The organism is Streptomyces sp. NPDC045998 (genome assembly GCF_056430285.1).
On record NZ_JBWKLJ010000016.1, the window covers coordinates 1 to 56,120 of the forward strand.

Sequence of the window (56,120 nt, forward strand, 5' to 3'; positions counted from 1 at the left end):
ATCCACGACGGTGAGGTCGACCTGATCGTCAACACCCCCTACGGCACCGGTGGCCGTCTCGACGGCTACGAGATCCGCACCGCGGCCGTCGCCCGGGGCGTCCCGTGCCTGACCACGGTCCAGGCGCTCGCCGCCGCCGTCCAGGGCATCGACGCGCTCAACCACGGCGGTGTGGGCGTGCGTTCCCTCCAGGAACACGCCCAGCACCTCACCGCGGCCCGCGAGGACTGACAGCCCACGGGGGAGGGGGACACCGGCCACAACCGGTGTCCCCCTTCTCATGAAGTCGTTCATGAGGACACACACCATGTACAAGCTCTTCTTCCACCTGGTCTTCAAGCGGATGGACCCCGAGAAGGCCCACTACCTCGCCTTCCGCTGGATCCGCCTCGCCGTCCGCGTCCCCGTGCTGCGCACCTTCCTCGCCGCCGCCCTCGCGCCCCGCTACAAGGAGCTGCGCACCGAGGCGCTCGGCCTGCGCATGCACGGCCCCTTCGGGCTCGCGGCCGGCTTCGACAAGAACGCCGTGGCCATCGACGGCATGGCGATGCTCGGCTTCGACCACGTCGAGATCGGCACCGTCACCGGCGAGCCGCAGCCCGGCAACCCCAAGAAGCGCCTCTTCCGCCTCGTCGCGGACCGCGCCCTGATCAACCGCATGGGCTTCAACAACGACGGCTCCGCCGCCGTCGCCGACCGCCTCCAGGCGCGCGTGCCGGTCTTCAAGACCGTCGTCGGCGTCAACATCGGCAAGACGAAGGTCGTCCCGGAGGCCGAAGCCGTCGGCGACTACGTGACGTCCACGGAGCGGCTCGCCCGCCACGCCGACTACCTGGTCGTCAACGTCTCCTCGCCCAACACGCCCGGCCTGCGCAACCTCCAGGCCGTCGAGCACCTGCGGCCGCTGCTGAGCGCCGTCCGCGAGGCCGCCGACCGCACGGTCACCGGCCGCCGCGTCCCGCTGCTCGTCAAGATCGCGCCCGACCTCGCCGACGAGGACGTCGACGCCGTCGCCGACCTCGCCGTCGAACTCGGCCTGGACGGCATCATCGCCACCAACACCACCATCGGCCGCGAGGGCCTGAAGTCCCCGGCGTACCTGACGAGCGAGACCGGCGGCCTGTCCGGCGCGCCGCTGAAGGAGCGCTCCCTGGAGGTCCTGCGCCGCCTGTACGCGCGCGTGGGCGACCGCATCACCCTCGTGGGCGTCGGCGGCATCGAGACCGCCGAGGACGCCTGGCAGCGCATCCTCGCGGGCGCCACCCTGGTCCAGGGCTACAGCGCCTTCATCTACGAGGGCCCCTTCTACGCCCGCGCGATCCACAAGGGCCTCGCGGCCCGGCTGAACGCCTCGCCGTACGCCACCCTCGCCGAGGCCGTCGGCGCCGACACCCGAAAGGCCACCGTATGAGCCCGCTCGAACCCTTCGGCGCCCGCCTCCGCCGCGCCATGGACACCCGCGGCCCGCTGTGCGTCGGCATCGACCCGCACAGCTCCCTCCTGGCCGCCTGGGGCCTGAACGACGACGTGGCGGGCCTGGAGACCTTCACCCGCACCGTCGTCGACGCCCTCGCCGGCACCGTCGCCGTCTTCAAGCCGCAGAGCGCCTTCTTCGAGCGGTTCGGCTCGCGCGGCATCGCCGTCCTGGAGCGGGCCGTGGCGGACCTGCGGGACGCGGGCGCGCTGGTCGTCATGGACGCCAAGCGCGGTGACATCGGCTCCACGATGGCCGCGTACGCCGAGACGTACCTGCGCAAGGACTCCCCGCTCTTCTCGGACGCCCTGACCGTCTCGCCCTACCTCGGGTACGGCTCCCTGAAGCCGGCCGTCGACCTGGCGCGCGAGAGCGGCGCCGGGCTGTTCGTGCTCGCCCTGACCTCCAACCCGGAGGGCGCCGAGGTGCAGCGCGCGGTACGCGAGGACGGCCGCACCATCGGCGCCACCATGCTGGCCCACCTCGCCGAGGAGAACGCGGGGGAGACCCCGCTCGGCTCCTTCGGCGCGGTCGTCGGCGCGACGCTCGGCGACCTCTCCTCGTACGACCTCGACATCAACGGCCCGCTGCTCGCCCCCGGCATCGGCGCGCAGGGCGCCACCCCGGCCGACCTCCCGGGCGTCTTCGGCGCGGCCGTGCGCAACGTCGTCCCCAACGTCAGCCGCGGCGTGCTGCGCCACGGCCCCGACGCGGCGGCGCTGCGCGAGGCGGCGGTGCGGTACGCGGACGAGGTGCGTGCGGCGACCGGCGGGTGAGACCGCCGTGTGAGCTGCGTCACGGCATCGGGTGGGGCTCCTCGCGGCCTTGTTGACGTCAAGAGGGCGGGAACAGGCCGAAAAACCCGGTCGATATGCCCGTATTGTCGTGGTAGAGCGATGCTGACCAGGACTTTTCGTCTGTTCTCGCTGACTCCGGCGGCCATGGCCGCTAGTCTCCGTCGCAGAGCCAACGTGCACTGCGTTGCTCGTTGCTCCCCTGGTGTGGGCCGACTAGGTTCCTCACCGGTCCGTATCCGACAGTTCGACATCCGAGGTGACGTAGGCGTGGCTCTTCCGCCCCTTACCCCTGAACAGCGCGCAGCCGCGCTCGAAAAGGCCGCCGCGGCTCGCCGGGAGCGGGCCGAGGTCAAGAATCGACTCAAGCACTCCGGTGCCTCCCTCCACGACGTCATCCAGCAGGGTCAGAAGAACGACGTCATCGGCAAGATGAAGGTGTCCGCCCTCCTCGAGTCGCTGCCGGGCGTGGGCAAGGTCCGCGCCAAGCAGATCATGGAGCGGCTGGGCATCTCCGAAAGCCGCCGCGTGCGGGGGCTCGGCTCCAACCAGATCGCGTCCCTGGAGCGCGAGTTCGGTGGCTCCGGCGCCTGACGGCCGGGGCCGGTCCGGGGCATCGAGGTAAACCTGGAATAATCGCCCCATGGCTGCAACATCGGACGTACGTCCGCGGCTGACCGTGCTCTCCGGCCCCTCCGGGGTCGGCAAGAGCACGGTCGTCGCTCATATGCGCAAGGTGCACCCCGAGGTCTGGCTGTCGGTGTCCGCCACGACCCGTAAGCCGCGACCCGGCGAGCGGGACGGCGTCCAGTACCACTTCGTCAGCGATGACGAGTTCGACAAGCTGATCGCCAACGGCGAGCTGCTGGAGTGGGCCGAGTTCGCGGGCAACCGCTACGGCACCCCCCGCCGCGCCGTCATGGAGCGGCTGGAGGCGGGCGAGCCCGTCCTGCTGGAGATCGACCTCCAGGGCGCCCGGCTCGTCCGTGAGTCGATGCCCGAGGCCCAGTTGGTCTTCCTCGCCCCGCCGAGCTGGGACGAACTGGTCCGCCGCCTGACCGGGCGCGGTACCGAGCCGCCGGAGGTCATCGAGCGGCGGCTCTCGGTCGCCAAGATCGAACTCGCCGCCGAGTCGGAGTTCGACACCACCCTGGTCAACACCTCGGTCGAGGACGTAGCGCGTGAGCTGCTAGCCTTGATGCAAGTTGTTTGATCTTTGTCCCATTTTCCAGAAGTTTTCGGAAGGTAGAGCGTGTCCTCTTCCATCACCGCGCCCGAGGGCATCATCAACCCGCCGATCGACGAGCTGCTCGAGGCCACGGACTCGAAGTACAGCCTCGTGATCTACGCGGCCAAGCGCGCGCGTCAGATCAACGCGTACTACTCGCAGCTCGGTGAGGGCCTGCTGGAGTACGTCGGTCCGCTGGTGGACACTCACGTCCACGAGAAGCCGCTGTCGATCGCGCTGCGCGAGATCAACGCGGGTCTGCTGACGTCCGAGGCCGTTGAGGGCCCGGCGCACTGAAGCAGCGCTTTTCAGCATCAGCACGTCGTTCGCAGGCCCGGCGGTACCCACCGCCGGGCCTGTGGTGTGTCATGAGATGTGTCCGGTGGTGCGCCGTGGGGCGTGCCACCGCGGTGGGAAATGCCTTGAGGAGGCACGAGTGCACAAGCCGAAGGTCGTCCTGGGCGTCAGCGGCGGCATCGCCGCCTACAAGGCGTGCGAGCTGCTGCGGCGGCTGACCGAGTCGGGCCACGACGTCCGCGTCGTCCCGACCGACTCCGCGCTGCACTTCGTGGGCGCCGCCACCTGGTCCGCCCTCTCCGGGAACCCCGTCTCGACCGAGGTCTGGTCGGACGTCCACGAGGTCCCGCACGTCCGGATCGGGCAGCAGGCCGACCTCGTGGTCGTGGCCCCCGCCACCGCCGACATGCTGGCGAAGGCCGCGCACGGCCTCGCCGACGACCTGCTCACCAACACCCTCCTCACCGCCCGGTGCCCGGTGGTCTTCGCGCCCGCCATGCACACCGAGATGTGGGAGCACCCCGCCACCCAGGAGAACGTCGCCACGCTGCGCCGCCGCGGTGCCGTCGTCATCGAGCCCGCCGTCGGCCGCCTCACCGGCGCCGACACGGGCAAGGGCCGGCTGCCCGACCCCGACGAGATCTTCGAGGTCTGCCGCCGCGTGCTCGCCCGGGGCGCCGCCGCGCCCGACCTCGTGGGCCGGCACGTCGTCATCAGCGCGGGGGGCACCCGCGAGCCGCTGGACCCCGTCCGCTACCTGGGGAATCGTTCCTCCGGCAAGCAGGGGTACGCCCTCGCGCGCACCGCGGCGGCCCGCGGTGCCCGGGTGACGCTCATCGAGGCCAACACCGGCATGCCGGACCCCGCGGGCGTCGACGTGGTCCACGTGGGCACCGCCGTCCAGCTGCGCGAGGCCGTGCTCAAGGCCGCGGCGGACGCGGACGCCGTGGTGATGGCCGCTGCCGTCGCGGACTTCCGCCCCGCCACGTACGCCGAAGGCAAGATCAAGAAGCGCGAGGGCCAGGAGCCCGCGCCCGTCGAGCTGGTCCGCAACCCGGACGTCCTCGCCGAGATCTCCGCCGACCGGGCCCGCCCCGACCAGGTGATCGTCGGATTCGCCGCCGAGACCGACGACGTCCTCGCCAACGGCCGGGACAAGCTCCGCCGCAAGGGCTGTGACCTGCTCGTCGTCAACGAGGTGGGGGAGCGCAAGACCTTCGGCGCCGCGGAGAGCGAGGCCGTGGTGCTGGCGGCGGACGGCGCCGAGACGCCCGTCCCGTACGGCCCGAAGGAGGCCCTGGCGGACACCGTCTGGGACCTCGTCGTACCCCGTCTGGGGCGACTCGGGTAGAAGCCCGGCGAATGTCACATGTTCCCCTCCGGCGGGATGAAACCGTAAGAAGACCGGCGTTCTGGACAAGAACGGGAGCGTTTTCGAGCCACGAACGGCTGTACGTGGCCAATCCGACTCCCACGGTGCGAGACACCTGGTCCGACGATCGAGAGCGCCCGATAAACTGTCCTCGGAACGACGCGGGGCGCAGCCCCCTGCCGGTCCGCAAACGATCAGCCAGCAGCCGCTGCAAACCCAGGGAGCGTTGTGTCCCGTCGTCTCTTCACCTCGGAGTCCGTGACCGAGGGTCACCCCGACAAGATCGCTGACCAGATCAGCGACACGATTCTCGACGCGCTGCTGCGGGAGGACCCCACCTCCCGCGTCGCCGTGGAGACGTTGATCACCACCGGCCTGGTGCACGTGGCCGGCGAGGTGACGACCAAGGCGTACGCCGACATCCCCACGCTCGTCCGCAACAAGATCCTCGAGATCGGTTACGACTCCTCGAAGAAGGGCTTCGACGGCGCGTCCTGCGGCGTCTCGGTCTCCATCGGCGCGCAGTCCCCGGACATCGCGCAGGGTGTCGACACCGCCTACGAGCAGCGGGTCGAGGGCGACGAGGACGAGCTCGACAAGCAGGGCGCCGGCGACCAGGGCCTGATGTTCGGGTACGCGTCGGACGAGACGCCGGAGCTCATGCCGCTCCCGATCCACCTCGCCCACCGGCTCTCCCGCCGTCTGACCGAGGTCCGCAAGAACGGGACCATCCCCTACCTGCGCCCCGACGGCAAGACCCAGGTCACCATCGAGTACGACGGCGACAAGGCCGTCCGCCTCGACACGGTCGTCGTCTCCTCGCAGCACGCCTCCGACATCGACCTCGAGTCGCTGCTCGCGCCCGACATCCGCGAGTTCGTCGTCGAGCACGTGCTCAAGCAGCTCCTGGACGACGGCATCAAGCTGGAGACCGAGGGCTACCGCCTGCTGGTCAACCCGACCGGCCGCTTCGAGATCGGCGGCCCGATGGGCGACGCCGGCCTGACCGGCCGCAAGATCATCATCGACACGTACGGCGGCATGGCCCGCCACGGCGGCGGCGCCTTCTCCGGCAAGGACCCGTCCAAGGTCGACCGCTCGGCCGCCTACGCCATGCGCTGGGTCGCCAAGAACGTCGTGGCGGCCGGCCTGGCCTCCCGCTGCGAGGTCCAGGTCGCCTACGCCATCGGCAAGGCCGAGCCCGTCGGCCTCTTCGTCGAGACCTTCGGCACCGCCAAGGTCGACGTCGAGAAGATCGAGACCGCCATCGCCGAGGTCTTCGACCTGCGCCCGGCCGCGATCATCCGCGACCTCGACCTGCTGCGCCCGATCTACTCCCAGACGGCGGCGTACGGCCACTTCGGCCGCGAGCTCCCCGACTTCACCTGGGAGCGCACGGACCGCGTGGACGCGCTGCGCGCGGCCGCCGGCCTCTAAGCCCCTTCAAGAAGCACCCCGGAGTCCGGCCCCTCGTCGCGAGGGTGCCGGACTCCGGCGTTTTCAGGAGCCGGGCCGTGGATCGGCGGGGTAGCCGATGGTCGCGAGGTCGTCGGCCAGAGCGCTCAGGGTGAGCCGGGGATTCAGGACGGCGACCAGTTCGTCGGTGAGAGGGCGCAGCGCCAGGATGTGGCGTACCGCGTCGAGATCGACCGGGACCTCGTGCATGTCCACGGCGAACTCCTGGTACGCCTCGGCGGAGCGGTCCGTCAGATGCTCGAAGAGGTACGCAGAGCCGTCCGGGTCGCAGGCGTCGGGGAAGTCGATGGCGCCCGCGCGCCAGGTGTCGTCGTCGGCCGTCCGCCACAGGCAGGCGGTGACGCACGGAAACCCCGGGCCGTGGGAGAAGGCCGGCTCGTCGACGTACCGCCGGAAGACGTCCGGGACCTCGTCCACCACGCCGGGCCACGGCACATCGTCGACGTACGGGCTCATCGGCGACTCATGGTCGAAGCCCCGGATGTACGCGCCCGCCGGGGCGAAGACGATGGAGTACTCGTCGCCCGAGCCGTTGCTCATCGAGGCCAGCTCGTCGGTCGGGCTCCAGTGCGCGTCGAAGGTGTAGTGGCGGAAGTCCGCGTCGGGACTGATCACCGCCTCCAGCATGGCGAGCGCGCGGCAGTGGTCGCGGAGCACGGGTATCGAGGGCAGCAGCCTCGCGGTGTCGTAGACGGTCACGCGCGTCATCCAAGCCCATGCCACTGACAGCGGCGGGCGTTGTCAGTGGGCTCTGGTAGGAATGGGGCTGTGAGCAGCGACAACGGGAAGCCGGAGGGCGGCGGTCGGGGGGCGGCCGAGCCGCCCGAGCAGCTCGCGCTCATACGCGAGACCGTGCGCAGGGCCAAGGTGCCGCGGGCCAAGCCGCGGACCTGGCGGGGGGCCGCGCTGGCCAAGGAGCTGCCCGTCGCACGGGTGGTGGTCAACAAGGGCGTGCTCCACCTGGACCAGTTCTTCGACTACGCCGTCCCCGAGGAGCTCGACGCCGTCGCGCGGCCGGGGGTGCGGGTGCGGGTGCGGTTCGGGGCCGGGTCCCATCAGGTGCGCGACGGGCGGCGCGAGGGCGGTCGGCTCATTGACGGGTTCCTCATCGAGCGCCGCGCCGAGTCGGACTACTCCGGGCCGCTCGCGGCGCTCGCCGACGTGGTCTCGCCCGAGCCGGTGCTGAGCGACGAGCTGCTGCGGCTCGCACGGGCGGTGGCCGACCGGTACGCCGGGAGCCTCGCCGACGTGCTCCAGCTCGCGATCCCGCCGCGCAACGCCCGCGCCGAGGCCCGGCCGTCGCCCGCGCCGCTGCCGCCCCCGGCCCCGCCGGAGGCCGGGACCTGGGAGCGGTACGCGCAGGGCCCGGCGTTCCTGCGGGCGCTGGCCCAGGGGGACGCCCCCCGGGCCGTGTGGAACGCGCTGCCCGGGCCCCACTGGGCGGAGGAGCTCGCCCGCGCGGTGGCCGCCACCCTCGCCTCCGGGCGCGGCGCGCTCGTCGTGGTGCCCGACGGGCGGGCCGCCGCGCGGGTCGACGCGGCCCTGACGGTCGTGCTGGGGGAGGGGCGCCACGCGCTGCTCACCGCCGAGGCGGGCCCCGAGAAGCGGTACGCGCAGTGGCTCGCCGTGCGGCGCGGCGCCGTACGCGCGGTCGTCGGGACACGCGCGGCGATGTTCGCGCCGGTCGCCGACCTCGGCCTCGTCGCCCTGTGGGACGACGGCGACGGAAGCCACAGCGAACCGCACGCGCCACTGCCGCACGCCCGCGAGGTGCTGCTGCTGCGCGCCGCCCACGACAAGTGCGCCTTCCTGCTGGGCTCCACCAGCTGCACGGTGGAGGCCGCGCAGCTCGTCGAGACAGGCTGGGCCCGCCCCCTCCTCGCGCCCCGCGAGCAGGTGCGGGCCGCCGCACCGCTCGTACGGACCGTGGGGGACGGGGAGCTGGCGCGCGACGAGGCCGCCCGCGCCGCGCGACTGCCGTCGCTGGCCTGGCAGACCGTACGGGAGGGCCTGAAGACCGGCCCCGTGCTGGTGCAGGTGCCGCGCCGGGGCTACGTACCGAGGCTGGCGTGCGAGCGGTGCCGTACGCCCGCGCGCTGCCGGCACTGCGCGGGCCCGCTGGAGGCGCCCGAGCAGCGGGACCTGCGGTGCGGGTGGTGCGGGCGGGGAGCCCCGGACTGGAGTTGCCTCGAGTGCGGGGCGGTGCGGCTGCGCGCGCAGGTGGTGGGCGCGCGTCGCACGGCGGAGGAGCTGGGCCGGGCGTTTCCGGCGGTTCCGGTGCGGACCTCGGGGCGTGACCACGTCCTGGACGCCGTGCCCGCGCGGCCCGCGCTGGTGGTGAGCACCCCGGGCGCCGAACCGGTCGCCGAGGGCGGTTACGCCGCGGCGCTGCTGCTCGACGGCTGGGCCATGCTCGGGCGGCCCGACCTGCGGGCGGGCGAGGAGGCGCTGCGGCGCTGGATCGACGCGGCCTCGCTGGTGCGCGGGCAGGCCGAGGGCGGCACCGTGGTGGTCGTGGCCGAGCCGACGCTGCGGCCGGTGCAGGCGCTGGTGCGCTGGGACCCGGTGGGACACGCCCAGCGGGAGCTCGCCGAGCGCGCGGAGCTGGGCTTCCCGCCGGTCTCGCGGATGGCGGCGGTGTCGGGGCGCGCGGAGGCGGTGGCGGCGTTCCTGGCGGCGGCCGAGCTGCCGCGCGAGACCGAGGTGCTGGGGCCGGTGCCACTGCCGCCCCCGCCCCCCGGGGCCCCGCGGCGCCCCGGCGACCCCCCGCCCGGCGAGGTGTGGGAGCGGGCGCTGCTGCGGGTGCCGCCGGGCAGCGGGGCGGCGCTGGCCGCCGCGCTGAAGGCGGCGCAGGCGGCCCGGCTGGCACGCGGTGGGGGCGATCCGGTGCGGGTCCGGGTGGACCCACCGGACATCGGGTGAGGGCCGCGGACACCGGCTGCGGTACGAGCGGTGTCGCCCCTTGCCCCCCGAAGCGTTGCCCCCAGAGCCGCGGCGGCCCCCGCCTCGCGAAGTCCGCGAGGCGGGGGCCGAATGACCGGAGCGGCTGCTGCTCGGCGGTGGGGCGGATCTGCCGTGGCGCGGTTGAGCCGTGGCGCGGGTGAGCCGTTACGCGGGTCAGCCGTTGCGCGGGGAGGGGAACGCGCTCGGGCGGGGCTCCTCGCGCAGCGAGCCGGCCGTCGGCTGGGGCGGCATCGAGCGGGCCGCGGGAACCGAGGGCACGACCGGCATCGTGCGGGTGGCGCCGGGCTCCGGGGCGCGGTCCTGCTCCGGCGTGGCCGGCTGGCGGCTGCGGGAGCCGTACCGGCGGTGCACCGCCTGCTTCGTGACCCCGAGCGCCGAGCCCACCGCGTCCCACGAGAACCCGAGCGAGCGGTCGAAGTCGACCGCCGCGGTGACCAGCGTCTCGACGCTGTCCCGCAGCTCCTGGGCGAGCCGGACGGTCGGGGCCGGGGCCCTGCCGTAGACGACGAAGCCCGTGGACGGGCCGGATCGCCGCGGGCGGTACACATTGCCCAGCTGGGCCGTGAGCGTGCGCAGTGCGTCCACCTGCCGGCGGACCCGCTCGATGTCCCGCACCAACAGGTGCAGGCTTGCCCGGGCTTGGGCGTCGTGGGTTGCGTGGTCGGCCATTTACAAGCCTCTCGAACCGGCGTTGAAAAGGGTCGGGCCGCACCTGGGGCACCGGGGCGGCCCGTTTCGGTCAATCTCTGCTTGACCAACGCTCCACCTGCGGTCGGGGTCACGCTGAAGAGGCGTATCCGCATATGCGCGGGGCGCACACGGCTGCGTACGCCCCCCGCGGACACGACCTAGACTGGTGCGTTGCCCACCACCGCCTCCAACAGACAGGCAGTCAGCCACCGATGAAGCTCGTCTTCGCAGGCACCCCCGAGGTCGCCGTACCCGCCCTGGACGCCCTGATCGCCTCGGACCGGCACGAGGTGGCCGCCGTCGTCACCCGGCCCGACGCGCCCGCCGGGCGCGGGCGCCGCCTGGTCGCCAGCCCCGTCGCCCAGCGCGCCGAGGAGGAGGGCATCGAGGTCCTCAAGCCGGCCAGGCCCCGCGACGAGGCGTTCCAGGCGCGGCTGCGGGAGATCGCGCCGGACTGCTGCCCGGTCGTCGCCTACGGCGCGCTGCTGCCCAAGGCGGCGCTCGACATCCCCGCCCACGGCTGGGTCAACCTCCACTTCTCGCTGCTGCCCGCCTGGCGCGGCGCCGCGCCCGTACAGCACGCGATCATGGCCGGGGACGAGGTGACCGGCGCGTCGACGTTCCGGATCGAGGAGGGCCTGGACTCCGGACCGGTGTACGGGGTTATCACCGAGGAGGTGCGGCCCACCGACACCAGCGGCGACCTGCTGACCCGCCTCGCCTTCGCCGGTGCCGGGCTGCTCGTGGCGACCATGGACGGCATCGAGGACGGCACCCTCGAGGCGGTGCCGCAGCCGGCCGAGGGCATCACCCTCGCCCCGAAGCTGACCGTCGAGGACGCGCACATCGACTGGGCGGCGCCCGCGCTCCGCGTCGACCGCGTCGTACGCGGCTGCACGCCCGCGCCCGGTGCCTGGACCGTCTTCCGCGACGAGCGGCTCAAGGTCGTCCAAGCGGCGCTCGTCCCGGACCGCACGGACCTCGCCCCCGGCGAGCTCGCGGCCGCCAAGAACAACGTGTACGTCGGCACCGGCTCCCACGCCGTCGAGCTGCTGTGGGTGCAGCCGCAGGGCAAGAAGCCGATGCGCGGCGCCGACTGGGCGCGGGGCGTGCGGATCGCCCCGGGCGAGAAGGTGGGCCCCGCGGCGGCGTAGGCTGAAAGGGGTCCGATTCGAGGGACCCAGCCTCACCGGAAAGCCTGAAAAGCCCGAAAAGCGGAGCACCTTTTGAGCGAGCAGTCCCGTCGCCGTCCGTCCAAGCCGTACCGCCGCCCCAAGAAGGACCCGGTGCGCATGCTGGCCTTCGAAGCGCTGCGCGCGGTCGACGAGCGGGACGCGTACGCGAACCTCGTCCTCCCGCCGCTGCTGAGGAAGGCGCGCGAGAAGGAGGGGTTCGACGGGCGCGACGCGGCGCTCGCCACGGAGCTGGTGTACGGGACGCTGCGCCGGCAGGGCACGTACGACGCGATCATCGCGGCCTGCGTGGACCGGCCGCTGCGCGAGGTCGACCCGCCGGTCCTCGACGTGCTCTCGCTCGGGGCGCACCAGCTGCTGGGCACGCGCATCCCCACGCACGCGGCGGTCTCGGCGAGCGTGGAACTGGCGCGGGTGGTGCTGGGCGACGGGCGCGCCAAGTTCGTCAACGCCGTCCTGCGGAAGATCGCGCAGCACGATCTCGACGCCTGGCTGGAGCAGGTGGCCCCGCCGTACGACAAGGACGCCGAGGACCACCTGGCGGTCGTGCACTCGCACCCGCGGTGGGTCGTCTCGGCGCTCTGGGACGCGCTGGGCGGCGGCCGCGCCGGGATCGAGGACCTGCTGGAGGCCGACAACGAGCGGCCCGAGGTCACGCTGGTGGCCCGCCCGGGCCGCTCCACCACGGCCGAGCTGCTGGACGTGCTGGGCGACGAGGCGGGGCTGCCGGGGCGCTGGTCCCCGTATGCCGTGCGGCTCCCCGAGGGCGGCGAGCCGGGCGCGATCGACGCCGTGCGCGAGGGCCGCGCCGGGGTCCAGGACGAGGGCAGCCAGCTCGTCGCGATCGCCCTCGCCAACGCCCCGCTCGACGGCCCCGACGCGCGCTGGCTCGACGGCTGCGCCGGCCCCGGCGGCAAGGCGGCCCTGCTGGGCGCACTGGCCGCGGAGCGCGGCGCCGCGCTGCTCGCCTCCGAGAAGCAGCCGCACCGCGCCCGCCTGGTGGACCGGGCGCTGACCGGGAACCCCGGCCCGTACCAGGTGATCACCGCCGACGGCACGCGTCCGCCGTGGCGCCCCGGTTCCTTCGACCGCGTCCTCGTCGACGTGCCGTGCTCGGGCCTGGGCGCGCTGCGCCGCCGCCCCGAGGCGCGCTGGCGCCGGCGCCCGGAGGACCTCGACAGCTTCGCGCCGCTCCAACGCACCCTGCTCACCGAGGCGTTGAAGGCGGCGCGGGTCGGCGGTGTGGTCGGCTACGCCACCTGCTCGCCGCACCTGGCCGAGACCCGGATCGTCGTCGACGACGTCCTGAAGAGGCACGGCGGCGCCGAGCTCATCGACGCCAGGCCCCTGATGCCGGGCGTCCCGGCGCTCGGCGACGGCCCCGACGTACAGCTGTGGCCGCATCTGCACGGCACGGACGCGATGTACCTGGCGCTGCTGCGGCGCACGGCGTGACGGCGGGCGGGACGATTGCGCCGGGAATGCGGCTTGTGTGCCCGGTCCGCCGAGACCCGGACCGGCATCGGGTAAAGGAAACCCCATGAGACATGGCAGGCTTGGCTCATGGCACAGATCAACCCCAGCATCCTGTCCGCCGACTTCGCCCGTCTCGCCGAGGAGGCGAGGGCCGTGGAGGGCGCCGACTGGCTCCACGTCGACGTCATGGACAACCACTTCGTGCCCAACCTGACCCTGGGCGTTCCGGTCGTCGAGTCGCTGAGCCGGGCGACGGACACCCCGCTGGACTGCCATCTGATGATCGAGGACCCGGACCGCTGGGCCCCGCAGTACGTGGAGGCGGGCGCCGGGTCGGTCACCTTCCACGTGGAGGCGGCCGCCGCCCCGGTGCGGCTGGCGCGGGAGATCCGGGCCAAGGGGGCGCGGGCGTCGATGGCGCTGAAGCCCGCGACGCCCATCGAGCCGTACGAGGACCTGCTGCCCGAGCTCGACATGCTGCTGATCATGACGGTGGAGCCGGGCTTCGGCGGCCAGGCCTTCCTGGACATCATGCTGCCGAAGATCCGCCGCACCCGGGAGCTGATCTCCAAGCACGGCCTCCAGCTGTGGCTCCAGGTCGACGGCGGCGTCTCGGAGTCGACCATCGAGCGCTGCGCCGAGGCCGGCGCCGACGTCTTCGTCGCCGGTTCCGCGGTGTACGGCGCCGAGGACCCGGCCGCGGCCGTACGGGCGCTGCGCGACAAGGCGGAGCGGACCACCGCGTCCGCCGCCTGGGCCTGCGCCCACTGAGCTCGGTCCGCTGAGCAACGGCCCGGTGAACGCAAACCAACAGGACTGATCAAGGAACGCCGGATCTGCAAGGATGGCAATCCGGAGTGCGAACAGCAGTGAGGAGATCGCGGTGTCTGCAATGTCGGCGGGACGGCCAGCCCTGCGGATGGGACCCGCGGAGCTGGTGCAGGCGGCGGCCATGGCCCGCCGCTTCTACCTCGAGGGCAAATCCAAGATCCAGATCGCGGAGGAGTTCGGCGTAAGCCGCTTCAAGGTCGCCCGGGTCCTGGAGACCGCCCTGGAGCGTGATCTCGTACGGATCGAGATCCGCGTGCCCGCCGAGCTCGACGCGGAGCGCTCCGACGCGCTGCGCGCCCGCTACGGGCTGCGCCACGCGGTCGTCGTGGAGTCGCCGCCGGAGGGCGAGGACGAGTCGCCCGACCCGGAGAACCTCGGCGAGGTCGCCGCCGACCTGCTCGGCGAGCTGGTCAACGAGGGCGACGTCCTGGGCCTGGCCTGGGGCCGCTCCACCATCCACATGGCGGCCGCCCTCGACCGGCTGCCGCCCTGCACGGTCGTCCAGCTCACCGGGGTGTACGACGCCGGCACCGCCGAGCGCGGCTCCGTCGAGGCGGTACGCCGCGCCGCCCAGGTCTCCGGCGGCGAAGCGCACCCGATCTACGCGCCGATGCTGCTGCCCGACCCGGCGACCGCCGCCGCGCTGCGCAGCCAGACCGGTATCGCCCGTGCCTTCGAGTACTTCGACAAGGTGACGGTCGCCGCGGTCTCCATCGGCTCCTGGGAGCCGGGCATCTCCACCGTCCACGACATGCTCAGCGACGAGGAGCGCGCCCACTACGCCTCCCTCGGTGTCGCCGCCGAGATGTCCGCCCACCTCTTCGACACCCACGGCCGGCGCGTCGGCCGCGACCTCGGCGAGCGGTGCATCACGGTCGAGGCCGACCGGCTCCGCCGCATCCCCGAGGTGGTGGCCATCGCGGGCGGCCAGCGCAAGGCCGCGGCGATCGGCGCCGTCCTGCGCTCCGGGCTGGTCACCAGCCTGGTCACGGACACCTCGGCGGCCGACTACCTGCTCACGGAGTTCACCCCGGGCCCGCGGCCGGCCCTGGACCGCGCCGACCCGGACGCCTAGCGCGCGCACGGCGACGCTTTCGTAGGAAGCTACCAGTCCACCCCGGCGTGGCCTGGAGCTTTCGCCTGGGGTCGATACCGGTGGCGCCATGGGACAATGAAGTACGTGCGTTTTCCCCCCGGCTGAAATGCCCGGGGGCCAACTCCGAACGACTGGGATGTTCAGCACGTGCGTTTCCTCAATGACCTGAAGCCGCCGTACGACCTCACGTACGACGACGTATTCATGGTGCCTAGCCGCTCGGCCGTGGGCTCCCGCCAGGGTGTCGACCTGTCCTCCCCCGACGGGACCGGGACCACCATCCCGCTGGTCGTCGCCAACATGACCGCGATCGCCGGCCGCCGGATGGCCGAGACCGTCGCCCGCCGCGGTGGCCTGGTCGTCATCCCGCAGGACATTCCGATCGAGGTCGTCACCGACGTCATCTCCTGGGTCAAGAGCCGCCACCACGTGCTCGACACCCCGATCGTCCTCGACCCGCACCAGACCGTCGCCGACGCCCTGTCGCTGCTGCCGAAGCGCGCGCACAACGCCGGTGTGGTCGTCGACGCCGACCAGCGCCCGATCGGTGTCGTCACCGACCAGGACCTGACCGGTGTGGACCGCTTCACGCAGCTCTCCGAGGTCATGTCCAAGGACCTGCTGCTCCTCGACGCGGACATCGACCCGCGCGAGGCGTTCAACACGCTGGACCACCACAACCGCCGCTACGCCCCCGCCGTGGACGAGGACGGCCGCCTCGCCGGCATCCTGACCCGCAAGGGCGCCCTGCGCGCGACCCTCTACAGCCCGGCCGTCGACGCCAACGGCAAGCTGCGCATCGCCGCCGCCGTCGGCATCAACGGCGACGTGGCGGGCAAGGCCAAGCAGCTGCTCGACGCGGGCGTGGACACGCTCGTCATCGACACCGCGCACGGCCACCAGGAGTCCATGATCAGCGCGATCCGGACCGTGCGCGGCCTGGACCCGCACGTCCCGATCGTCGCGGGCAACATCGTCGCCGCCGAGGGCGTGCGCGACCTGATCGAGGCCGGCGCGGACATCATCAAGGTCGGTGTGGGCCCCGGCGCCATGTGCACCACCCGCATGATGACCGGCGTGGGCCGCCCGCAGTTCTCCGCCGTGCTGGAGTGCGCCGCCGAGGCGAAGAAGTACGGCAAGCACGTCTGGGCCGACGGCGGTGTCCGCCACCCGCGTGACGTCGCCATGGCGCTCGCCGCCGGTGCGTCCAACGTCATGATCGGCTCCTGGTTCGCGGGCACGTACGAGTCCCCGGGCGACCTCCAGCAGGACGCCAACGGGCGCCTCTACAAGGAGTCGTTCGGCATGGCCTCCGCGCGCGCCGTCCGCAACCGCACGAGCGAGGAGTCCGCGTACGACCGGGCTCGCAAGGCGCTCTTCGAGGAGGGCATCTCCCACTCGCGCATGTTCCTCGACCCGACCCGTCCGGGCGTCGAGGACCTGATCGACTCGATCATCGCGGGCGTCCGCTCCTCCTGCACCTACGCCGGTGCCGGCTCCCTGGAGGAGTTCGCCGAGAAGGCCATCGTCGGCATCCAGAGCGCCGCCGGTTACGCCGAGGGCAAGCCGCTGCACGCCAGCTGGAGCTGACGCTCCGTCAATCGGCCGACCGTAACGGCCGGTGTGGCCCCCTGCGTCAAGAGGAAGGGGTCGTTTGCGCCGTCGGCGTAAGCGGCCCCTTTCATTTTTCCAGGGCTTGACCGGATTTGAAGGCGTGCACTCGGGTAACCCGGGTACCCGGGCCTTGCGACCGTAGGAGACGAATAGGGAGGGTGCAGTGTCCATGGCGACCACGATCTCGACGGGGACCGACGCTCCGACGACCCAGCTGCCGGACGTGCCGAACCCCGGCGAGGTGGCTCCGAGGGACGCGAAGGAACTTTCGAAGCGGTTCTTCGAACGGCTGGCCGTGCTGGAGGAAGGCACGGAGGAGTACCAGTACGTTCGCAACACGCTCATCGAGCTCAACCTGTCCCTGGTCAAGTACGCGGCCACGCGCTTCCGCAGCCGCTCCGACCAGATGGAGGACATCATCCAGGTCGGCACCATCGGCCTGATCAAGGCCATCGACCGCTTCGAGCTGAGCCGTGAGGTCGAGTTCACGACCTTCGCCATGCCGTGCGTGGTCGGTGAGATCAAGCGCTTCTTCCGGGACACCAGCTGGTCGGTCCACGTGCCGCGCCGGCTCCAGGAGCTCCGCATCGACCTGGCCCGCGCCACCGACGTGCTGTTCCAGCAGCTCGACCGCTCGCCGACGCCCGCCGAGCTCGCCGCCCACCTGGGCCTCGAGGAGGACGAGGTCATCGAGGGCCTCGTCGCCGCCAACGGCTACTCGGCCGGCTCACTCGACCTGCCCCTGGACGACGCGGGGGACGCCAACGCCTCGGAGACCCTCGGCGACCGGCTGGGCGAGCCCGACAAGGAACTGGATCTCGTCGAGAACGTGCAGGCGCTCAAGCCGCTCATCGAGGAGTTCGACGAGCGCGACCGCGAGATCCTGCGGATGCGGTTCGTGGACGAGATGACGCAGTCCCAGATCGGCGCCGAGCTGGGTGTGTCGCAGATGCATGTGTCGCGGTTGCTGGCGCGGATCACCGCACGGCTCCGGGAAGGCCTGCTGGCAGTGGAGTGAGGTGGAGTCGCGCGTAGGCTCCGGGCCCGTGCGGCCCGGAGCCTACGCGTGTGGGGCCTGCGCGTGTGTGGCCTACCCGGTGTGTCTCAGAGCCGCGGCCCTTGCGGCACCACCGCGGCCCTTGCGGCAGGACCGCGGCGCGTCCGGCAGGGCACAGGGCGGCCGGGCCGCGGTGTTCGTCAAGGGCCGTGGCGCTGGTCAGGACCGTGCCCACACCGCCCGGACCGTCTTGCCGCCCGCGTGGCGCCGGACCTCCACCCGGCCGGCCAGGCTCAGCACCATGGGCCAGCCGAAGCCCCCGCCTCCGGCGAAGTCCGGCGTACGCACCTCCGGGGCGCGGGTGCTTCCGTCGTCGATCTCCACGCACAGTTCGTCGGCCTCGGCGCGCAGCCGGAGGCGCCACCACCCCTGGGTGTGGCGCATGGCGTTCGCCGTGAGCTCCGTCACGACGAGCTGTACGGCGTCCCAGTCGGCCCATGGGCAGTGCTCGGCCAGGAAACCGGCGGTCACGCTGCGGACCGAGGTGCTGTCGCCGGGCGGTGACTCCATGACATACATGGGCGGCTCCTCCTCGCGTCACCTTCTCGCCTACCCGGCCCCCGGGGGTTAACCACCGGTGTCAACCCCCGAGGTCGCCGCCCGCGCGCCGGACGGTGAGGGCCACCGTGTCGTCCGGATGCATGATCACCGTGTGCATCTCCTCGGCGATGGCGGCCGGGATCTCCTCTATCGGCCGGTGCCGGTGGTTCCGCGCCGCCTTCGCCAGCCGCCGCTCGCCTTCGCGCGGGTCGCGGCGGCTCTCGGTGAGCCCGTCCGTGTAGAGCACCAGCAGATCGCCGGGGTCCAGCCGGTCCCGCAGCAGCCGCTCGCTGCCCGGCAGCGGGAAGCCGATGCCCCGGCCGCGTACCTCCAGCAGGCGGGTCTCGCCGTCCGCCCGTACGAGGAGGGCGGGCGGATGGCTGCCGTTGGCCATCACCAGCTCGCCGCTCGCCGGATCGAGCCGGACGAGCTGCACCGTGGCCATCAGCTCGTGGTCGAAGGTGGCCAGCACCTCGTCCGTGCGGGCCACGATCGACTCCAGGGGATGCCCCTCCAGCGCCAGCGTCCGTACGGCATGGGTGACGTTGAGCGCGCTGCGCGTACTGGTCAGCCCGTGCCCCAGGGCGTCCACCACCGTGATGTGCACCGTGCCGTCCGGCAGGACGAACCAGTCGTACAGGTCGCCGCCCGTCGGGGCGTGCTTCTCCGCCGGCTCGTAGTGCACGGCCAGCTCCAGGCCGGGCACCCGCACCGGCGGCGGGCGCAGCGCGTCCTCCAGCTGGCGCAGTATCCGCCCGTGCGCCTGCCGCAGCTGCTCGTCGCGCTCCTCCAGCTGTACGTAGAGGGCCAGCACGCCGCTGTTCGTCTCGGCCAGCTCGTGCTTGAGCCGCTGGTGGTCCGCGGCGAGCGCGTCCATGCGGTCGACCGCCGCGCTCAGCTCCTCCTCCAGGAGCTCCACCAGCCCCGGCGGACCGTCACGGGAGGGCTCCGCGGCCGAGGAACCGGACGCACCGGGGGAGGCCGCGGGCACCCGCCACACGGCCGCCGGCCCCGGCAGCCGCTCGGCCGGCAGCGGCAGCCCGTCCAGGGCCGGCCGGTGCGGTGCGTGCGGCATGTGGAGCCGTACGGTCAGCCGGCCCTCGCCGTCGGACGCGGCCGGGCCCGGGGGCACCGTCTCCAGGAACACCGGCCGCCCGGCCTGCAGCTCGGCGGCCGCCACCCGGGTCACCGACAGTGCCAGCCGGTAGCGCGTCTCGACGGACAGACCGGCCCGGTGGGCGAGGCGGCGCAGCGTGGCGCGCAGCCCGGCGAGCGAGTGGTGCGTGGTGGTCTGCGGATTCATCGGTCTCTCGCTCATGTGTCCCTCCGTGCCGGGCCGAGGGTCAGGACGGTCGCGTCGTCCCTGCTGCGCCGGTGCGCGTGCACGAGGGCGGCGGCGAGCAGCGGGGCGGGCAGCGCGGTGAGGAAGGGCGAGGGGGAGTCCGCCCAGCGGGCGTCGACGCCGTCGCTGTGCAGGATCGATACGGTGCCGGGCTCGGCGGGGATCCGCTGCACCCGGGGGTCCGGCATGTTCCAGCCGACGACGCCCGGCTGGCCGCCGAAGCGCCGCCGTACGCCGCCCGGCGTCAGCAGCAGCCCGCGCACATTGCCCACGGAGGACACCTCCAGCACGTCCGCCGTCCGGCGCAGCAGCGCCACCGCGGCGCCCCGGCTGTGCCGCAGCGCCCGGTTCATCGCCCGCAGCAGGTCCGGCAGCGGTTGCCCGGGGTCGCGGTGGAAGGTGCGCACGGCGAGCTCCGCGGCCTCGGAGGCGGGCGCGCCGTGGCCCAGGCCGTCGACGACCAGGGCCGTCTGGGCGCCGTCGGTCACCGCCACGCCCCACGCGTCGCCGCAGGCGCTCTCGCCGTCGGCGGGGACGCGTACCGCCCCGACGGCCGGGGTCCCGTCCGCCGCCGGGCCGTCGTCGGCGCCCGGCTCGCCGAGCCGGGCGCACACCAGCGTCCCGGTGCCCTCCTTCGTACGGAGGGTGAACTCGTCGGCGATCCTGCGTACGGCTCCGAGGCCCGAGCCGAGTGAGCCCCCGGTGCTGTAGCCGTCGGTCATGCAGCGCTCGGGGTCGGCCATGCCCGGGCCCCGGTCCACGGCGAGGATCTCCACCCCCCGGCGCAGCGGCAGCGGCTGCAGGTACAGCGACCCGTTGCGGCCGTGCCGGGCCACGTTGCTGGCGAGCTCGCTCGCCAGGACGGCCGCCCGGTCCGGCAGGGCGCCGGCCAGCCCCTGGTCGAGCGCCGTCCGGCGGGCCGTGGAGGCCGCGAGCTGGACGGCGCTGTAGTGGTCGACCCGGATGTGGGTGGTGACGGACATCAGCGGTCGTTCCAGCGGGTGACGACGACGGTGGTGCCCCGGCCCGGGGCGCTGTGCACCTGGAACTCGTGCATCAGCCGCCGCGCTCCGCCCAGGCCGTGGCCGAGCCCGGAACCCGTGGTGAAGCCGTCGGCGAGGGCCTTCTCCACGTCCGGGATGCCGGGGCCCTGGTCGCGGACGGTGAGCCGCAGACCGCGCCGGCCCGGCGTGGCGACGAGCTGGATCTCCAGGCTGCCCCCGCCGCCGTGTACGTAGGCGTTGCGGGCGAGTTCGCTGGCCGCCGTGACGATCCTGGTCTGGTCGACGAGCCCGAAACCGGCCGCGATCGTCGCGGCGCGCACGGCGTGGCGCGCGGCGAGGAGGTCCTCCTCCGAGGCGACGGGGTAGCGGGCCGCGCCGGGCGGAGGATCGGCGGCGGCCTGCGGGTCGGCGGCGCCGGCGCCGGCGGCGCGGGCCTCACCGGTCCGGGTGTCACCGGTCCGGATGTCATCGGCGCGGCCGTCAGCGGTCCGGGCCTCGTCGGTGCGGGGCGTGGGTCGGCCTCTGCCGGCGGACTCGGTCACCGGGCCCCGCTGGGGTACCAGCTCGACACCCGGCGCCAGCCGTTCACCGTGGAACGTCACTCAGGACCTCCCGCCGGGGGATGGGGCATGGGGCATGCGGTGCCAGCCGAGGGCCGTCAGGCCCTGCTCCGCGTTGAGCGCGGTCTCGACACCGGTCAGCTGGAGCCCGAGTTCCACCAGGGTGATGGCGACCGCCGGCCGCATCCCCGCCACGATGACCCGCGCTCCCAGCAGACGGGCCATGGTGGCCAGCTCCATCAGGGTGCGCGCCACGAACGAGTCGATGATCTCCAGGCGGGAGATGTCGATCAGCACCCCCCGGGCGCCGTCGGCGGCGATCCGCTCGGTGAGTTCGTCGGTGAAGGCCACCGCCGACTGATCGTCCAGCTCGTTGAGCAGCCCGGTGATCAGCACGTCACCGAGCCGCAGGATGGGGACGCCCGTGGCGCGGCGCGTGGTCACGCGCTCACCGACCGGGCCGGGGCCGAAGCCGGGTCGACGTCAGGCTGGTCGGTGAGCCGGATCGCCGCCGCCAGGGCGTCTGCCAGGGTCCCGCGCGTCAGAATCGTCGACAGGTCGATACCCAGCTGCGCGATCGTCTGCGCGATGGGCGGTCGGATCCCGCTGATGACGCAGTCGGCGCCCATCAGCCGTACGGCGTTGACCGTGTGCATCAGGTGCTGGGCGACGGCGGTGTCCACGGCCGGTACGCCGGTGATGTCGATGATGGCGACCTGCGCCTCGTTGTCCTCGATCGCCTGCAGCAGGCTCTCCATCACCACCTGCGTCCGCGCGGTGTCGAGCGTGCCGATCAGCGGCACGGCCAGCACGTGCCGCCACAGCCGTACGACGGGCGTCGAGACTTCGAGCAGCTGCCGGCTCTGCCGCTGGATGATCTCCTCGCGCCCCTCCACGTACGTCTCGAAGGAGAGCACACCGGCCGCGTCCAGCAGCCGGTTGATCAGGATCGCGGCGGAGAACAGGTCGGCCGAGTCGCGCGTGGTGTGCTGGACCGCGGAGAGCAGCGCCTCCTTGAGCGACAGCACGGCCATGGAAGTGGCGGTCGGCGAGACGCCCGCCCGCGCCCGGCGCAGGGACAGCTCTATCACCGTCTGCCGCAGTTCGTTGCGGGACGTGACCAGCCGCTCCACGGGCGTATCGCTCGCCAGGCCGGCGGCCAGGGCGGAGATGAGCAGGTCCGCCTCCTCCCGCACCTCCTGCTCGCTCATGTCCGAGCCGAGCACCGACGCCTGCTCCAACTGCAGCCGGACCCACCGGTCCGCGATCTCCTCCTCGCGCTCCCGCAGAGCCTCGCAAAGGCGGTCACGCGCACTGGTTTCGCTGATGTTCACAAGCACCTCTCCCAATCGGAAACGGGCGGACGGGTTTCCGGATTCGGGTGCCGGAAGATCGGATGTACGCGGCCCGTTTCTCATGTTCAACGGCCGTTGGATCGTAATGGCGTGGCGGAATCGGAGAAAAACCCCCTCGTCGAACCAGGCCGGAAGGGCGGTGACCGGAGCGCCGGTCACCGCCCTTCCCGCCCTTCTCCGCCCGCCTCAGCGCGCGGCCGCCGTCAGCGAGGGGGCGGCCGTGGTCCGGCCGCCTCCCGCTTCCAGCACTCGTCTCGCCACCCGCAGCGCGTCCCGTACGTCCCGCGTGCCCGTCGACACGCACAAGGTGTAGGCGGTGTCCTCGCGTTGACGCGTGAGCGCCGGATCCGGAGCGGACGCCGAAGCGGCCGCGGACAGCTCCTCGTACCGCGCCACGAGCTTGCGCAGGACCGTGGGGTGGGCCATGAGCACGACAGAACCTCCTCGGATGGACGTCACCGACCGAAGGCGCCCCTACCCCGAGTTCGCGCGCTCATTCCGGTGGTGCGGCGAGTCGCCCCGACCCGCCCCGGCCCGTGTACGGGCGCAGCGCCCGCGCGACCGCCGCCGCGATCCGGGCGTGCCCGGTGTCGTCGGGATGGAGCCCGTCCACCAGGTGCTCCGGCCGCAGTACGCCGCGGCCCGGGAGCAGCGAAAGCCGGGTGTCCCCGGCGGCCACCAGGTCCCGTACGGCCTCCTCCATGGCCGTGCGCAGCTGGGCCAGCGTCGCGCCCAGCGCGTTGGGCGCGCTCTCGGCGTCCGGGCGCAGCACCGGCGAGACCAGCAGCAGCGGCGTGTCCGGGTGGCCGCGCCGTACCAGGGCGACGAAGGCCCGCACCGTCTCGTACAGCAGCGGCGCGGAGAACGGGGTGCCGGACCAGCAGTTCGTGCCGAAGGCGAGGGTCAGCAGCTCGGCGGGGAGGGTCGCGAGCTGCTCGGCGACCGGCAGCTCACCGCGCGCGGAGCCCGCGTAGCCGAGGTTCACCGTGTCGACGCCGAGCATGCGCCCGGCGACGGCGGGCCACGCGTGCGCGGGGCGGGTCGACCACCAGCCCTCGGTGATGGAGTCGCCGTGCACCACCCAGCGCGGCCGCGGCGCGGCGGGCGCGATGCCGCCGCCGACCGCCCGCACCCCGAGGACCACGGGCCCGACGGCCTCGGGCGGATGGACGGTGAAGGGCCCGAGACGGCTCGGAGCCGGGGCGGAGGTATCGGGGAGCTCCAGGGTGACCGTGGCCTCCTCGGCGCCATCCTCCGGTTGCGCGCACGTCTCGCCGACGCACCGCTCGCCCTCCCAGAGCGCGAAGCAGTGCCCGAGCGCGCGCAGCGCGTCCGCGCCGTCCGTATTCTCCGCGCCGTCCGCGTTCTCCGCGCCGTCCGCGCGGTCGCCGTCGTCCGCGTGGCCGTGTCCCGCCGGTACGGACGTCCGGTAGCGGATCTCGACGGCGCGGGTGCCCGGCGAGGCCGTGAACTCCAGGCGCACCCCGATGGGCAGCGCGGCCCGCTGGGCGGTGTCCCACGGCAGCCGGGCCAGCACACCCGGCGCGGCGCGCACCGCGCGGCCCCGGCACCGTGGGTCCAGCCAGGCCGTACCACGCAGGAAAGGCACCGGATCCAGCCAGCTCATCAGGGGGTCTCCCTCCGGTCCGCCACGCTCGGCGAAAGTGCCTGCTCCCGGCCCCAATGTGTCGATTCGTGCGGCAGGGCGCAATGTTTCCCCGTCCGTGCCCCAAGTGCGCAATGATCATGCGCCGATGCGCAACAACGCTTCATTACAAGCGCGAAGCTCGGCGCTTAGGCTCGTGCCCCGTACCAGGAGTGGCGGCGACCGCCCGCTCGGCGGTCCCCTTCCCCCTCGGGTGGCGTTCGACGCGCCCGTGAGCCGCCGCGGAGTCGCCGTCGCCGACCCCCGCAGCGATGAAGGAGCCTCCGCAGTGCTGGACCAAGGCGCAGCCCCTCCCGCCACCGAGCCATCCGCGCCCAAGGCGTCCGGGCTCTCCGCTCTCACTCGGCGCAAGCCGGTGGATGTGCTGGTCGCAGAGGGTGGGCAGGGTGAGGGCGGCAGCCTCCGCCGCTCGCTCTCCATGTGGCAGCTGACCATGATCAGCATCGGTGCCACGCTCGGCACCGGCATCTTCGTCGTCCTCGGCGAAGCCGTCCCGCTGGCCGGCCCGGCCGTCACCCTGGCCTTCGTCTTCGCCGGTCTCACGGCGCTCTTCTCGGCCCTCTCCTACGCCGAACTGGCGGGCACCATCCCCGTCGCCGGCTCGTCGTACTCGTACGCGTACGCAACGATGGGTGAACTCGTCGCCTGGGTCTGCGGCTGGTGCCTGCTCCTGGAGTACGGCGTGTCCGTCGCCGCCGTGGCGGTCGGCTGGGGCGACTACCTCAACCAGCTCCTCGACGGCACGATCGGCGTCACCCTGCCCGCGGCGGTCACCGCGCCCCCCGGCGAGGGCGGCATATTCAACCTGCCCGCCCTGATCGTCGTCATGCTGGCGATGGTGTTCCTGCTCGGCGGCGCCAAGGAGTCCGCCCGCGCCAACACCATCATGGTGGGCGTCAAGATCGCGGCGCTCGTCCTCTTCTGCGCCATCGGCTTCATGGGCTTCAAGTCCGGCAACTACTCCGACTTCATGCCGCTCGGCGTGAGCAGCGTCGGTGCCGCGGGCGCCATCCTCTTCTTCTCGTACATCGGCTTCGACGCCGCCTCCACCGCCGGTGAGGAGGCCAAGAACCCCAAGCGCGACCTGCCGCGGGCGATCATGCTCTCGCTGGTCATCGTCACCGCGCTGTACGTGCTCGTCGCGGCCGTCGCCGTGGGCGCCTGGGACTGGAAGAAGTTCGAGGGCTCCGAGGCCTCGCTCGCCGCGATCATGAACGACGTCACCGGTCAGAGCTTCTGGGGCACGCTGCTCGCCGCCGGCGCGGTGATCTCCATCGCCAGCGTCGTGCTGACCGTGCTCTACGGCCAGACCCGCATCCTCTTCGCCATGTCCCGCGACGGCCTGGTGCCGAAGGTCTTCGGCAAGGTCAGCCCCAAGACCGGCACCCCGCGCGTCAACACCGTGATCGTCTCGCTGTTCTGCGGCATCCTCGCCGCGGCGATCCCGCTCGGCGAGCTCGTCAACGCCACCAGCATCGGCACGCTGTTCGCCTTCGCGCTGGTCAACATCGCGGTCGTCGTGCTCCGCTTCACCAGGCCCGAGCTGTCGCGCACCTTCAAGGTGCCGTTCGGCCCGCTCTTCCCCGTGCTGGGCTTCATCTTCTGCGGCTACAGCATGTACAGCCTCGACATGATCACCTGGGCCTACTTCGGTATCTGGATGGCCGTGGGTCTCGTGGTCTACTTCGTGTACGGCATGAGCCGCTCCAGACTGGCGACCGCAGAGAAGTGACCCACCCGTAGTGCGACTGAACGATCTCGACGAACGCATCGTCCACGCCCTGGCGGAGGACGCCCGCCGCTCCTACGCCGACATCGGCTCGCTCGTGGGCCTGTCCGCGCCCGCCGTCAAGCGGCGCGTGGACCGGCTGCGGGCGGAGGGCGCCATCACCGGCTTCACGGTGCGGGTCGACCCGGCCGCGCTCGGCTGGGAGACCGAGGGCTTCATCGAGATCTACGCACGCGGCAACACCTCGCCCGAGACCATCCAGCGCGGTCTCGAGCGCTACCCCGAGATCGCGTCCGCGTCCACCGTCACCGGTGACGCGGACGCGATCGTCCAGGTCTTCGCCTCCGACATGCGCCACTTCGAGCGGGTGCTGGAGCGGATCGCGGGCGAGCCCTTCGTGGAGCGCACCAAGTCGGTCCTGGTCCTCTCCCCGCTGCTGCGGCGCTTCTCGTCCGGCTCGCCCGCCTGACGGCGGGCCGTCAGCGCCGCGGCTCCCAGGGCAGCACCCGGAAGGTCCCGGAGCCCGGCTCCGTCTTCTCGAAGGGGGCCGAGCTGATGCACTTCGGCAGGTTGTCCGGAGTCTCCTGGGGCAGCCCCAGGGCCGCCCAGCTGTAGCCGAGCCGGTCCTGCCCGCCCAGGTCGTGCACGGAGACCCCGACCCTCTTGCCGACCGCGGCCTTCAGATCGCGGTCGGCCTTCGTGATGACGCCGGAGACGACGGCGACCTTGCCGCCGGTGATCAGGCAGTCCACCCTGGCCTCCGCCTTGCCGCCCCAATCGCCCACGTAGTGGCTGAAGCGGAAGGTGCCGTGGGCGTTCAAGGGGTTGTCGTTGTCCTCGGCGTCCAGGTGGGCGTCGAAGGAGACGGTGACCTTGTCGCCCGCCGGACGCGCGAGCATCGCCGTACCGGTCAGCGCCGCCGCCTCACGGACGCCGCCCGTCCGGGCCGGTCCGTCGTCGGTGGCCAGGGCGGGGCCCGCGGCCCCGGCGGCGAGCAGCACTGCCAGCCCGACAGCGACGATCTTGATACGACGGTTCATCGTGGAAGCCCTTCCGGCCGGTGATCGGACGCCCCTCACTGTTCCGTCCGGCCTTCTTCCGCCACATCGCGCGCAGGTTGGATCCGCCCTCCGCCGCCCGGCGGGGCCACCCTCCGCCCGGTGGGGGAGCCACTCGCAATGAATCTCCGCCGACCGCCACATCCGCGCAACGGATCAACGGTCGGTCCGCAACGGTCACGCCTTGTCCCGGAAGAGCGCCGGACCGTACCGTTTTGAACGTCTTCTCGACACCCTCCCCGTCCTCCCGCACCCCGACCGAGGTCTGCCGATGCCGCCGCTGCGCACCGCCCTGCTCCAGAGCTCCGGACAGCCCGGTGACGTCGCCGCCAACCTCAAGGTCCTCGACGAGGCCGCCGCCCGCGCCGCCGCCACCGGCGCCGGCCTGCTGGTCGCGCCCGAGATGTTCCTGACCGGGTACGCGATCGGCGACGGCGTCGCCCGGCTCGCCGAGCCCGCCGACGGCGACTCGGCCGACGCGATCGCCGAGATCGCCGGACGCCACGGACTCGCCATCGCGTACGGCTACCCGGAGCGCGACGGGGACACGGTGTACAACTCCGCGCAGCTGATCGGCCCCGACGGCACCCGGCTGCTGAGCTACCGCAAGACCCACCTCTACGGCGGCTTCGAGAGCGACTCGTTCACCCCCGGCGAGCAGCCCGTCGTCCAGACCGAGCTCGGCGGCCTGCGCGTGGGCCTGATGATCTGCTACGACGTGGAGTTCCCGGAGAACGTCCGTGCCCACGCGCTCGCCGGCACCGACCTCCTCCTGGTGCCGACCGCACTGATGCACCCGGCCGAGGTCGTCGCCGAGTCCGTCGTACCGGTGCGCGCCTTCGAGAACCAGCTGTACATCGCGTACGCCAACCGGACCGGCCAGGAGGGCGACTTCGAGTTCGTCGGCCTGTCCGCCCTCGCCGGCCCCGACGGAACCGCCCGCGCCCGCGCCGGCCGTGCCGAGGAGCTGGTCACCGGCGACGCCGACCCCGAGCTGCTGCGCACCTCGCGCGAGGCCAACCCGTACCTGCGGGACCGCCGCCCCGGCCTCTACACCTCCCTGACCTGAGCTCCCCCCCCGCTCACCCCTCTTTCTTCACCCGTGCAAGGAGTCCGTACCCCATGACGTCCACGGTGCCCACCGCCGTCCAGCACACCGACGCGCAGCCGCCGATCACCATGTTCGGTCCGGACTTCCCGTACGCGTACGACGACTTCCTGGCCCACCCGGCCGGGCTCGGCCAGATACCCGCGACCGAGCACGGGACCGAGGTCGCCGTCATCGGCGGCGGGCTCTCCGGCATCGTCGCCGCGTACGAGCTGATGAAGATGGGCCTCAAGCCGGTCGTGTACGAGGCCGACCAGATCGGCGGCCGCCTGCGCACCGTCGGCTTCGAGGGCACCGGCACCGAGGGCCTGACCGCCGAGATGGGCGCCATGCGCTTCCCGCCCTCCTCGACCGCGCTCCAGCACTACATCGACCTGGTGGACCTGGAGACCCGGCCGTTCCCGAACCCGCTGGCCGAGGCCACCCCGTCGACCGTCGTCGACCTCAAGGGCGAGAGCCACTACGCGCAGACCATCGACGACCTGCCGCAGGTCTACCGCGACGTCGCCAAGGCGTGGAACGACTGCCTGGAGGAGGGCGCGGACTTCTCCGACATGAACCGCGCCATGCGCGAGCGCGACGTCCCGCGCATCCGCGAGATCTGGGCCAAGCTCGTCGAGAAGCTCGACAACCAGACCTTCTACGGCTTCCTGTGCGAGTCCGAGGCCTTCAAGTCCTTCCGGCACCGCGAGATCTTCGGCCAGGTCGGCTTCGGCACCGGCGGCTGGGACACCGACTTCCCCAACTCCATCCTGGAGATCCTCCGCGTCGTCTACACCGAGGCCGACGACCACCACCGCGGCATCGTCGGCGGCTCGCAGCAGCTGCCGCTGCGCCTGTGGGAGCGCGAGCCGGAGAAGATCGTCCACTGGGAGCAGGGCACCTCGCTGGCGAAGCTGCACGGCGGCGCCCCCAAGCCCGCCGTGACCCGCCTGAACCGCACCGCCGGCAACCGCATCACCGTCACCGACGCGAACGGCGACATCCGCACCTACCAGGCGGCGATCTTCACCGCCCAGTCCTGGATGCTGCTGTCCAAGATCGCCTGCGACGACTCGCTCTTCCCCATCGACCACTGGACGGCGATGGAGCGCACCCACTACATGGAGTCGTCCAAGCTCTTCGTCCCGGTCGACCGGCCCTTCTGGCTGGACAAGGACGAGGAGACCGGCCGGGACGTCATGTCGATGACGCTCACCGACCGCATGACCCGCGGCACGTACCTGCTGGACGACGGCCCGGACAAGCCGGCCGTCATCTGCCTCTCGTACACCTGGTGCGACGACAGCCTCAAGTGGCTGCCGCTGTCCGCGCAGGAGCGCATGGAGGTCATGCTCAAGTCGCTCGGCGAGATCTACCCGAAGGTCGACATCCGCAAGCACATCATCGGCAACCCGGTGACCGTGTCCTGGGAGAACGAGCCCTACTTCATGGGCGCGTTCAAGGCCAACCTGCCGGGTCACTACCGCTACCAGCGCCGCCTGTTCACGCACTTCATGCAGGACCGGCTGCCCGAGGACAAGCGCGGCATCTTCCTCGCCGGTGACGACATCTCGTGGACGGCCGGCTGGGCCGAGGGCGCCGTGCAGACCGCGCTGAACGCCGTGTGGGGCGTCATGCACCACTTCGGCGGCGAGACCGACCCGTCCAACCCGGGCCCGGGCGACGTCTACGACGAGATCGCGCCGGTCGAGCTGCCGGAGGACTGAGCACCGCACCGGTCCACGGGTGTCAGCAGCATCCGGCTCACCAGGCCCACGGAGCGGTCGAGGCGTTCGGTGAACTCCTCGGCCAGCTCCGGCAGGCCGGGGAACCGGTGCAGTTGCCACAGGGAGCGGGCCGCGAGCCACGCCGCGTCGCGGGCCCGCTCCAGGCTCCAGCAGCCGAGCAGATGCGTCAGCGGGTCCGCGACCTCCAGCAGGTCCGGGCCCGGCATCACCTCTTCGCGGATGCGCTCCTCCAGCAAGGTGAGGATGTCGCCCACGCGGTCGAACTCCCTCTCCAGAGCCTCCGGTTCGCAGCGGAGCGTACGGCAGGTGTCCACCACCGCCAGCGCCAGGTCGTGCCCGATGTGCGCGTTGATACCGGCGAGCGCGAACTGCAGCGGCCGTACGCCGGGATGGCGGCGGTACTGGAACAGCGGCCGCCAGCACGCCGGCGGGCGCCCGCCCGCGGCGACCGCGTCCACCGCCGCGAGGTACCGCTCCGCGAAGCGGACGTCCAGGGTGACGGCGGCCCGCCGGTCCACGAAGCCGCCCGCGTCGATGTGCCGGTCGATCTCCTCGGTGACCGTCAGATAGACCCGGTTGAAGACCGCCACCCCGTCGTTCTCCGGCCACAGCGAACGCAGCGCCCGCATCCGGGCCACCACGGGGTCGACGGAGCCGGCCGTCGACGTGAACTGCTGGGTCTGTGCCATGGGTGCAGGGTGGCAGTCGGTACGCTCCCAGGGGTGCCACCGAGCCGTGCTTCCCCGAAACGGGGGAACCGCCGGCCGGGGGAAGCGCCTTGGGGAAGGCGCCTTCGGGGGAGGGGGATCTCACGGTGTCAGGCGTACGCGCACAGCGGCGGGAGCGGCGGCGGGAGCGGCTCGAGCGGCGGCGTACCGCTCGGCGTCACGCCATGGCGGCCGCCGCTTCGGTGATCGTCGCCGTCGGAGCGGCCGGCGGCGTGCTCGCCGCGACCGGCGGCGGCGAGCGGAACGACACGGCCCGCGTGGCCGAGGCCTCCGGCAGGGGGCTGCCGGAGCCGCTGCCGCTGCCCGCGCGGCCGAGCCTCATCCTGCCCTCCCTCGCGCCGCCCTCGCCGCCGCCCAGCCCGTCCGCCGCGCCTTCGCCGAAGCCCAAGCCGACGTCCTCGCCGACCCCGACGTCCTCGCCGAAGGCCGAGCCCGGCGCCGAGGGCCCGGCCCCGGCCACCCAGCCCGTGTCGGGTGCGCTCTACCGGCACCCGCGGTCGCGGGTGCTCGACTGGGTGCGCGCCCACCCCGACGACCCGCGCCGGCCGCTCATCGAGTCGCGCATCGCCGCCCACCCGGCCGCCGTCTGGTTCACCCAGTACGACCCCGGCGCCGTCACCGGCCGGGTCCGCGCCGTGACCTCCGGAGCGGCCGCCGTCGGCCAAGTCCCCGTCCTCGTCCCGTACGCGATACCCGACCGCGACTGCGGCGGCGCCTCACGGGGCGGCGCGCCCGACCTCGCCGCGTACGACGGCTGGATACGGGACTTCGCCGCCGGCCTCGGCGACGAGCCCGTCATCGTCATCCTGGAGCCGGACGCGATCGCGCTCGCCGACTGCCTGTCCGCGCCCCGGCGGGCCGACCGCTACGCCGCGCTGGCGCGCGCGGGCAAGGCGCTGAAGGCCGCGAACCCGCGGGCCCGGGTGTACTTCGACGCCGGGCACTCGGGCTGGCACCCCGCGGACAAGATGGCCCGCGCGCTGCGCGAGGCGGGCGCCGCCACCAGCGGCGACGGTGTCTTCACGAACGTGTCCAACTTCCACCGCACCGCAGACGAGGCCGCCTACGCCCGCCGCGTGCTCGCGGCGCTCGGCGGTCCCGCCCACCTCGGCGCCGTCATCGACACCAGCCGCAACGGCAACGGCGCGCCGGCGCCCGGCAAGTGGTGCGACCCGCCCGGCCGCGCCCTGGGCCGTACGCCCACGACCACGACCGGCGAGGCCCGGATCGACGCCTACCTGTGGGTCAAGCTGCCGGGCGAGTCGGACGGCTGCTCGGGCGCGGCGGGGGAGTTCTCCCCGGGCTACGCCTACGACCTGGCGACCGGCTGACCACCCTCCGGGGTACCGCTGTCGGTGCCGTCGGTGTCGTACGCGGACGTGCCCGAGTCCAGCAGGGGCTCCTGCGGGTCCGCCTTCATGTGGGCGGGGGCGAAGGCGCGCAGCACGTGGTAGCCGGTGATGACGACGATCGTGCCGAGCGCGATGCCGCCCAGCTCGAAGTTGTCGGTGATCTTCAGGTTGACGCCGCCGACGCCGATGATGATGCCCGCGGCGGCCGGGACCAGGTTGAGCGGGCTGCGCAGGTCGACCTTGGCGTTGAGCCAGATCTGCGCGCCCAGCAGACCGATCATCCCGTAGAGGATGACGGTGATCCCGCCCAGGACACCGCCGGGGATGGCGGCGACGACCGCGCCGAACTTGGGGCACAGGCCGAAGAGGAGCGCGAAGCCGGCGGCGGCCCAGTAGGCGGCGGTCGAGTAGACGCGGGTGGCGGCCATGACGCCGATGTTCTCGGAGTACGTGGTGTTCGGCGGGCCGCCCACGGCGGTGGACAGCACGGACGCGGCGCCGTCCGCGGCGATCGCGGTGCCCAGCTTGTCGTCGAGCGGGTCGCCGGTCATCTCGCCGACGGCCTTGACGTGTCCGGCGTTCTCCGCGACGAGCGCGATCACGACCGGGAGGGCGACGAGGATCGCGGACCACTCGAAGGCGGGCGCGTGGAAGGAGGGCAGCCCGATCCAGTCGGCCTTGGCCACGCCGGACAGGTCCAGGCGCCAGTGGTCGACGGCCTCGGCGCCGCCCAGCGGCGAGTGGATCTTTCCGAAGGCCAGGTCGAACACCCAGGAGAGGACGTAGCCGAAGACCAGCCCCAGGAAGATCGCCACACGCGACCAGAAGCCGCGCAGACAGACGACGGCGAGCCCGGTGAAGAGCATCACCAGCAGCGCGGTCCACTGGTCCTGCGGCCAGTACGTCGACGCCGTGACCGGCGCCAGGTTGAACCCGATCAGCATGACCACGGCGCCGGTCACGACCGGCGGCATCGCCGCGTGGATGATCCGCGCCCCGAACCGCCGTACCGCGAGCCCCACCAGGAACAGCACGGCGCCGACCACCAGCACCGCGCCGGTGACCGTGGCGCTGTCGCCGCCGGTGGCCCGGATGGTGGCGGCCACGCCGACGAAGGAGAGCGAGCAGCCCAGGTAGCTGGGGACCCTGCCGCGGGTGGCGAGGAGGAAGACCACCGTCGCCACGCCGGACATCATGATCGCGAGGTTGGGGTCGAGCCCCATCAGGACGGGCGCCACGAACGACGCGCCGAACATGGCCACTACGTGCTGTGCGCCGAGGCCGACCGTACGCGGCCACGAGAGCCGCTCGTCGGGCCGGACGACGGCTCCGGGCGCGGGGGTCCGGCCGTCGCCGTGCAGGCTCCAGCGCACGCCGAGGTTCATGGGGGTGGCTCCACTTCTCCGGTTCGTTCTCCGGTACGGGGGCCGCGGCCTCGCGGCCGGGTCCCGGCCGGGGAGCGGCCGAAAAAGACCGGTCGCCATGGTAGTGCGACTTCCCCGTGAACCCGGACGGACGTGCGAGTGCGGACCGCCTCGCTACCGCCGGACTTCCGCGCCCGCCCCCGCCCGCGCCGCCGTCCGGTCGCCCGTGCGCAGCACGCCCGCGCCCACCACGAGGCCGAACGCGAGCAGCGTGACCAGGCCGAACGACACCGTCAGCGACGTCACGTCGGCCACGCCGCCGATCGCCGAGGGGGCGATGAGGCCCGAGGTGTACGTGATGGTGGCCACGCCCGCGATCGCCTGGCTCGGGTTCGGGCCGCTGCGCCCCGCCGCGGCGAAGGCCAGCGGTACGACGGCGGCGACGCCGAGCCCGATGAGCCCGAACCCCGCCAGCGCCACCGCCGGGTGCGGGGCCAGGACCACCAGGCCGCCGCCGAGGGTCGCCGCGAGGCCCCCGACCCGTACCGTGCGCACCGCGCCGAAGCGGTCCACGACCTTGTCGCCGACCAGCCGCGCCACCGCCATGGTCAGCGCGAACGCGGTCGTGGAGGCGGCCGCCAGGCCCGCCGACGTACCGAGCTGCTCCTCCAGGTAGACCGCCGACCAGTCCAGGCTGGCGCCCTCCGCGAACACCCCGCAGAAGCCGATCAGACCGATCACCAGCGCCGAGCGGGGCGGCAGCGCGAACCGCGGCGGCGCCTCCTCGTCGGGCGCGCTGCGCAGGTCCAGTACGCCCTGGCAGAACACCATCCCGAGGACGGTGAGGACGACGGCCGCGGCGAGGTGGTGCAGCCGGGCGTCGCCGCCGAGGTGCGCGGCGAGCGTCCCGATGGCCGAGCCGATCAGCGCGCCCGCGCTCCACATGCCGTGCAGACTCGACATGATCGACTTGTCCAGGCGGTTCTCGACCTCGACGCCCAGCGCGTTCATGGCCACGTCGGACATGCCGGCGGTGGCGCCGTAGACGAAGAGCGCGGCGCACAGGGCGTAGACGTTCGGCGCGAGGGAGGGCAGGGCCAGCGAGAGGGTCCACAGGGCGAGCAGGCCGCGCAGCGCGCCGCGGGCGCCGAAGCGGTGGGTGACCGCGCTCGCCAGCGGCATCGCCAGCGAGGCGCCGATCGCCGGGAAGGCGAGCGCGAGGCCGAGCTGGCCCGCGCCGACCCCGGCGTGGTCCTGGATCCAGGGGATGCGGGTGGCGAAGCTGCCCGTCACGGCACCGTGCACACAGAAGACGGCGGCCACGGCGAACCGCGCCCGCTTCAGCCGCTCCCTGCCGAACGCCACGTCCTGTGCCATCGGCCCCTCCGTCCGTCCCGTCGTTTCCCGGACCCGTAAATTATCAGGAAGCCTGCCTGATAGTAAGCTCGTATGACGAGCCCTGAGAGTGTCCTGAGAGGATGACGGCATGCCCGCATCACCCAGCACCGCCCGGGCCATCAACGACCGGCTCGCGCTGCGGCTCCTCCAGGAGGAGGGCCCGCTGACGGCGAGTCGGCTGAAGGAGCTGACCGGGCTCTCCCGGCCCACCGTCGCCGACCTGGTCGAACGGCTCCAGGACTCCGGGCTGATCCGGGTCGTGGGGGAGACGGGCGCCGACCGGCGCGGTCCGAACGCCCGGGTGTACGGAATCGTCGCCGACCGCACCCACCTCGCCGCCCTCGACGTCCGCACCCGCAGCGTCTCCGTCGTCGTCACCGACCTGCTGGGCGCTCCGCTGGCCGAGGCGTCGCTGCCCATGGAGGGTCTCAGCGACGAGCGGGCCGTCGAGCGCGCCGCCGCCCTCCTTGAGCGCACCACGCGGAAGGCGGGCGCCGCGCGGCTGCACAGCATCGGCATCGGGGCGCCCGGACTCGTCGACCCGGCCACCGGCGAACTGCGCGACTCCGCCCAGCTGCCCGCCTGGCACCGGCGGCTCGTCCCCGTCCTCCAGAAGCGCCTGCCGGGCGTGGCGGTCCACGTCGAGAACGAGACCAACGTCGCCGCCGTCGCCGAACAGCGCGAAGGCGCCGCGCGGGACCGCGACACCTTCGTACTGCTGTGGCTCGGGCACGGCGTCGGCGCGGCCGTCGTCCTGGACGGCAGGCTGAGGCGCGGCGCTTCCGGCGGCGCCGGCGAGATCGGCTTCCTGCCGGTGCCGGGCACGGGCGGACTGCCGTCGGCGACCGGCTGCGAGGGCGGCTTCCACGCGCTGGCGGGATCCGCGGCCATCCAGGAGCTCGCGAGCCGGTACGGCGTCGAAGCCGGCGCAACCGCAGGGGACCGGGAGCCGCCGGGCGCGGTGGCGGTCCGCACGGCACTCGCGCAGACCGGTTCGGCGGCCGCGGACGCCTTCCTGGACGCGCTCGCCGAGCGCATCGCCCTCGGCGCGGCCGCCGTCAGCGCCGTACTGGACCCGGGCTGCGTGGTCCTGGGCGGCGAGGTCGGCCTCGCGGGCGGGCCCGGCCTCGCCTCCCGCGTCGAGGAGCGGCTGGCCGCGCTCTCGCCGCTGCGCACCGAGGTCCGCGCGAGCGCCCTGGGCGGCGCGGCGGTCCTGCGCGGGGCGCTGCTGACGGTCCGCGACCGGGCGCAGGACGAGCTGTTCGGCGCCACACGCTGAGGCCCTTTTGGGGCTCGGTTCGGCTCCGGGGCGCCTCAGTCGGTGTCGACGGTCGATCGTGCTCGGTTCCTCGTTCCTCGGAACCTCCGCGCTCCCCCTACCTTCGGCGGGGGGACCCCCATCCCTTTCGACACCGCCGCGCCCCTTCACCTCACTCGCCCGGGCCACGCGCTGGAGTCCCCGCCCACGCGCTGAGGACCCGGGCCGCGCGCGGGGCCCGCGGCAACGCCGAGACGCCCGGCGGCGGCAAGGGCCGTTCATCCGCCGCCGGGCGTCCGTGTCCCGCTACCGGGTCAGCAGGCGCCGAGGTCCTGCCAGACACCCCACTCGCCGGTGGTGCCGGGCTCCTCGCCCTTCGTCCACCACTTCGCCTTCCAGGTGCGGGACGCATGGGACACCGTGCTGCCGGAGCCGTACGCGGTCGCCGCGCTCCACGCGGGCGCGGTGCACGCACCAGGCGTCGGCGTGGGCGTCGGCGTGGGCGTCGGGTTCGTCGGGTCGGGCGACGGACCGGTGCCCGAGCCGGGCTCGACCACCGTCGTCCCCCGCGCCAGGTCCCCGGCCAGCGCGTACGTCGTGGAGCCGATGGTCACGGTCCAGTTCCACGGCGTCGACACCGGCAGGTAGTAGTTGAAGGACAGGTCCACCGACGCGCCCGGCGCCAGCGTCTGCCACGCCGGCAGCTTCAGCGAGACGCGGTGGAAGTCACCCTTCAGCCCGCCCACGTTCGACCCGGTGTGATCGCTGCTGATCACCTTCGTGCCGAAGCCGGACTGGTCCGAGGCGTTGCCCGGAGCCGAGGTGGAGTAGTCGAACTGGAACTCCGTGCCGCCCGGCAGCGTCGTCTTCGTGTTGTTGGTGATCTTCACCTTCGGCGTGATCGGGTAGTTGGAGTCACCGAGCTTGAACTCGCCGAACTCCACACCGATGTTCACGGCCTTGGTGGGCAGCGCCTTGTTCGCGACCTTCGCGCCGTACGGCGCGGCCGCCTTGAACTTGTCGTACATCAGCGACGTCAGCGTGGAGCCGGGCTCGTACTGCCCCTTGGCCGCGTTCCAGCCGTAGTCACCGGCCAGCTCCCACACCATCGTGCCGCCGATGCCCTTGTCCACGACGTAGTCCGCCTTGCGCGCGACCGACTGCTCGTCCTCGGTCGACAGGAAGACCTTCTTCTCGGCGTTCCACAGCCACGGCGCGACCAGCGTCGAGTCGTACTTGCGCGCGTAGGTACCGGTCAGGCGGGTGTCGGCGGGGAAGCCGTAGCTCTTCAGGTAGTCGCCGAGGACGCCCTTCTCCAGGTTCTTGGCGTGCCACATGGGGTTGGAGCCGGCCGGCGACTCCTTGCCGGCGTCGTCCTTGTCGTGCCACAGGTTGTCGATGCCGACCGCGCCGTCACCACACTTGGTCAGGCCGGAGCCGACCGGGCAGCTGGTCGCGGTGGCCTTGCCCCACAGGCCGTCCGTGCCGCCCTGCACGTTCTTGTGGCCGCGGGTGTAATACGGCAGGCCGATGTTGATCCGGCCGGCCGGCATCGAGCCGCGGAAGTAGTGGTACGCCCAGTCGGTGTTGAGGTAGCCGATGCCGCCGTACTGCTGGCTGCCGTAGACGTTCGCCGCCGCCAGCTCCGCGTCCTTGCCGTCATCGAACAGCGAGGCGTTCGGCCCGACGTACTCGTTCCAGGCGCCGTGCAGGTCGTAGGACATGATGTTGACGTAGTCCAGGTACTTCTGGACCTGGAAGGTCTCCATGCCGCGCAGCAGGTAGCCGGAGGAGGGGGCCGCGACCGTGAGCAGGTAGTGCTTGCCGTCCGCCGCGCCCGCCTTGTCCAGCTTCTCGCGGAGGGTCTTCATCAGGGCCGCGTAGCCCTTGACGAGCCCCGCCCGGCGGGCGTTGGAGACCGGGTAGTCCAGCGGGTTGCCCGCGTCCTTCATCGACGTCGGGTACTCGTAGTCGATGTCGACGCCGTTGAAGCCGTACTTCTTGATGAACGAGACCGCCGAGTCGGCGAAGGTGTCGATGCCCGCCTGGTTCACCGAGCCGTCGGCGTTCGTGGCCATCGTGTAGAAGCCGCCGGAGTTGACGCGCTTGCCGCTGTCGTCGAAGTACCCGCCGGTCTCGGCCCAGCCGCCCACCGAGATCAGCGTTTTGACGTCCGGGTGCTGCTTCTTGAATTTGTTCAGCAGGTTGAAGTGCCCCTTGTACGCGTACGAGGAGTCCATCTCGGCGCCCGCGACACCCGGCCAGGTCATGCCGGTGGCGGCGTTGTTCGGGCCGTCCGTGCCGACCGACAGCTTGTTGGCGGAGTCGATGTGCCCGAAGGCGTAATTGATGTGGGTGACCTTGTCCCACGGGATGTTCGAGGCGAGGTAGGCGGGCGTGCCGTCCTTGCCGGTGCGCCAGCCGGTGAAGTAGCCGATGACGCGGCGCTGGTGGTCGGCGCCCATCTTCTCGCGGCCCTCGGTGTCGTAGACCGAGCAGTAGGGGACGTCGACGCCGGAGGTCTTGTACAGGCCGTCGGGGCGACAGCTCTCGTGGTCGGTGGCGGCGTGGGAGACGCCTCCGGTGAGCGAGCCGAGCAGCAGCCCGGCGGCGGCGACGCCGGACGCGAGCGTCGTGGCTCGTCTGGATGTGGGGGACAGCACGGTCGGTTCCTCCTGTGGAGGCTCAGGGCACACAACTGGCAAAGGGGTGGGTCGTGTTCTGCCCTGGTGTGCGCACACCGGCGGGTGACGCAGAGATTAAAAGGACTAGACCAACCGGTCAATAGGTCTGGACCACCTATCGGCGGACGGGCGAACCGCCGACGCCCCTGTGAGTCAGGCCACACCATCCGGCCGCGTGGCCGACGATCGTCCATGGCACACTGGCCCTGTATCAGCAGCAGCGCACTCCGGGGTCGGTGTAATTCCGAACCGGCGGTTACAGTCCGCGACCCGGCCGCATCCAGTGGCCGGTTGACCAGGTGAAATTCCTGGACCGACGGTGAAAGTCCGGATGGGAGGCAGTGCGCGGCGGGTGACCCTTCACCGGGGTGCGCCGGCCGTAGGTGTGCTGGTCGCCGTTTCCCGGCGCCCGGTCCCGTCGGCCTCGGCGTCCCCGTGCGATGGTGTCGTCCCGCTCTTCTGTCGTCATCGACAGGCCCCGGAGTCCGCGCCCGAAGAGGCAGGAGGACCCGGTGGCCCCCGCAGCGGACGCCCACGAGCCCGGCACGGCAGACGTCGACAGCGCCGACCGCGTCGACAGCGCCGATGGCGTCGACCGTGCCGCCATGCGCCGCGCCATCGCGCTCGCCGCCCGCGGCCTCGGCTCCACCAGCCCCAACCCCGTCGTCGGCTGCGTCATCCTCGACGCCTCCGGACACGAGGTCGGCGCCGGCTGGCACGAGCGCGCCGGAGGCCCGCACGCCGAGGTCCACGCCCTGCGCCAGGCCGGGGTCCTCGCCCGCGGCGGCACCGCCTACGTCACCCTCGAACCCTGCAACCACACCGGCCGCACCGGCCCCTGCGCCCAGGCCCTCGTCGAGGCCGGGATCGCCCGGGTCGTGTACGCGGTCGGCGACCCGAACCCCCAGGCCACCGGCGGCTCCGACACCCTGCGCGCCGCCGGGGTCGAGGTCGTCCCCGGACTCCTGGCAGCCGAGGCCGAGGCCGGCAACGCCGCCTGGCTCACCTCCGTACGCCTCGGCCGCCCCTACGTCCTGTGGAAGTACGCCGCCACCCTCGACGGCCGCATCGCCGCGCAGGACCGCACCAGCCGCTGGATCTCCTCCCCGGAGTCCCGCGCCGACGTCCACCGGCTGCGCGCCGAGGCCGACGCCGTGATCGTCGGCGCCGGCACCGCCCGCGCGGACGACCCGCACCTCGCGGTACGCGGCATCGAGGGTGCCGTCCAGCCGCTGCGCGTCGTGGTCGACACCGAGGCCACCGCCGTCAAGCCCGGCGCCCGCGTCCTGGACGACGCCGCGCCGACCCTGATCGCGGTCGCCGAGGACGCCGCGACCGACCTCCCCGAGGCCGTGCGGCTGCCGCGCGCCGCGGACGGCCGGGGCCTGTCCGTCCCGGCGCTGCTGGCCGCCCTGCACGAGCGCGGCGTCCGCTCCGTCCTGCTGGAGGGCGGCCCGACCCTCGCCGGGGCCTTCGTCGCCGCCGGCGCCGTCGACAAGGTCGTCGCCTACCTGGCCCCGGTCCTCCTCGGCGCGGGCCCCGCCGCCCTCGCCGACGCCGGGATCACCACCCTCACCGACGCGCTGCGGCTCGACGTCACCGAGACCGTCCGCATCGGCCCCGATCTTCGTATCACCGCCACCGTCGCCACTGTCGCATCGAAGGAGCGCTGAGCGTGTTCACCGGAATCGTCGAAGAACTGGGTGAGGTCACCGCCGTCGAACGCCTCGGCGACGCCTCCCGCTTCCGTCTGCGCGGGCCGCTCGTCACCGAGGACGCCAAGCACGGCGACTCGATCGCCGTCAACGGCGTCTGCCTCACCGTCGTGGACACCGCCGACGGCGAGTTCACCGCCGACGTGATGGCCGAGACCCTGAACCGCTCCAGCCTCGGCGCGCTGGGCCCCGGCTCCCGCGTCAACCTGGAACGCCCCATGGCGGTCGGCGACCGCCTCGGCGGCCACATCGTCCAGGGCCACGTCGACGGCACCGGCACCATCCTGGCGCGCACCCCCTCCGAGAACTGGGAGATCATCAAGATCTCCCTCCCGGCGGAACTGAGCCGTTACGTCGTCGAGAAGGGCTCCATCACGGTCGACGGCGTCAGCCTCACCGTCGTCGACGCGGGCCTCGACCACTTCACCGTCAGCCTCATCCCGACCACCCTCGCCCTCACCACGCTCGGCATCAAGGAGCCCGGCGACCCGGTGAACCTGGAGGTCGACGTGATCGCCAAGTACGTCGAGCGCATGCTCGGCGACCGCACCCAGGGGGTGGCCCGGTGAACTGGCTCAACTCCGAGGCCTTCACCGCCTTCGGCCAGCACATCCTCTGGTCGGACATGATCGGCAACACCATCGGCCTGGTCGCCCTGGCGCTCGGCTGGCGCCGCTCCATCCTGACCTGGCCGGCGCAGTTCCTCTCCGGCGTCATCCTCTTCACCGCCTTCGCCGGACACCTCACCGGCAGCGCCGGCAAGCAGGTCGTCGTCATGGCGGTCGCCGCCTGGGGCTGGTGGCAGTGGAACCGCGGCCGGCAGCAGGCCCAGGACGGTTCGATCGTCGTGCGCTTCGCCACCTGGCGCGAGCGCGGCCTCATGGCGGGCGGGGCCGTCCTCGGCACCCTCGCCGTCGGCGGGCTGTTCACCGCCTACCCGACGCTGTCCTGGGACCCGTGGCCGGACGCGTACATCTTCGTCGGCACGCTGGTCGCCATGTACGCCCAGGCCCGCGGCATGGTCGAGTTCTGGTTCGCCTGGCTGCTCGTCGACCTGGTGGGCGTGCCGCTGAACTTCGCCAACGGCTACGCGTTCTCCGGCTTCGTCTACGTCATCTACGGTGCGCTCGTCCTGTGGGGCCTGCGCGACTGGTGGCTGCGCTCCCGCGCGAACGCCGCCCTGGAAGGAGCACCCGCATGACCTCCCTCAGCGTCTGGGACGCCACCGACCTCGCGCTCGACCCCGTCGAGCAGGCCATCCGCGACATCGCCGCCGGCCGCCCCGTCGTGGTCGTCGACGACGAGGACCGGGAGAACGAGGGCGACCTCGTCATCGCCGCCGAGAAGGCCACCCCCGAGATCATCGCCTTCATGATGAGCGAGTGCCGCGGCCTGATCTGCGCCCCCATGGAGGCCGACGAGCTCGACCGCCTCCAGCTGCCGCAGATGGTCACCGACAACACCGAGTCGATGAAGACGGCCTTCACCGTCTCCGTCGACGCGGCCCCCGTCCACGGCGTCACCACCGGCATCTCCGCCGCCGACCGCGCCACCACCCTCCAGCTGCTGGCGGCCGGCACCAGTGAGCCGTCCGACTTCGTCCGCCCGGGCCACATCTTCCCGCTGCGCGCCCAGCCCGGCGGCGTCCTCGTCCGCAACGGCCACACCGAGGCCGCCGTCGACCTCGCCCGCCTCGCCGGGCTGCGCCCGGCCGGCGCGATCGTCGAGATCGCCGGCGAGGACGGCGTGATGCTGCGCCTGCCCGAGCTGGTTCCCTTCGCCCGCAAGCACGGCCTGACGATCATCTCCATCGAGGACCTGATCGCCTACCGCCGCAGCAACGAGCCCACCGTCCGCCGCGAGGCCGAGGTCCGCCTCCCGACGGCGTACGGCGACTTCACGGCGTACGGCTACCGCTCCACCGTCGACGGCGTGGAGCACGTCGCGCTCGTCCACGGCGAGGTCGGCGACGGCGACGACGTCCTCGTGCGGCTCCACTCCGAGTGCCTGACCGGCGACATCTTCCACTCGCAACGCTGCGACTGCGGCCCCCAGCTGGAGGAGTCCATGCGCCGCGTCACCGAGGCCGGCCGCGGTGTCGTCGTCTACCTGCGCGGCCACGAGGGCCGCGGCATCGGCCTGCTGTCCAAGCTGCGCGCGTACGAACTCCAGGAGCGCGGCCGCGACACCCTCGACGCCAACCTGGAGCTCGGCCTGCCCGCCGACGCCCGCGACTACGCCGCCGGCGCGCAGATGCTCGCCGACCTCGGCGTACGCAGCCTGCGGCTGATGACCAACAACCCCGAGAAGATCACCGCGCTCGTCCGGCACGGCCTCACGGTCAACGGCCGCGAGCCCATGCCCGTCCAGGCCGGCGAGCACAACGTGCGCTACCTGCGGACCAAGCGCGACCGGATGGGCCACGACCTGCCCTGGCTCGACGCCGCCGCCGGCGCGTCCCCCTGCAACAACCAGTAACCCGACAGAACGAACGAAGCACGAGGAGAGTACGCACGTGAGCGGCAAGGGTGCACCCGAACTGAGCGTGAAGAACTGCGGCGACCTCCGCGTCGCCGTCGTCGCGGCCCAGTGGCACGAGAAGATCATGGACGGCCTCGTCAACGGCGCCCTGCGCGCCCTGCACGAGCTCGGCATCGACGAGCCGACCCTGCTCCGGGTCCCCGGCAGCTTCGAGCTCCCGGTCGTCGCCAAGGTCCTCGCCGGCCGCGGCTACGACGCGGTCGTCGCGCTCGGCGTCGTCATCCGCGGCGGCACCCCCCACTTCGAGTACGTGTGCCAGGGCGTCACCCAGGGGCTCGTCCAGGTCTCCGTCGACACCGGCGTCCCGGTCGGCTTCGGCGTCCTGACCTGCGACACCGAGGAGCAGGCCCTCGACCGCGCCGGCCTGGAGGGGTCGAACGAGGACAAGGGCCACGAGGCGGTCACCGCCGCCGTCGCCACCGCCGCCACGCTGCGCACGGTCAGTGAGCCCTGGCGCTGAGTGGACAGGGCCCACCCCGTACTCTTAGGACCATCATGGCGAACAAAACCTTCGAAGAGCTCTTCGCCGAGCTGGAGCTCAAGGCCAAGACCGGCGACCCCGCCACCTCCCGTACCGCCGAGCTGGTGGACAAGGGCGTCCATGCCATCGGCAAGAAGGTCGTCGAGGAGGCCGCCGAGGTCTGGATGGCCGCCGAGTACGAGAGCAAGGACGCCGCCGCCGAGGAGATCTCGCAGCTGCTGTACCACGTCCAGGTGATGATGGTCGCGCGCGGGATCTCACTCGACGACGTCTACGCGCACCTCTGATCCACCCCACCCTCCCCGCACGAGCCTCACCGAGCACCACCGAGCACCACCGAGAACCTCCTTTTCACAGTTAGGAAGCCCACCCCATGCTGCGCATCGCCGTCCCCAACAAGGGTTCACTGTCCGGACCTGCGTCGGCGATGCTCCATGAGGCCGGCTACCAGCAGCGCAAGGAGTCCAAAGAGCTGGTGATGGTGGATCCGGAGAACGAGGTCGAGTTCTTCTACCTCCGCCCCCGCGACATCGCCATCTACGTCAGCTCCGGCAAGCTCGACATCGGCATCACCGGCCGCGACCTGCTGCTCGACTCCGGCGCCAACGCCGAGGAGATCCTCCAGCTCGGCTTCGCCCGCTCCACCTTCCGGTACGCCACCAAGCCCGGCACCGCGAGCGGCCCCGCCGACTTCGGCGGCATGACGATCGCCACCTCCTACGAGGGCATCGTCGCCAAGCACCTCGCCGACCAGGGCATCGACGCCTCCGTCGTCCACCTCGACGGCGCGGTCGAGACCGCCATCGAGCTCGGCGTCGCCCAGGTCATCGCGGACGTCGTCGAGACCGGCACCTCGCTGCGCAACGCGGGCCTGGAGGTCATCGGCGAGCCGATCCTCAAGTCCGAGGCGGTCGTCATCCGGCGCACCGGCGCCCCCACCGACGACCCGAAGGTCCAGCAGTTCCTGCGCCGCCTCCAGGGCGTCCTGGTGGCCCGCAGCTACGTGATGATGGACTACGACTGCCGCGTCGAGCACCTGGAGCAGGCAGTCGCCCTCACCCCGGGCCTGGAGTCGCCGACCGTCTCCCCCCTGCACCACGAGGGCTGGGTCGCCGTGCGCGCCATGGTCCCCGCCCGGGAGGCGCAGCGCATCATGGACGACCTGTACGCCCTCGGCGCGCGTGCGATCCTGACCACCGAGATCCACGCCTGCCGCCTGTGAGCCCTTCGAGAACGGCCCCCATGTCCGACACGCAGATCCCCGTGCTCCCGGTCACCTTCCGGCCCCTCCGTACGCGAGTGGTGCTGCTGACCGTGGGCACGGCGATGTTCGCCGTCATCACGGCGGTCGCCCTCATGCTGGAGCGGCTCAACCCCGGTGAGCGCGTGAGCTTCATCTTCGTCGCGGCCCTGTTCTTCGGCGTCCTCGCGCTGCTGAGCCGCCCGAAGGTGGTCGCCGACGAGGCCGGCGTCACCGTCGTCAACCTCACCCGCACCCGCCGCCTGGAGTGGGCGGAGATCCTGCGCGTGAACCTCCGCGAGGGCGACCCGTGGGTCTTCCTCGACCTCAGCGACGGCACGAGCATGCCCGCGCTCGGCATCCAGCCGGGCATCGGCAAGCAGCAGGCCATCCGCGACGCGCGTGCCCTGCGGGCCCTGGTCGAGAGCCGGGGCACGTCAGCGGAGCGCTGACCTGGACGAATCGGGCGCCGACGGGGCGTATGTCCCCCGTACGGGCGCCAACCCCCTGCCCCACCCGGCCCTGGCGTGATTACTCTTGTGGCGGTGGCGCCGAGTGCGCCACCGCCTCGCGCATACGGCGACAGCAGCACGTTTCCGCCGGCGGGGCACCTGCGACCCGAGGAGTGACTCCCTCCAGCAATGGACGGATCGTCCGGTAGTACCTGCGCCGCCCCCTTCGCTCACGAAGAGGCGGCGGCATGATCATCCCCCTTCTGCTGCTCGCCGCGGCATTCCTCCTGATCCTCGCCAACGGCTTCTTCGTGGCCGCCGAGTTCGGCCTGGTCACGGTGGAGCGGGCGGACGCCGAGCGCGCCGCCGCCGAGGGCGACCGGCGGGCCCGTACCGTCGTCCGAGCCCTGCGGGAGCTGTCGTTCCAGCTCTCCGGCACCCAGCTCGGCATCACCATCACCTCACTCGTCGTCGGCATGCTCGCCGAGCCCGCGCTCGCGCAGCTCCTCGACGGGCCGCTCACCGCGACCGGGCTGCCCGAGGGGGCCGTCTCCGGTGTCGCGGTGGTGATCGGCATGCTGGGCGCGTCCGCCGTCCAGATGGTGATCGGCGAACTCGTACCCAAGAACTGGGCGGTCTCCCGCCCGCTGCAGGTCGCGCGGTTCGTCGCCGGCCCGCAGCACGCCTTCTCGACCCTGTTCCGGCCGGTCATCGCGCTGCTCAACGCCGTCGCCAACCGGCTCGTACGGCTCCTGGGCGTCGAACCCACCGAGGAGCTCGCCTCCGCCCGCACCCCCGGCGAGCTGGTCTCGCTCGCCCGGCACTCGGCGCGGGCCGGCGCCCTCGAGCAGGACACCGCCGACCTCTTCGTCCGGACGCTCGCCCTGGGCGGGCTGACCGCGCAGCACCTGATGACGCCGCGCGTGAAGGTCAGCGCCCTGCGCTCCGACGCCACCGCCGCGGACGTCCTCAACCTCACCCGGGCCACCGGCCTGTCGCGCTTCCCGGTCTACCGGGACCGCATCGACGAGATCATCGGCATGGTGCACCTCAAGGACGCGCTCGCCGTGCCCGCCGCCCAGCGGCTGCGCACCCCGGTGGCCGACGTGGCCCTCCCGCCGCTGCTCGTCCCCGAGACGCTGCCCGTCCAGGCGCTCCTGGAGCGGCTGCGCAGCGAGCAGCCGATAGCCGTCGTCGTGGACGAGTACGGCGGTACGGCCGGGGTCGTCACCCTGGAGGACATCGTCGAGGAGCTCGTCGGCGAGGTCCGCGACGAGCACGACGCCGAGGGCGACGACCTGCCCGAGCTCGTCCCCGTCCCCGCCGAGGACGGCCACCCCGCCTGGGAGGCCGACGGCAGCTGCCGCGTCCACACCCTCAAGCGGATAGGCCTCGACGTCCCCGACGGGCCGTACGAGACCGTCGCCGGGCTCGTCGCCGACCTGCTCGGCCGCATCCCGGCGCCCGGCGACCGCGCCGAACTGCCCGGCTGGCGCCTGGCCGTGCGCCAGGTCGACCGCTACCGCGCCGAGCGGGTCCGCCTGGTCCGCACCGCCGACCTGGCACACGCCGTGGAGGCGGCCCGATGAGCGTGCTCCAACTCCTGTTCGCGGGCCTGCTGGTCCTCGCGAACGGCTTCTTCGTCGGCGCCGAGTTCGCCCTCGTCTCCGTGCGCCGCAGCCAGATCGAACCGCTCGCCGCCGCGTCCAAGCGGGCCCGCCAGGTCCTGTACGGCCTGGAGAACCTGCCGCAGATGATGGCCGCCGCGCAGTTCGGCATCACCATCTGCTCGCTCACCCTGGGCGCCGTCGCCGAGCCGACCGTGGCCCACCTGCTGGAGCCGGTGTTCCACGCCGTGCACCTGCCCGAGGGCCTGATCCATCCCCTCGGTTACGTCATCGCGCTCGCCGTCGTCGTCTTCCTCCACCTCGTCATCGGCGAGATGCTCCCGAAGAACCTGGCGATGGCCGCGCCCGAGCGCACCGCGCTGTGGCTCAGCCCGGCCCTGGTCGGCTTCGCCCGGCTGTGCCGGCCGGTGACGGCGGCGCTGGGCGCGTGCTCGAGGCTCGTCCTGAAGGCCTTCGGCGTCGAGCCGAAGGACGAGGTCGAGGCGGTCTTCACCAGCACCGAGCTCGGGCGGCTCGTCGAGGACTCCGGCCAGGCCGGGCTGCTCGACCCGGCCGAGCAGGAGCGCCTGGAGGACGCGCTGGAGCTGGGTAGCCGCCCTGTCTCCGACGTCCTCATCCCGCGTACGTCCCTGGTGACGGTCACCCCGTCGGTCACCCCGGCGCAGGTCGAGGCGCTGACCGTACGGACCGGCTACTCCCGCTTCCCGGTGCGCGCGGAGGGCGGCGGCGGGGTGTTCATGGGGTTCGTGCACGTCAAGGACGTGCTGGACCTGGAGGACGCCGACAAGGCCGTACCGCAGCGCGTCTGGCGGCCGATGGCCACGCTGCGGGCCGAGCTGCCGCTCGACGACGCGCTCACCGTGATGCGCCGCGCGGCCACGCACCTCGCGCAGGTCGCGGACGCGTCCGGGCGGGTCCTCGGGCTGGTGGCGATGGAGGACGTGCTGGAGATGCTGGTCGGTGAGGTACGCGACCCGGCGCACCGCACGCCCGCTCCTGCTCCCGCCCCGGCCCCCGCGCCCGCGGCTGTGGCGCCGGAGGCCCCCGGGTCCGACACCGTCGGGTCCGATGCCGTCGGGCCGCGTCCGGCCGCTCCGGAAGGCGTGCTCGCCGCCCAGTAGCCGGGCCCGGGCTCGGTAGCCGGGCCCGGGCTCAGCAGCCGAGTCCGGCGGCCGGGTCCGGTGGCCCGGCTGCCCGGCTCAGTAACCCGGCGGCTCCTGCGGGCCGCGGTCCACCGGACCGCGGCCCGACAACACCTCGCCGTACGCCTGCATCAGGTCGGGCAGTCGCAGCGTGGACAGGTCCTCACGGCTCGGCATCCGGCTGTAACCCGACAACCGCAGATCGCGGTACGCGCACGACTTCTCGTACAGCGTGCGCAGGAACCGGCCGTTGCCCAGCTCGTCGATCCAGCCCTGCTCCACCACGTGCGCGCTGATCGAGCGCAGCTCCTCCAGAGCCTCCTCGTCCCACACGTCGTCGTTCGCCGCGGCCAGCACCTCGCCGATCGCGGTCAGTTCGAGCGGCCGGTACGACGGGAAGTCCACCCGCGTCGTGAACCGGGACGACAGGCCCGGGTTGGCGGCGAGGAGCCGGTCCATGCCCTCGGGGTAGCCGGCCAGGATCACCACCAGGTGGTCGCGGTTGTCCTCGGCGCGCTTGAGCAGCACCTGGAGGGCTTCGTCGCCGTACGCGTCGCCCTTGCTGTAGCCGGAGTTGGAGAGCGCGTACGCCTCGTCGACGAAGAGCACCCCGCCGAGCGCGGAGTCGATCAGCTCGTTGGCCTTCACCGCCGTCTGGCCCAGGAACTCACCCACCAGGTCCGCGCGTTGCGCCTCCACCAGGTGGTCGCCGCCGAGCAGCCCCAGCGCGTAGAAGACGCGGCCGAGGATCCGGGCCACGGTGGTCTTTCCGGTGCCCGAGGGGCCCGAGAAGACAAAGTGACGTTTCGGCGGCTGGACCGGAAGCCCCTGCGCCGCGCGCAGCCTGGCCATCTCCAACTGTGCCGAGAGCGCCTTCACCTGCCGCTTCACCGGCTCCAGGCCCACCATCCGCTCCAGCTCGGCGAGCGCCTCGGCGAGCAGCGCCGGATCGGTCGGACTCGCGGGGAACGGCGGCGACTTGGGCCGGCCGGGTCCCGCCGCCTTCTCCCGTACGCCGTGGACGGGCGGTACGGATACCGATCCGCTCCGCGGCGGCGGGGGCTGCGGGGGAGGGGCCGCGGGCGCTTGAGGTGACTGCGGTGCCTGAGGCGGCGGCGCTTCCACGCCACCGCCCTCGGACGGGTCCCCGGAGTCCCGGCCGTCGAAGACACCGTCCTGCCCGGCCCCGGCGCCCGCGCCGGCCAGCGACACCGCCGCGAGACCGGCCGCCGCGGCCGCCGCTTCGTCCGAACCGTCGAACCCGTCGTATTCGGCGATGGCGGCCAGCCGGGCGGCGGTGTCCATGAACGCGGGGTCCACCCGGTGCACGGCCCGGTAGAGGGGGAGCGCGGCGGCGGTGCGCCCCGTGCCCTCGTGGGCCCGCGCCAGCCAGTAGCGCAGCTCCTTGCGCTGCGGCTGCTCGCTGCGGCAGCGCATCAGCGCGGCGGACAGCATCGGCTCGGCCTGCCCGTACATCTCCAGCCTGACCCTGGCCATGCCGCCGAACAGTCCGGCCTCGATGCCGAGCAGCGGGTCGTCGACGAGCGGCTCGGTGTGGCGCACGAGCTGGTCCCAGTCCTTGACCAGGTACGCCCGGCAGGCGTGCAGGAACCGCACCTGCGGGTCGGTGTCGACGGGCGGGAGCCCCGCCAGCGCCCGGTCCAGCTCCGGCACGTGGCGGCCGTCCAGCCAGTGCGAGGCGTGCGCGAGCAGCAGGTCGCGGGGGCTCTCCAGCACCGGCTGTACCCACCAGCCCAGCCAGTACCAGGAGTTGAGCTTGCGGCGGTGGCGGGCGCGCTGCTCGCCGAAGCGGTCCCGGTTCCGGTACATGCGCAGCAGCGCCGTGGTCGTGTCGACCCGCAGCGCGTGCAGCCCGAGCCAGCCGTCGGCCATGCCGGGATCGATCCGCACCGCGGTGCGGAACTCCTCCTCCGCCTGCGGATACGCGCCCATGGTGTAGGCGTCCACGCCGCGCAGCCAGGCGAGGTCGGCCGGGGCGTGAGCGCCGCCCTGCGTGCCGAAGTCCATCGGGTCCCCCACAAACCGTGCCCTCGTACCTCCTCCCGCCGGGCGTCGCCGCCCGCCGGAAGCCTGCCCAATCGCCCTCTTGTGAACGGGATCTGCCGAACGGGATCTGCCGCACCGAGGTGCACCGAGGTGTACCGAGAGGCATCGTACCTGCGCACTGCGTGTGCGACGAAGGGCGCGAAGAGGGCCCGGGGACGGATGCGAACGGCTTCGGACGCCCGCGGAACACGGTGACCGAGGGTGAGCGTCGGCGGGACGCGCGGCGCTGGGGGAGAGGGGTGGAGGGCAGAACGAAGCCCCCGATCACGGGGGAACAACCGGGGGCTTCGCGTCTGCGGCGGCTCCGGAAAGCCGCACATTGAGAACGTAAGACCTGTACGCCCCGTCGGTCAAGCGAAGTTGAGGCACTCTCGGAGGCTGAATTCCGACTGTTCGGTACGGTGGCGAAAGTCAGTCACGTTGCGTGACTATCTGGTTCTGACCGGCTGTCTCGGCAGCCCCTGACAGCCACTCGTATCCCTCTGGACACTCCCGTACCAGGGTGTCGGCATAGGGACGGGACGGGTCCGCTTCGAAATGGCGTGTCTCCGCCACTGTCCATCCGTCCCAGAACGCGGACTGCGCCGGTCCGTCCCGGTGGCGGCCCCTCGCCCAGGACGCGGCGGCCCCACGGTCCATCCAGAGCAGCCGCGCCAGATGGGGACGCAGCGCGCGGCGGCCGGCGCCGACGCCCTCGATCACGACGACGGGGGCGGGCGGCAGCTCCCGGACCGGACCGGCGAAGCGGCGCGAAATCCAGTCGTACGAGTGAAAGCGCGCCACCTCGCCGCGGTTCAGCGGATCGAGTACCCGGGCCCGGAAGCGGTCCGTCCACGCGAACAGTTCGTCGTGGCTGGCGATGTCGTCGAGATGGAGCACCGGGGCGCCGCCGAGGGCCGCCGCGAGCCGGTCCGCGAACGTGGACTTGCCCGAGCCGGCGTGGCCGTCGACCGCCACGAGACGCACCGGCCCGCAGGAGGGCGGCAGCCCGCGCAGCTCGCCGGCCAGGCGGCGGAGGTCGAGGGGGCGCGGCTGGTCCATGCGGCCACCCTACAAAGCCCCGCACGAAGCCGAGCGCGACGCCCGCCTGCAGCGCCCGCGGCACCCGTGCCGAGCGCGGCGCACACCCCCGCACGGGGCCCGTCGGCCGCTTCGTCGGCGCTGTTGCTGGTGGATCCGGCCCCGCAGCCGGGATAGTGGGCGCACTGTCGTGCACTTGTCGCCCCATCCGTACAGCTGTCCGTACATCCCGACTGGGGGTCACCGCCATGACCAGCTCCACGCCACCCTCCACACCGCCCGCCACGCCGTCATCCGGTCCGGCTGGCACGGCGCGCAGAACCGTGCTGGCCGCCGCCCTCGCCGCCGCGGGCTCCGCGGCGGCGTCCGTCGCCCCGGCGTCCGCCTCAGCCGCCTCAGACTCCCCGGCCGCCCCGACCGCCCCGGCTCCGACAGCCGCCGACCTCGTCGACAACCGCTTCTGGACCTCGTACACCGACTGGCGCTCCGGCGACCACGCCGGCACCCGGCCCGTCGCGACGCGCCGCCCCGGCCTGGTGATCGGCGCCCCGGCCGGACGCACCGACTACACCGACCCCCACACCGGCCGCACGGCCGCGTGGGAGTACGCCACCTGGACCTCCCCCCGCCACACCCCCACCGTCCCGGCCACCGAGCTCATCGCCTCCTGGAACGCCGACACCCCGCCCGGCACCTGGATCGCCGTGGAACTGCGTGGCCGGTACGCGGACGGCACCGAGACGCCCTGGTACGTGCTCGGCCGCTGGGCCGCGGGTGACACCGACATCCGCCGCACCTCGGTCGACGGGCAGGGCGACGGCCGGAGCGCCGTGTGGACCGACACCGTCGCCGTCGAGGACGCGTCGAGCGGCGTGCGCCTGGTCTCGTACCGGCTGCGGCTCACCCTCCACCGCCGGCCGGGCAGCGGACTGACGCCCACGGTGTGGCGGCTCGGCGCGATGGCCTCGGACGTCCCGGACCGCTTCACCGTCCCGGCCTCGGCGCCTGGCCCCGCCCGCGAGCTCGTGGTGCCGCGCTATTCCCAGCACACGCACATCGGGCAGTACCCGGAGTACGGGGGCGGCGGCGAGGCCTGGTGCAGCCCCACCTCCTCGCAGATGGTCATCGAGTACTGGGGCCGCCGGCCCACGGCGGCGGAGCTCGCCTGGGTGAACCCCGCCTTCGCGGACCCGCAGGTCTGCCACGCCGCCCGCCAGACCTACGACCACCAGTACGACGGCTGCGGCAACTGGCCCTTCAACGCCGCCTACGCCGCCACGTACGCCGACATGAACGCGGTCGTCACGCGGCTGCGGTCGCTGACCGAGCTGGAGACCCTGATCCGCGCCGGCATCCCGGCCATCACCTCGCAGTCCTTCCTCAAGGAGGAGCTGACCGGCGCGGGTTACGGCACGGCCGGGCACCTGATGACGGTCATCGGCTTCACGGACGGCGGCGACGTGATCGCCAACGACCCCGCGTCCCCCTCGAACGAAGCCGTACGCCGCGTCTACCGGCGCCGGGAGTGGGAGAACATCTGGCTGCGGACCAAGCGCCACAACGCCGCCGGGAAAGTGGTGTCCGGCACAGGGGGCGTCTGCTACCTGTACTGGCCCGCCCACCCCACGGCCGCGCAGCGCAGGGCGTTGGCGGCGGTCGGCCTCCGCTGAGCGGCACCCGGCGGCACCGGACGGCCCCGGGGCGTGATGAACGTCTCTACCCCGGGGGCCGTCCGCGCTGGCACTGTGGATGGGCGCCGTGGGCGACGTCCACGGCCCCTCCACCCCGCACACCGCCCGGAGACCTACATGACCGCTGCCGCCGCTGCCGCCCCCCGCGTCCGTACCGGAGGTCCGAAGGACGACGGCCCCGAGCTGCTGGAGCAGATCCTGGGCTGGGTCCTCGTCGTCGTGTTCGCCATGCTCGTCACCCGCGTCGGCCTCTTCTGAGCCCCGCCCGCGGGCCCCGCCGGTGACCCCGTGACGGGACGCCGCTGATCGGGCATACTCAACGCGCCACAGCCGCTGGCCAGCTCATTTCCGTGATCCGGGAGGGCAGCATCGGCGAGGCAGTGAGATCGGCGGCGCCGCCCACCCTAGTCGCGTGCGCCCGCCGTAGCGCCCGACAGGGAGGAGAGCGCCGCAATGTCCGACCGCGCCCCGCAGCCGGTGGAACGTCAGCTGCCCACCGAGGAGTCCAGGGATCTGATCGCCCTGGTACGCGACATCGCGCAGCGGGAGATCGCTCCCCGCGCGGCCGAGGAGGAGGACGCCGGCCGCTTCCCCCGGGAGATCTTCACCCTGCTCTCCGAAGCCGGCCTGCTGGGCCTGCCGTACGGCTCCGACTTCGGCGGCGGTGACCAGCCGTACGAGGTCTACCTCCAGGTCCTCGAGGAGCTCGCCGCCGCCCGCCTCACCGTCGGCCTCGGCGTCAGCGTCCACTCGCTCTCCTGCCACGGCCTGGCGGCGTACGGCACCAAGGAGCAGCGGGCCGAGCACCTGCCCGCCATGCTCGGCGGCGGCCTGCTGGGCGCGTACTGCCTCTCGGAGCCCTCCTCCGGCTCCGACGCGGCCTCCCTGCGCACCCGGGCCGTCCGGGACGGCGACGACTGGGTCATCGACGGCACCAAGGCCTGGATCACCCACGGCGGCATCGCCGACTTCTACACGGTCATGGCCCGCACGGGCGGCGAGGGCGCGCGCGGCATCACCGCGTTCCTGGTGCCCGGCGACGCCGAGGGCCTCACCGCCGCGGCCCCCGAGAAGAAGATGGGCATGAAGGGCTCGCCCACCGCCCAGCTCCACTTCGACGGCGTGCGCGTCGCGGACGCGCGCCGCATCGGCGACGAGGGCCAGGGTTTCGCCATCGCCCTGTCCGCCCTGGACTCCGGCCGCCTCGGCATCGCGGCCTGCGCCGTCGGCGTCGCCCAGGCGGCGCTGGACGAGGCCGCCGCGTACGCCACGCAGCGGCAGCAGTTCGGCCACCCCATCGCGGACTTCCAGGGGCTGCGGTTCCTGCTCGCGGACATGGCCACCCAGATCGCGGCGGGCCGCGCCCTGTACCTCGCCGCGGCCCGGCTGCGCGACGCGGGCCGTCCCTTCTCGCGCGAGGCCGCGATGGCGAAGCTGTTCTGCACGGACGCGGCGATGCGCGTCACCACGGACGCGGTCCAGGTGCTCGGCGGCTACGGCTACACCGCGGACTTCCCGGTGGAGCGCTACATGCGCGAGGCGAAGGTGCTCCAGATCGTGGAGGGCACCAACCAGGTCCAGCGCATGGTCGTCGCCCGCCACCTCCTGGGCCCCGAGTCCCGCTGAGGGCACCCGCCCCCGGACCCCGGCTCAGCAGTTCGCCCGGTCCCGCACCACGCCGGTGCGGGGCCGGGCGACGCCGCTCGCCACGGTCCGGGAGTGCCTCAGGCCGCCCGCCGCATCCGCGGCACCCGGGACGCCTCGGGCGCCTCCGTCCGGCGCGGCACCTTGATCGGACGCGAGCCGGGGCCGCCCACGTGCGAGAAGGGCTGCGTCCGCCAGTCGAGCCCCTGAGGGAGCGTCAACAGCAGAGCGGTGTCCTGCTCCTGGAGGTCCAGCGACTCGTCGGCGGGACGCGCCTCCGAGGCCGGCCGTCCCGTGCCGGAGCACACCGACAGGACGAACGGGTTCCACGGTGTGGGGCACAGCGCGTGCTCGGGCAGCACGTCCTCGTCCGCCAGCAGCGCGATGGGCTGGGTGCAGTCCGGGCAAATGACCCGGACCATCTCATAAGTGTCGTAGAGGTCGAGCTCGTCCGTCTCGACCGAATCAACAGGCTCCTGCATGGAGAATCTCCCCCTCGGGTGGGCCGACCAGGCTCATGCGGCCTCGACCACAGCAAGCAATTCCCTTCCGGTCCACCGAATAACCATCCGGTTACGGACGACAGGGGCCCCAAACTTGTGGTGTTGGTCACATGCCGCTCGCAGGTGCCCCTCCGACGTGCCTCCGACTGTGCCGTAGGGCACCCGGGGCAATAGGTTGACCGCATGGAGGAGCTGGATCGTCAGATCGTCGAGTTGCTCGTCAAAGACGGGCGCATGAGCTACACCGACCTGGGCAAGGCCACGGGCCTGTCCACTTCGGCGGTGCATCAGCGCGTCCGCCGTCTCGAGCAGCGCGGAGTCATCCGCGGCTACGCCGCGGTCGTCGACCCCGAAGCGGTCGGCCTGCCGCTGACGGCGTTCATCTCGGTGAAACCGTTCGACCCCAGCGCCCCCGACGACATCGCGGACCGGCTCGCCGACATCCCCGAGATCGAGGCCTGCCACAGCGTCGCCGGCGACGAGAACTACATCCTGAAGGTGCGCGTGGCGACCCCGCTGGAGCTGGAGCACCTCCTCACCCGGATCCGCTCGCAGTCGGGCGTCTCCACCCGTACGACGGTGGTCCTGTCCACTCCGTACGAGGCCCGGCCACCGCGCGTCTGACCCGCCCTCTTGGGGTCCTTAGGCTGGTCACCATGACCGAGAGCGAACACCGCACCGTGCTCCTGCGCGGTGGAGACGTCCACAGCCCCGCCGACCCCTTCGCCACCGCGATGGTCGTGGAACGCGGCCACGTCGCGTGGGTGGGCTCGGAAGGGGCGGCGGACGCCTTCGCCTCCGGTGTGGACGAGGTGATCGACCTCGAGGGCGCCCTGGTGACCCCCGCCTTCACCGACGCCCACGTGCACACCACGGGCACCGGGCTGGCCCTCACCGGCCTCGACCTGTCCGGCGCCCGCACCCTGGCCGAGGCCCTGGACCTCGTACGGGCGTACAGCGCCGCGCGCCCCGGCGACCGGGTCCTGCTCGGGCACGGCTGGGACGCCTCGCGCTGGCCCGAGCAGCGCCCCCCGTCCCGTACGGAGCTCGACGCGGCCACCGGAGGGCGCCCGCTCTACCTGCCGCGGGTCGACATCCACTCGGCGGTCGTCACCACCGCCCTGCTTGACCTGGTGCCCGGCGTCACCGGCCTGACCGGCTACCACCCCGAGCGGCCGCTCACCGCCGCCGCCCACCACGCGGTACGCGCGGCCGCGTACGCCGCCGTCACGCCCGGCCAGCGCGCCGAGGCCCAGCGCGCCGCGCTGCGCCGGGCCGCCTCGCTCGGCATCGGCACCCTCCACGAGTGCGGCGGCCCGGAGATCTCCAGCGAGGACGACTTCACCGGCCTGCTGGCCCTCGCCGCCGACGAGCCCGGGCCCCGCGTCGTGGGCTACTGGGCCGACACCGACGTGAAGCGGGCGCAGGCCCTCGGCGCCCTCGGCGCGGCCGGGGACCTCTTCGTGGACGGCTCCCTGGGCTCCCACACCGCCTGGCTCCACGAGCGATACGTCGACACCGACGGGGACCACACCGGTACGGCGCACCTGGACGCGGC

The 56,120-nt window shown here is 72.8% G+C and carries 54 protein-coding genes and 1 riboswitch (1 of these 55 running past the window's edge); of the genes, 36 read left to right on the top strand and 18 right to left on the bottom strand.

The genetic code is table 11. The annotated features are described in order from the left end of the window. The 8 genes from AC07FJ_RS32345 to metK form a co-directional block, all read left to right on the top strand. Positions 1–231, top strand: a 231-nt coding sequence (locus AC07FJ_RS32345; RefSeq protein ID WP_479052765.1) for a hypothetical protein, incomplete at its 5' end; no start/stop codon positions are given. A gap of 76 nt (positions 232–307) precedes the next feature. After that, on the top strand, positions 308–1,411 hold the full coding sequence (locus AC07FJ_RS32350; protein WP_479052829.1) for a quinone-dependent dihydroorotate dehydrogenase: 1,104 nt from the start codon (positions 308–310) through the stop codon (positions 1,409–1,411). Beyond that, on the top strand, positions 1,408–2,250 hold the full coding sequence (gene pyrF / locus AC07FJ_RS32355) for an orotidine-5'-phosphate decarboxylase (RefSeq protein ID WP_479052766.1): 843 nt from the start codon (positions 1,408–1,410) through the stop codon (positions 2,248–2,250). The genes AC07FJ_RS32350 and pyrF overlap by 4 nt, the downstream gene beginning before the upstream one ends. 288 nt (positions 2,251–2,538) lie before the next feature. Then, positions 2,539–2,862: an integration host factor gene (locus AC07FJ_RS32360; RefSeq protein WP_355367339.1), complete on the top strand. Its 324-nt coding sequence runs from the start codon at positions 2,539–2,541 to the stop codon at positions 2,860–2,862. A gap of 49 nt (positions 2,863–2,911) precedes the next feature. Next, positions 2,912–3,481 (top strand): guanylate kinase, encoded by a 570-nt coding sequence (gene gmk / locus AC07FJ_RS32365; RefSeq protein ID WP_479052767.1) that lies wholly within the window; start codon positions 2,912–2,914, stop codon positions 3,479–3,481. A 39-nt stretch (positions 3,482–3,520) separates the two neighbouring features. After that, a complete protein-coding gene (gene rpoZ / locus AC07FJ_RS32370) occupies positions 3,521–3,793 on the top strand; it encodes a DNA-directed RNA polymerase subunit omega (RefSeq protein WP_355367345.1) in 273 nt (90 codons plus the stop codon). A gap of 139 nt (positions 3,794–3,932) precedes the next feature. Then, positions 3,933–5,144 carry a bifunctional phosphopantothenoylcysteine decarboxylase/phosphopantothenate--cysteine ligase CoaBC gene (gene coaBC / locus AC07FJ_RS32375; protein WP_479052768.1) on the top strand — a complete coding sequence of 404 codons (1,212 nt, stop codon included), beginning with the start codon at positions 3,933–3,935 and terminating at the stop codon, positions 5,142–5,144. A 249-nt stretch (positions 5,145–5,393) separates the two neighbouring features. Further along, positions 5,394–6,602, top strand: coding sequence for a methionine adenosyltransferase (metK, locus tag AC07FJ_RS32380; RefSeq protein WP_355367351.1), 1,209 nt, complete (start codon positions 5,394–5,396; stop codon positions 6,600–6,602). 63 nt (positions 6,603–6,665) lie between these two features. Here metK and AC07FJ_RS32385 read toward each other — a convergent pair whose 3' ends face one another. Continuing rightward, positions 6,666–7,349: a hypothetical protein gene (locus tag AC07FJ_RS32385; protein WP_479052769.1), complete on the bottom strand. Its 684-nt coding sequence runs from the start codon at positions 7,347–7,349 to the stop codon at positions 6,666–6,668. A gap of 60 nt (positions 7,350–7,409) precedes the next feature. Between AC07FJ_RS32385 and AC07FJ_RS32390 the strand changes: the two genes are divergently transcribed. Then, the gene (locus tag AC07FJ_RS32390) at positions 7,410–9,563 is read left to right on the top strand and encodes a primosomal protein N' (RefSeq protein WP_479052770.1); all 2,154 of its coding nucleotides are present in this window, start codon (positions 7,410–7,412) and stop codon (positions 9,561–9,563) included. Between the two features lie 195 nt (positions 9,564–9,758). Here the strand turns inward: AC07FJ_RS32390 and AC07FJ_RS32395 are convergent, their stop codons facing one another. Next, positions 9,759–10,274, bottom strand: a complete 516-nt coding sequence (locus AC07FJ_RS32395; RefSeq protein ID WP_479052771.1) for a hypothetical protein — start codon at positions 10,272–10,274, stop codon at positions 9,759–9,761. Between the two features lie 233 nt (positions 10,275–10,507). Here AC07FJ_RS32395 and fmt point away from each other — a divergent pair, with 233 nt between their 5' ends. The 6 genes from fmt (at position 10,508) to AC07FJ_RS32425 (ending at position 17,523) form a co-directional block, all read left to right on the top strand. Beyond that, positions 10,508–11,449, top strand: coding sequence for a methionyl-tRNA formyltransferase (gene fmt, locus AC07FJ_RS32400; RefSeq protein ID WP_361429241.1), 942 nt, complete (start codon positions 10,508–10,510; stop codon positions 11,447–11,449). A 72-nt stretch (positions 11,450–11,521) separates the two neighbouring features. Further along, entirely contained in the window at positions 11,522–12,943 is a 1,422-nt protein-coding gene (locus AC07FJ_RS32405; protein WP_479052772.1) for an RsmB/NOP family class I SAM-dependent RNA methyltransferase, read from the top strand. A 108-nt stretch (positions 12,944–13,051) separates the two neighbouring features. Continuing rightward, positions 13,052–13,735 (top strand): ribulose-phosphate 3-epimerase, encoded by a 684-nt coding sequence (gene rpe, locus AC07FJ_RS32410; protein ID WP_361429237.1) that lies wholly within the window; start codon positions 13,052–13,054, stop codon positions 13,733–13,735. Positions 13,736–13,856: 121 nt separating this feature from the next. Beyond that, positions 13,857–14,870 (top strand): sugar-binding transcriptional regulator, encoded by a 1,014-nt coding sequence (locus tag AC07FJ_RS32415; protein ID WP_355367414.1) that lies wholly within the window; start codon positions 13,857–13,859, stop codon positions 14,868–14,870. A 168-nt stretch (positions 14,871–15,038) separates the two neighbouring features. Next, entirely contained in the window at positions 15,039–16,481 is a 1,443-nt protein-coding gene (locus AC07FJ_RS32420; protein WP_479052773.1) for a GuaB1 family IMP dehydrogenase-related protein, read from the top strand. A gap of 193 nt (positions 16,482–16,674) precedes the next feature. Continuing rightward, positions 16,675–17,523 carry an RNA polymerase sigma factor SigF gene (locus tag AC07FJ_RS32425; RefSeq protein ID WP_479052774.1) on the top strand — a complete coding sequence of 283 codons (849 nt, stop codon included), beginning with the start codon at positions 16,675–16,677 and terminating at the stop codon, positions 17,521–17,523. Between the two features lie 198 nt (positions 17,524–17,721). On the opposite strand, the gene AC07FJ_RS32430 is transcribed toward AC07FJ_RS32425, so the two are convergent. From AC07FJ_RS32430 to AC07FJ_RS32465, 8 genes are all read right to left on the bottom strand, one after another. Then, positions 17,722–18,081, bottom strand: coding sequence for an ATP-binding protein (locus tag AC07FJ_RS32430; RefSeq protein ID WP_479052775.1), 360 nt, complete (start codon positions 18,079–18,081; stop codon positions 17,722–17,724). A gap of 61 nt (positions 18,082–18,142) precedes the next feature. Beyond that, on the bottom strand, positions 18,143–19,420 hold the full coding sequence (locus tag AC07FJ_RS32435; RefSeq protein ID WP_479052776.1) for a PP2C family protein-serine/threonine phosphatase: 1,278 nt from the start codon (positions 19,418–19,420) through the stop codon (positions 18,143–18,145). Then, entirely contained in the window at positions 19,417–20,427 is a 1,011-nt protein-coding gene (locus AC07FJ_RS32440) for an ATP-binding protein (RefSeq protein ID WP_479052777.1), read from the bottom strand. The genes AC07FJ_RS32435 and AC07FJ_RS32440 overlap by 4 nt, the downstream gene beginning before the upstream one ends. After that, positions 20,427–21,050, bottom strand: coding sequence for an anti-sigma regulatory factor (locus AC07FJ_RS32445; protein WP_479052778.1), 624 nt, complete (start codon positions 21,048–21,050; stop codon positions 20,427–20,429). The genes AC07FJ_RS32440 and AC07FJ_RS32445 overlap by 1 nt, the downstream gene beginning before the upstream one ends. Further along, positions 21,051–21,452 (bottom strand): STAS domain-containing protein, encoded by a 402-nt coding sequence (locus AC07FJ_RS32450; protein ID WP_479052779.1) that lies wholly within the window; start codon positions 21,450–21,452, stop codon positions 21,051–21,053. Then, positions 21,449–22,342 carry an STAS domain-containing protein gene (locus AC07FJ_RS32455; protein WP_479052780.1) on the bottom strand — a complete coding sequence of 298 codons (894 nt, stop codon included), beginning with the start codon at positions 22,340–22,342 and terminating at the stop codon, positions 21,449–21,451. Before AC07FJ_RS32455 ends, AC07FJ_RS32450 begins: the two co-directional genes overlap by 4 nt. Before the next feature lie 207 nt (positions 22,343–22,549). Further along, positions 22,550–22,789 (bottom strand): DUF5133 domain-containing protein, encoded by a 240-nt coding sequence (locus AC07FJ_RS32460; protein ID WP_479052781.1) that lies wholly within the window; start codon positions 22,787–22,789, stop codon positions 22,550–22,552. Positions 22,790–22,856: 67 nt separating this feature from the next. Then, positions 22,857–23,990: a GDSL-type esterase/lipase family protein gene (locus tag AC07FJ_RS32465; protein ID WP_479052782.1), complete on the bottom strand. Its 1,134-nt coding sequence runs from the start codon at positions 23,988–23,990 to the stop codon at positions 22,857–22,859. A gap of 307 nt (positions 23,991–24,297) precedes the next feature. On the opposite strand from AC07FJ_RS32465, the gene AC07FJ_RS32470 reads away from it, so the two are divergent. Both AC07FJ_RS32470 and AC07FJ_RS32475 read left to right on the top strand, forming a co-directional pair. Beyond that, positions 24,298–25,761 (top strand): amino acid permease, encoded by a 1,464-nt coding sequence (locus AC07FJ_RS32470; RefSeq protein ID WP_479052783.1) that lies wholly within the window; start codon positions 24,298–24,300, stop codon positions 25,759–25,761. A gap of 10 nt (positions 25,762–25,771) precedes the next feature. Then, the gene (locus tag AC07FJ_RS32475; RefSeq protein WP_031078195.1) at positions 25,772–26,227 is read left to right on the top strand and encodes an Lrp/AsnC family transcriptional regulator; all 456 of its coding nucleotides are present in this window, start codon (positions 25,772–25,774) and stop codon (positions 26,225–26,227) included. Positions 26,228–26,237: 10 nt separating this feature from the next. Here AC07FJ_RS32475 and AC07FJ_RS32480 read toward each other — a convergent pair whose 3' ends face one another. Continuing rightward, on the bottom strand, positions 26,238–26,798 hold the full coding sequence (locus AC07FJ_RS32480) for a Repetin (RefSeq protein ID WP_479052784.1): 561 nt from the start codon (positions 26,796–26,798) through the stop codon (positions 26,238–26,240). 298 nt (positions 26,799–27,096) lie between these two features. Between AC07FJ_RS32480 and AC07FJ_RS32485 the strand changes: the two genes are divergently transcribed. Together AC07FJ_RS32485 and AC07FJ_RS32490 are read left to right on the top strand one after the other, a co-directional pair. Continuing rightward, positions 27,097–27,885, top strand: coding sequence for a carbon-nitrogen hydrolase family protein (locus AC07FJ_RS32485; protein ID WP_479052830.1), 789 nt, complete (start codon positions 27,097–27,099; stop codon positions 27,883–27,885). A 53-nt stretch (positions 27,886–27,938) separates the two neighbouring features. Beyond that, the gene (locus AC07FJ_RS32490; RefSeq protein ID WP_479052785.1) at positions 27,939–29,633 is read left to right on the top strand and encodes a flavin monoamine oxidase family protein; all 1,695 of its coding nucleotides are present in this window, start codon (positions 27,939–27,941) and stop codon (positions 29,631–29,633) included. Here the strand turns inward: AC07FJ_RS32490 and AC07FJ_RS32495 are convergent. Then, positions 29,594–30,343: a DUF5995 family protein gene (locus AC07FJ_RS32495; RefSeq protein WP_479052786.1), complete on the bottom strand. Its 750-nt coding sequence runs from the start codon at positions 30,341–30,343 to the stop codon at positions 29,594–29,596. The two genes, AC07FJ_RS32490 and AC07FJ_RS32495, sit on opposite strands and share 40 nt — an antisense overlap. Positions 30,344–30,468: 125 nt before the next feature. Here AC07FJ_RS32495 and AC07FJ_RS32500 point away from each other — a divergent pair, with 125 nt between their 5' ends. Further along, positions 30,469–31,713: a glycoside hydrolase family 6 protein gene (locus AC07FJ_RS32500; protein ID WP_479052787.1), complete on the top strand. Its 1,245-nt coding sequence runs from the start codon at positions 30,469–30,471 to the stop codon at positions 31,711–31,713. Here AC07FJ_RS32500 and AC07FJ_RS32505 read toward each other — a convergent pair. Together AC07FJ_RS32505 and AC07FJ_RS32510 are read right to left on the bottom strand one after the other, a co-directional pair. Then, positions 31,692–33,119: a uracil-xanthine permease family protein gene (locus AC07FJ_RS32505; protein WP_479052788.1), complete on the bottom strand. Its 1,428-nt coding sequence runs from the start codon at positions 33,117–33,119 to the stop codon at positions 31,692–31,694. The two genes, AC07FJ_RS32500 and AC07FJ_RS32505, sit on opposite strands and share 22 nt — an antisense overlap. Before the next feature lie 153 nt (positions 33,120–33,272). Next, entirely contained in the window at positions 33,273–34,475 is a 1,203-nt protein-coding gene (locus tag AC07FJ_RS32510; RefSeq protein WP_479052789.1) for an MFS transporter, read from the bottom strand. A gap of 109 nt (positions 34,476–34,584) precedes the next feature. On the opposite strand from AC07FJ_RS32510, the gene AC07FJ_RS32515 reads away from it, so the two are divergent. Next, complete coding sequence (locus tag AC07FJ_RS32515; protein WP_479052790.1) at positions 34,585–35,775, top strand: ROK family protein; 1,191 nt, start codon at positions 34,585–34,587, stop codon at positions 35,773–35,775. A gap of 293 nt (positions 35,776–36,068) precedes the next feature. On the opposite strand, the gene AC07FJ_RS32520 is transcribed toward AC07FJ_RS32515, so the two are convergent. Next, on the bottom strand, positions 36,069–38,417 hold the full coding sequence (locus AC07FJ_RS32520; RefSeq protein ID WP_479052791.1) for a chitinase C-terminal domain-containing protein: 2,349 nt from the start codon (positions 38,415–38,417) through the stop codon (positions 36,069–36,071). Positions 38,418–38,656: 239 nt separating this feature from the next. Continuing rightward, positions 38,657–38,787: riboswitch (FMN riboswitch) on the top strand. Positions 38,788–39,043: 256 nt separating this feature from the next. On the opposite strand from AC07FJ_RS32520, the gene ribD reads away from it, so the two are divergent. The 10 genes from ribD to AC07FJ_RS32570 all read left to right on the top strand — a co-directional run bounded on the left by ribD (position 39,044) and on the right by AC07FJ_RS32570 (position 47,616). Continuing rightward, complete coding sequence (gene ribD / locus AC07FJ_RS32525; RefSeq protein ID WP_479052831.1) at positions 39,044–40,111, top strand: bifunctional diaminohydroxyphosphoribosylaminopyrimidine deaminase/5-amino-6-(5-phosphoribosylamino)uracil reductase RibD; 1,068 nt, start codon at positions 39,044–39,046, stop codon at positions 40,109–40,111. 2 nt (positions 40,112–40,113) lie between these two features. Further along, entirely contained in the window at positions 40,114–40,722 is a 609-nt protein-coding gene (locus AC07FJ_RS32530; protein ID WP_479052792.1) for a riboflavin synthase, read from the top strand. Next, positions 40,719–41,354 carry a nicotinamide mononucleotide transporter family protein gene (locus AC07FJ_RS32535; protein ID WP_479052793.1) on the top strand — a complete coding sequence of 212 codons (636 nt, stop codon included), beginning with the start codon at positions 40,719–40,721 and terminating at the stop codon, positions 41,352–41,354. Before AC07FJ_RS32530 ends, AC07FJ_RS32535 begins: the two co-directional genes overlap by 4 nt. Beyond that, positions 41,351–42,631: a bifunctional 3,4-dihydroxy-2-butanone-4-phosphate synthase/GTP cyclohydrolase II gene (locus AC07FJ_RS32540; RefSeq protein WP_361429194.1), complete on the top strand. Its 1,281-nt coding sequence runs from the start codon at positions 41,351–41,353 to the stop codon at positions 42,629–42,631. Before AC07FJ_RS32535 ends, AC07FJ_RS32540 begins: the two co-directional genes overlap by 4 nt. Before the next feature lie 37 nt (positions 42,632–42,668). Further along, on the top strand, positions 42,669–43,154 hold the full coding sequence (gene ribH, locus AC07FJ_RS32545; RefSeq protein ID WP_361429192.1) for a 6,7-dimethyl-8-ribityllumazine synthase: 486 nt from the start codon (positions 42,669–42,671) through the stop codon (positions 43,152–43,154). Positions 43,155–43,189: 35 nt separating this feature from the next. Next, the gene (locus AC07FJ_RS32550) at positions 43,190–43,462 is read left to right on the top strand and encodes a phosphoribosyl-ATP diphosphatase (RefSeq protein WP_355367284.1); all 273 of its coding nucleotides are present in this window, start codon (positions 43,190–43,192) and stop codon (positions 43,460–43,462) included. An 86-nt stretch (positions 43,463–43,548) separates the two neighbouring features. Next, on the top strand, positions 43,549–44,397 hold the full coding sequence (gene hisG, locus AC07FJ_RS32555) for an ATP phosphoribosyltransferase (protein ID WP_361429190.1): 849 nt from the start codon (positions 43,549–43,551) through the stop codon (positions 44,395–44,397). A gap of 20 nt (positions 44,398–44,417) precedes the next feature. Then, positions 44,418–44,867: a PH domain-containing protein gene (locus tag AC07FJ_RS32560; protein ID WP_479052794.1), complete on the top strand. Its 450-nt coding sequence runs from the start codon at positions 44,418–44,420 to the stop codon at positions 44,865–44,867. Between the two features lie 248 nt (positions 44,868–45,115). Further along, positions 45,116–46,456: a hemolysin family protein gene (locus AC07FJ_RS32565; RefSeq protein WP_468297394.1), complete on the top strand. Its 1,341-nt coding sequence runs from the start codon at positions 45,116–45,118 to the stop codon at positions 46,454–46,456. Then, positions 46,453–47,616 (top strand): hemolysin family protein, encoded by a 1,164-nt coding sequence (locus tag AC07FJ_RS32570; protein WP_479052795.1) that lies wholly within the window; start codon positions 46,453–46,455, stop codon positions 47,614–47,616. The genes AC07FJ_RS32565 and AC07FJ_RS32570 overlap by 4 nt, the downstream gene beginning before the upstream one ends. Positions 47,617–47,694: 78 nt before the next feature. On the opposite strand, the gene AC07FJ_RS32575 is transcribed toward AC07FJ_RS32570, so the two are convergent. Continuing rightward, positions 47,695–49,665, bottom strand: coding sequence for an AAA family ATPase (locus tag AC07FJ_RS32575; RefSeq protein WP_479052796.1), 1,971 nt, complete (start codon positions 49,663–49,665; stop codon positions 47,695–47,697). Between the two features lie 450 nt (positions 49,666–50,115). Next, the gene (locus AC07FJ_RS32580) at positions 50,116–50,745 is read right to left on the bottom strand and encodes a uridine kinase family protein (RefSeq protein WP_479052797.1); all 630 of its coding nucleotides are present in this window, start codon (positions 50,743–50,745) and stop codon (positions 50,116–50,118) included. Positions 50,746–50,972: 227 nt separating this feature from the next. On the opposite strand from AC07FJ_RS32580, the gene AC07FJ_RS32585 reads away from it, so the two are divergent. The 3 genes from AC07FJ_RS32585 (at position 50,973) to AC07FJ_RS32595 (ending at position 54,041) form a co-directional block, all read left to right on the top strand. After that, positions 50,973–52,394 (top strand): peptidase C39 family protein, encoded by a 1,422-nt coding sequence (locus AC07FJ_RS32585; RefSeq protein ID WP_479052798.1) that lies wholly within the window; start codon positions 50,973–50,975, stop codon positions 52,392–52,394. Positions 52,395–52,532: 138 nt separating this feature from the next. Next, positions 52,533–52,673, top strand: a complete 141-nt coding sequence (locus AC07FJ_RS32590) for an SCO1431 family membrane protein (RefSeq protein ID WP_361429176.1) — start codon at positions 52,533–52,535, stop codon at positions 52,671–52,673. 195 nt (positions 52,674–52,868) lie between these two features. Beyond that, on the top strand, positions 52,869–54,041 hold the full coding sequence (locus AC07FJ_RS32595) for an acyl-CoA dehydrogenase family protein (protein ID WP_479052799.1): 1,173 nt from the start codon (positions 52,869–52,871) through the stop codon (positions 54,039–54,041). 98 nt (positions 54,042–54,139) lie between these two features. Here the strand turns inward: AC07FJ_RS32595 and AC07FJ_RS32600 are convergent, their stop codons facing one another. Further along, the gene (locus tag AC07FJ_RS32600) at positions 54,140–54,541 is read right to left on the bottom strand and encodes a hypothetical protein (RefSeq protein WP_361429172.1); all 402 of its coding nucleotides are present in this window, start codon (positions 54,539–54,541) and stop codon (positions 54,140–54,142) included. Positions 54,542–54,745: 204 nt separating this feature from the next. Between AC07FJ_RS32600 and AC07FJ_RS32605 the strand changes: the two genes are divergently transcribed. Both AC07FJ_RS32605 and AC07FJ_RS32610 read left to right on the top strand, forming a co-directional pair. Further along, complete coding sequence (locus tag AC07FJ_RS32605; RefSeq protein ID WP_236239047.1) at positions 54,746–55,186, top strand: Lrp/AsnC family transcriptional regulator; 441 nt, start codon at positions 54,746–54,748, stop codon at positions 55,184–55,186. Positions 55,187–55,218: 32 nt separating this feature from the next. Next, positions 55,219–56,120: the 5' portion of an amidohydrolase gene (locus tag AC07FJ_RS32610; protein WP_479052800.1), read on the top strand. It continues 715 nt past the right edge of the window; 902 of the gene's 1,617 nt are visible here — the first part of the coding sequence; the start codon lies at positions 55,219–55,221; its stop codon lies beyond the right edge, outside the window.

What these genes read in the sequence shown, in the direction of transcription:
- AC07FJ_RS32350 (WP_479052829.1), top strand. Translation starts at nt 308, where the DNA reads ATGTACAAGCTCTTCTTCCACCTGGTCTTCAAGCGGATGGACCCCGAG.
- pyrF (WP_479052766.1), top strand. Translation starts at nt 1,408, where the DNA reads ATGAGCCCGCTCGAACCCTTCGGCGCCCGCCTCCGCCGCGCCATGGAC.
- gmk (WP_479052767.1), top strand. Translation starts at nt 2,912, where the DNA reads ATGGCTGCAACATCGGACGTACGTCCGCGGCTGACCGTGCTCTCCGGC.
- AC07FJ_RS32385 (WP_479052769.1), bottom strand. Translation starts at nt 7,349, where the DNA reads ATGACGCGCGTGACCGTCTACGACACCGCGAGGCTGCTGCCCTCGATA.
- AC07FJ_RS32395 (WP_479052771.1), bottom strand. Translation starts at nt 10,274, where the DNA reads ATGGCCGACCACGCAACCCACGACGCCCAAGCCCGGGCAAGCCTGCAC.
- fmt (WP_361429241.1), top strand. Translation starts at nt 10,508, where the DNA reads ATGAAGCTCGTCTTCGCAGGCACCCCCGAGGTCGCCGTACCCGCCCTG.
- rpe (WP_361429237.1), top strand. Translation starts at nt 13,052, where the DNA reads ATGGCACAGATCAACCCCAGCATCCTGTCCGCCGACTTCGCCCGTCTC.
- AC07FJ_RS32415 (WP_355367414.1), top strand. Translation starts at nt 13,857, where the DNA reads ATGTCGGCGGGACGGCCAGCCCTGCGGATGGGACCCGCGGAGCTGGTG.
- AC07FJ_RS32425 (WP_479052774.1), top strand. Translation starts at nt 16,675, where the DNA reads ATGGCGACCACGATCTCGACGGGGACCGACGCTCCGACGACCCAGCTG.
- AC07FJ_RS32430 (WP_479052775.1), bottom strand. Translation starts at nt 18,081, where the DNA reads ATGTATGTCATGGAGTCACCGCCCGGCGACAGCACCTCGGTCCGCAGC.
- AC07FJ_RS32435 (WP_479052776.1), bottom strand. Translation starts at nt 19,420, where the DNA reads ATGAGCGAGAGACCGATGAATCCGCAGACCACCACGCACCACTCGCTC.
- AC07FJ_RS32440 (WP_479052777.1), bottom strand. Translation starts at nt 20,427, where the DNA reads ATGTCCGTCACCACCCACATCCGGGTCGACCACTACAGCGCCGTCCAG.
- AC07FJ_RS32460 (WP_479052781.1), bottom strand. Translation starts at nt 22,789, where the DNA reads ATGGCCCACCCCACGGTCCTGCGCAAGCTCGTGGCGCGGTACGAGGAG.
- AC07FJ_RS32465 (WP_479052782.1), bottom strand. Translation starts at nt 23,990, where the DNA reads ATGAGCTGGCTGGATCCGGTGCCTTTCCTGCGTGGTACGGCCTGGCTG.
- AC07FJ_RS32480 (WP_479052784.1), bottom strand. Translation starts at nt 26,798, where the DNA reads ATGAACCGTCGTATCAAGATCGTCGCTGTCGGGCTGGCAGTGCTGCTC.
- AC07FJ_RS32490 (WP_479052785.1), top strand. Translation starts at nt 27,939, where the DNA reads ATGACGTCCACGGTGCCCACCGCCGTCCAGCACACCGACGCGCAGCCG.
- AC07FJ_RS32495 (WP_479052786.1), bottom strand. Translation starts at nt 30,343, where the DNA reads ATGGCACAGACCCAGCAGTTCACGTCGACGGCCGGCTCCGTCGACCCC.
- AC07FJ_RS32505 (WP_479052788.1), bottom strand. Translation starts at nt 33,119, where the DNA reads ATGAACCTCGGCGTGCGCTGGAGCCTGCACGGCGACGGCCGGACCCCC.
- AC07FJ_RS32510 (WP_479052789.1), bottom strand. Translation starts at nt 34,475, where the DNA reads ATGGCACAGGACGTGGCGTTCGGCAGGGAGCGGCTGAAGCGGGCGCGG.
- AC07FJ_RS32515 (WP_479052790.1), top strand. Translation starts at nt 34,585, where the DNA reads ATGCCCGCATCACCCAGCACCGCCCGGGCCATCAACGACCGGCTCGCG.
- ribD (WP_479052831.1), top strand. Translation starts at nt 39,044, where the DNA reads ATGCGCCGCGCCATCGCGCTCGCCGCCCGCGGCCTCGGCTCCACCAGC.
- AC07FJ_RS32540 (WP_361429194.1), top strand. Translation starts at nt 41,351, where the DNA reads ATGACCTCCCTCAGCGTCTGGGACGCCACCGACCTCGCGCTCGACCCC.
- AC07FJ_RS32550 (WP_355367284.1), top strand. Translation starts at nt 43,190, where the DNA reads ATGGCGAACAAAACCTTCGAAGAGCTCTTCGCCGAGCTGGAGCTCAAG.
- hisG (WP_361429190.1), top strand. Translation starts at nt 43,549, where the DNA reads ATGCTGCGCATCGCCGTCCCCAACAAGGGTTCACTGTCCGGACCTGCG.
- AC07FJ_RS32560 (WP_479052794.1), top strand. Translation starts at nt 44,418, where the DNA reads ATGTCCGACACGCAGATCCCCGTGCTCCCGGTCACCTTCCGGCCCCTC.
- AC07FJ_RS32565 (WP_468297394.1), top strand. Translation starts at nt 45,116, where the DNA reads ATGATCATCCCCCTTCTGCTGCTCGCCGCGGCATTCCTCCTGATCCTC.
- AC07FJ_RS32570 (WP_479052795.1), top strand. Translation starts at nt 46,453, where the DNA reads ATGAGCGTGCTCCAACTCCTGTTCGCGGGCCTGCTGGTCCTCGCGAAC.
- AC07FJ_RS32575 (WP_479052796.1), bottom strand. Translation starts at nt 49,665, where the DNA reads ATGGACTTCGGCACGCAGGGCGGCGCTCACGCCCCGGCCGACCTCGCC.
- AC07FJ_RS32580 (WP_479052797.1), bottom strand. Translation starts at nt 50,745, where the DNA reads ATGGACCAGCCGCGCCCCCTCGACCTCCGCCGCCTGGCCGGCGAGCTG.
- AC07FJ_RS32585 (WP_479052798.1), top strand. Translation starts at nt 50,973, where the DNA reads ATGACCAGCTCCACGCCACCCTCCACACCGCCCGCCACGCCGTCATCC.
- AC07FJ_RS32590 (WP_361429176.1), top strand. Translation starts at nt 52,533, where the DNA reads ATGACCGCTGCCGCCGCTGCCGCCCCCCGCGTCCGTACCGGAGGTCCG.
- AC07FJ_RS32595 (WP_479052799.1), top strand. Translation starts at nt 52,869, where the DNA reads ATGTCCGACCGCGCCCCGCAGCCGGTGGAACGTCAGCTGCCCACCGAG.
- AC07FJ_RS32600 (WP_361429172.1), bottom strand. Translation starts at nt 54,541, where the DNA reads ATGCAGGAGCCTGTTGATTCGGTCGAGACGGACGAGCTCGACCTCTAC.
- AC07FJ_RS32605 (WP_236239047.1), top strand. Translation starts at nt 54,746, where the DNA reads ATGGAGGAGCTGGATCGTCAGATCGTCGAGTTGCTCGTCAAAGACGGG.